A 57671-nucleotide genomic window follows, 5' to 3' on the forward strand; every position below is an offset into this window, starting at 1 on the left:
ACGTGCGTCTGGAGCGACGAAAAGGTCGTCGATGTAGATTCCAGTGCCGCCGGCGAGGGGACGTGCGAAGGTGCGGTAGTGGGCCAGACCGACCAGCGCACCGTCCTCGTCCTGGGCCACGAGGGCAGAGACCCCGTGGAGGTTCTCCGAGATCCAACTCCAGACAAGCAGCGCCTTTTCGTCGGACACCGGGGTGCCGTAGAAGTCACCGTAACTCGCGAACAGGGGCAGCCAGTTGAAGAAGTCGCGGTCGGAGACCGGTCGAATGTTAAACGTCATTGTTTCTCCTTAACTCTGGTTCGACGTCGGGGCGTCGTCGACCGGGGCAAACTCGACTCCGGTGACGGTCACGTCTTCTCCCGGAGTGAATGTGAGTCTAACGATACGGCCGACCGCCTTGAGATCGGATTCTGCCTGACTGAGGAGCGCAATCTGCTCGTCGGTTCCCGAAATGGTCGCCTCGGTCAGGGTCGCCTTCTGTGACGACTTGGCGTCGGTCTTGGCGCGACGGATGCTCGTGAGCGCCTGTCCGGCGAGGTCGAGCAGTTCCGGCTTACCGGTTGAGGAGAACTCGTCGACCGTCGGCCAGGATGCAGCGTGCACCGAGCCGGCGTTCCACCAGGACCATGCTTCGTCAACGGCGAACGGGATAAACGGCGCGAACAGGCGAAGAAGCACGCTGAGCGCTTCGCGAAGCGCTGCGACAGCGGACGCCTGGCCGGGGTTCGCAGCGTCGTACGCGCGTTCCTTCACCAGTTCGAGGTAATCGTCACAGAACGTCCAGAAGAACGACTCGGCCGTTTCAAGCGCGCGGGCGTGGTCGTAGGACTCAAACGCACTGGTCGCGTCAGCGACAACGGTGCGGAGGGCCGCGAGCATGCTCAGGTCGATGGGCTCGGTCACCGCAGCGTCCTCCGCAGCCTCGAAGCTGAGGATGAACTTCGATGCGTTGAGGACCTTGATGGCGAGGCGTCGCCCAATCTTGATCTGGGTCGGGTTCTGCGGGTCAAACCCGGCGTCGGTGCCCAGGCGCGATGACGCTGCCCAGTACCGGACGGCGTCTGAGCCGTGCTTCTCCAGGATGTCGGCGGGGGTCACAACGTTGCCCTTGGACTTCGACATCTTCTTGCGGTCAGGGTCGAGGATCCAGCCGGAGAGCGCAGCGTGCTCCCAGGGCTTCTCGTTGTACTCGAGCACCGAGCGAAGCATGGTCGAGAACAACCAGGTGCGGATGATGTCCTGGCCTTGCGGGCGCAGCGAGTACGGGAACACGAGGTTCCACAGTTCGGGGTCACGCTCCCAGCCACCCGCGAGCTGCGGCGTGAGCGAGGAAGTGGCCCAGGTGTCCATGACGTCGAGCTCACCGATGAACCCACCGGGCACGTTGCGCTGTGATTCGTCGTATCCCGGAGCGGTGTCGCTCGGCGGGTCAACCGGAAGCGACGCTTCATCGGCAACGATCGGGGAGTCGTAGACCGGGTTGCCGTCGGCGTCGAGCGGGTACCAGAGCGGGATCGGTACGCCGAAGAAGCGCTGGCGAGAGATGAGCCAGTCACCGGTAAGCCCACCGACCCAGTTCTCGTAGCGCACGCGCATGAAGTCGGGGTGCCACTCAAGCTCGTTGCCCAGTTCGATCAGGCGGGAACGGAGTTCTTCGTCGCGCGCACCGTTCTTGATGTACCACTGGCGGGTCGACACGATCTCGAGCGGCTTGTCGCCCTTCTCGAAGAACTTCACGGCGTGGGTGATTGGCTTGGGGTCGCCGATGAGCTCACCGGACTCCTGGAGCAGTGCCACAACGGCCTGCTTGGCGCTGAAGACGGTCTTACCGGCCAGTTCGCGGTACGCGGCCTGTCCTTTTTCGCTAGTAATGACATCCGGTGCGTCACTGATGATTCGACCGTCGCGACCCATAATTGTGCGGTTGGGCAGGTCGAGTTCACGCCACCAGACGACGTCGGTCACATCACCGAATGTGCAGATCATGGCGATGCCGGCACCCTTGTCAGGCTGGGCGAGGTGGTGCGCGAGCACGGGAACGTCGACACCAAACAGTGGCGTCGTGACCGTCGTGCCGAAGTACTGCTGGTAGCGCTCGTCGTCGGGGTGCGCCACAAGCGCGACACACGCGGGCAGGAGCTCAGGACGGGTGGTTTCGATCTCGATCGTCCCGCCATCGGGCTTCGCGAAGGCAAGCCGGTGGTACGCGGCCGGCTGCTCTTTGTCTTCGAGCTCAGCCTGGGCAACGGCGGTACGGAAGGTCACATCCCAGAGGGTTGGTGCCATGGCCTGGTAGGCCTCGCCCCGCTCGATGTTGCGAACGAAGGCGAGCTGGCTCGAGCGAATCGAGTCATCACCGATGGTGCGGTAGGACTGGGTCCAGTCGACGGAGAGACCGAGGTTGCGCCAGAGTGCTTCGAACTGCTTCTCGTCCTCAACGGTGAGGCGTTCACACAGTTCGATGAAGTTGCGACGTGAGATCGGCTTCTGGTCGGCGGCTTTGGCGCTCTTGCCGTCTCCACCTTCGAACGGAGGCACGAAGTCAGCATCGTAGGGAAGGGTCGGGTCGCAGCGCACACCGTAGTAGTTCTGCACGCGCCGCTCGGTCGGTAGACCGTTGTCGTCCCAGCCCATCGGGTAGAACACCTGTTTACCCTGCATGCGCTGGAACCGGGCCACAACGTCGGTGTGTGTGTAGCTGAAGACGTGCCCGATGTGTAGCGAACCGGACGCGGTGGGCGGCGGGGTGTCGATCGAGTAGACGCACTCGCGGCCACCCTCGCTCGCTGCCTGGCGGTTGAAGGCGTAGGTGCCGTTCGACTCCCAGGTCGGGCCCCACTTGGCCTCAAGGCCCTCGAGTACGGGCTTGTCTGGAACGGATGAGGTCATGGGTAACTCCGGTTCGATATGGGCGGCACCGTGTGTACGTGCCTGAGTGTCGGGATGCACTCCATGGTAGCGGAGCCGGAACACAGCAACCCGGCACGGGCGCCCTGCGGCGATGTGGCGGCGGGCCCTCAGACGTCAGGAGGGCAGCGTCAGTCGAGGGGCGTCGCTCACGAGGCGGGCGGTGTACGGATGCTGCGGGTCGGTGAAGACGTCGGTGGCGGTACCGGTCTCGACGATGCGTCCGTCCTTCATGACGGCGACTCGGTCGCTCATGTGCCGCACGACCCCGAGATCGTGGGAGATGAACAGGTAGCTGAGGCCCCGTTCAGCCTGCAGCCGGTTAAGGAGGTCGAGGACCTGCGCCTGCACGGTGACGTCGAGGGCCGACACCGGCTCGTCACAGACAATCAGCTCGGGTCGTGCGGCGAGGGCTCGAGCGATCGAGACCCGTTGCCGTTGCCCACCGGAGAGGAACAGCGGGCGGGACTCCGCAACGCCCGTCGGCAGGCCAACAGCGTCGAGGAGCTCGGCAACGGTGGATCGGTCGCCGACCGGGGCGGTATCGAGGGCGTCGGTGAGGATACGACGCACCGAGTAGCGCGGGTCGAACGAGCTGAGGCTGTCCTGGTAGATCGCTCCGATTCTCGAGCGGAGCGGACGACGATCCCGTTCACGCATCGTCGAGAACGGAGCGCCGTCGAGCAGCACATCGCCCTCATCGGCCCGGGTGAGTGCGAGCGCCAGTCGGGCGACGGTCGTTTTACCTGACCCGGACTCACCGACAAGGCCGAGGGTCTCGCCCCGCGCCACCTCGAATGAAACGTCGTTCACCGCACGGAACCTGTCGCCGGCTCGTGAATAGGTTTTGACGAGCGAGCGCGCTTCGAGAACCGGGCCAACGGCATCCGTCCATCGAGACGATCGCGCAGGAAGGACCCCGGTGCTGCCCGGGACCAGGGGGGTTCCGCGTGGCTTATCGGTGGGAACGGCGGCGATGAGGCGACGCGTGTACTCCTCACGCGGGGACTCGAGCAGCGCACGGGTTGGCCCGGCTTCGACGATGCGCCCGTCTTTCATCACGACGACTCGGTCGGCAATGGCGCTCACCACGGCGAGGTCGTGGCTGATCAGGAGGATGCCGGTTCCGCGGCTCTTGACCTCGGTGAGGAGGTCGAGGATGCGGGCCTGGATGGTGACGTCGAGCGCGGTGGTCGGTTCGTCGGCGATGACCAGCGGTGGGTCGAGCGCGAGAGCCGCCGCGATGAGCGCGCGTTGGCGGAGGCCGCCGCTCAACTCGCCCGACCGCAGGGTGAGCGCCCGTTCGGGGTCGGGCATGCCGACCTGCCTGAGCACCTCGATTACCCGGGCCCGAACGGCCGTGGCCGACAGGGTGGAGTGGAGACGGAGGCTGTCACCGATCTCCCGGCCGAGAGGGCGGAGCGGGTCGAGCGAGACGAGGGCGTCTTGCAGGACCAGCCCGATTTCGGGGCCGCGGATGCGCCGCCAGTCGCGCTCTGAGGCGGTCGTGAGGTCACGGCCGGAGAGCTGCATCCTCGACGCTGAGATGTGGGAACCTCGACCGGCGAGGCCGAGCAGTGACCGGGCCGTCACGCTTTTGCCCGAGCCGGACTCGCCGACGAGAGCGACGCACTGGCCCGGCTCCACCGTGAAGGTCAGGTCCTGCACGACGGTGGTATCGCCAAACGCGACGGACAACCCGGTCACCTCGAGCAGTGGTGCGGTCATCGGGTGCCTCCCGTACGTCGCGTCAGGCTGCGGCCGAGCACCGTGGTGGCAATGGTGGTGAGAACGATCATGAGTCCGGGGAAGACGGTGAGCCACCATGCGGTGCCGATGTAGGTGCGGCCGGCCGAGAGCATGGCCCCCCATTCCGCCGCGGGCGGTTGGGCGCCGAGTCCGAGGTAACTCAGCGCAGCCGCCCAGACGACGGCCTGGCCGATCCCGAGCGTGGCGAGGACGAGCAACGGTGCAAGTGCATTGGGGAGGATGTGCCTGGTGAGAACCCGTGCGGGACTGTGCCCAAGCACCCGGGCGGACTCGACGTAACCGGACGACCGGATACTGACGAGCTGACCGCGGACGATGCGCCCATAGCCCGGCGCCGTCGAGAGGCCGACGGCGATGGTTGCGGTCACTGGTCCCGGCCCGGCGATTACGATGACAAGGAGGGCGAGCAGCAGCCCGGGGAAGGCAAAGAGCACTTCGATCACGCGATTGACTGTGAAGTCGAGAGCCCGGCCGCCGAAGCCGGCGAGGACACCGAGGCCCAGGCCGAGCACGAGGCCGATGGCGGTCGCCGAGACGCCGATGAGCAGCGACGTGGAGGTGCCAGCCACCACCCGGCTGTAGATGTCGCGTCCGGATTCGTCGGTGCCGAACCAGTGGGCGAGAGACGGAGGCTGGAAGGCTTCCCGCGCCGAGATGGCATTGGGATCGATCCAGGAGATGGCGCCGGGAGCGACTGTCGCGACGAGGAGGAACAACACGAAGAGGCCAGCCAGCATTTCGCCGACGCTCGCGCGCCTGCGGCGAACAGGGGCGGCGCTCGCCGCAGCCGTGCGGAGGTCGAGTTCGCTCATCGTTCTCCCTCCGCGGTACGCAAACGCGGATCGGCAAGCCGCGACGCGGCATCCGTCAAAATCGTCATCACGATGTAGACCAGCGCGACGAGCAGGACGACGCCCGTGACGATCGGTACATCGCGCAGGGTGACGGCTTGAAGGAGAGTGCGGCCGAGACCGGGCCTCGCAAAGATCGTTTCAACCACGACAGCGCCGGAGATCAGGTAGCCGAGGGCCCAGCCGGACAGGCTGATGGCGGGCAGGCTGGCGTGACGGAGGGCGTGACGCAGGCGGATGCCTCCCTCGGATTCGCCGCGGGCGCGGGCCGAGACGATGAAGGGTGCGTCGAGGGTATCGAGCATCGTCTCACGCATAACTTGGGCCAGGAAGCCGGCGAGGGGAATGGCGAGGGTGACGGTGGGCAGGATGAGGCCGAGGACGCCGCCGGTCGAGACGGGCGGAAGCCAGCCCAATGCGCTGCTGAAGATAGCGATGAGGACGGTGGCAAGCCAGAAGTGCGGGAGCGCGGCTGCGGTGAGCTCGATGGCCTGGCCGACGGAACCGGCGATGCGGCCGCCTCCGGTTGACCAGAGCGAGAGAGCGAGGGCCGAGGCCCAGGCGACCAGCAGGGCGGAGAAGGCGAGGATGAGTGTGCCGCCAAGTTGAGCGGATAGCAGATCTGCGACCGGAACTTTGAGGGCGTAGGAGGTTCCAAGATCGCCCGTCAGCAGTCGGCCGAGGGCGTTGAGGTATTGCACGCCCAGGGGGAGGTCGAGACCGTAGTCGCGGCGAACCTGATCAAGCGTCTCCTGTGATGCCTGGGAGCCGGGCCCGCCCAATACCGCTTCGGCGGGGTCGCCGGGGATCAGTCGAATGGCGAAGAACGTGAGAGTCGCGACGGCCCACAGGACAAACGCTGCACCGCCGAGGCGCACGAGGAGCCAGCGCAGGACGCGGTGGCTCCTCGAGCGATCGACTCGATTAGTTGTTTGCAAGCCAGGTGTCATAGAAGGTCGGCGTCGACACCGTGGGGAGGGAACGGGCGCCTTTCACCTGGGTGCCGAGCAGGAAGTGGTTCTGCTGGTCGTAAAGCGGGAGGATGTGGAAGCCCTCAAGAATGATCTTCTGTGCCTGCTCGTACAGGTCCGCCCGTTCGGCATCGTCGGAGATTTCGCTTGCACGGGTGAGCAGGTCGTCGAGTTGCGGATCGCTGACCTGGGACAGGTTCGCGAAGTAGCCGCTGGGGGCAGGCACGATTCCGTCGGAGTGGTAGAGGATACGGAGGACGTCCGGTCCGACCTTCGTGTACGGGGCGCTCACGAGGTCGTAGTCGTTCTCGGCCAGGACGCCGTACCAGCTGGACAGGTCGAGCAGGCTGAGCTGCACGTCGAATCCGGCTTGCTTTGCGGTGGCCTGGATCTGTTCGAACAGCGACTGCTCGGCCGGGATGGACTGGTTCGTCGAGACCGGGAAATCGAGGGTGAGGCGCTCGCCGTCTTTCACCCGGAAGCCATCGGCGTCCCGCGCGGTCCAGCCCGCTGTGTCGAGCAGGGCGTTGGCGGCGTCGAGGTCGGTGGTGAAGAGTGACTCGTCGGAGTAGCCGACTGACTCGGCACTCGACAGCGGTGAGTAGGAACGCTTGGCTGAGCCGAAGAAGAGCGACTCGATGCCGTCGTTCACATCGACGGCACGGATGAACGCTTCACGGACGGCGGGGTCGTTGAACGGAGCGGCACCAGCGTTGAGCTCGATGCGGTTCGATGCCCCTGGCCTCGGCGCGTCGATGTGGGCCAGCGTTGTTGTCTTCTCAGCAGCGGCGATGGTGTCTGGCTGCGCGTTGTCGAGGATGTCGACCTGCCCAGCCTGCAGTGCAGCGTATCGCGATGCTGAGTCGGGGATGAAGCGCCATTCGATTGCCTCGAGGTACGCCTTTCCGTCGTGTTGAGCGTCCGCGGGCGGCGAGTTGTAATCCTCATTGCGGACGAGCGACACGTGGTCTTGCTTCACCCAGTCGTCGACCACGAATGGGCCGGTGCCGATGGGGGCCTGGCAGTTCTCTTCCATTCCACGGGCGATCCCGGCGGGGGATTCAATCGCGAGCCACGGCATGGAGAGTGACTCGAGCAAGGCGCTGTCCGGGGCGTTCAGCGTGAACTGCGCGACGGTATCTGAGATCGCCGTCACTGACTCGACCTTCCCCAATGCGAGGTAACCGGTCGATGACTCGGTAGCCGGGTCTTTGAGGTGTTCGACGTTGACCTTGACGGCGTCCGCGTCGAACGGCGTGCCATCGGTGAAGCTGACGTCGTCCTTGAGCGTGAAGTCCCACGTGAGGCCGTCGTCCGACACTGACCATTTGGTGGCTAGCCACGGGATGATCTCGCCTTCAGAATTGCGAGAGACGAGCGAATCGAGGAATTGTCCAGCCAGAAGTGCCTGCGGGTAATTTCCACCAACGTGAGGGTCGAGGCAGGTCGGTTCGGCGTCACCGCTTGCGTAGGTGAGAGTGCCTCCGGCGACGGGAGTGGAGGAAGCGGATTCCGTTGCTGGTTGGCAGCCGGTGAGAAGGAGCGCGAGCCCACTCGCGGCAGCAATCGCGGTGAGAGCCCGGCGGGCGGGGCGACGAGAGGGTGAATGCATGACTGATCCTTGGAAACCCGGAGGGCGGAGGGCGTCCAAACCGAATTATTGGACGCGGTGTAATAACTACACTACAACGTCATTTCTTCCCGCTGTTCCCACGGTTCCGGCGGGGTCGATACGCTTTTCGAGAAAGGAGCGGTCATGAATCACTCTCCGCAGGTCGGTCGTCCTCGTCGCTCCTCGCAGCGAATCCTTGAAGAATCGGCAGCAGAACTCTTCCTCGAGCAGACCTATGCCCGCACCACCGTCGACCAAATCGCTCAACGGGCGGGCGTAAGCCGGAATACCTTCTTCAACTACTTCGGCTCGAAGTCCGACGTTCTGTGGGTGGACATCGATGAGACGCTGGAGCGATTGTCGCTGGAGTTGGCTGCGGCAAGCCCGTCCGTTCCGGTGATGGATGCCGTTCGAGACGCGGTAACCCGGGTGGCTGCGGCCCATCCTGACGATCGAGTGCCGTGGGCCCTCACTCATGTGGACCTCATGGGCACGCGAGAGGAACTTGAGGCCTCGGGGCTCCGCCGGCTCATGAAGCAGAGCGATGTCTTGCGAGACTTCATCGGCCAGCGCGTCAGGTCGGCTGATAGCTCCCTTTCGCGGGCAGCTGCCTTCGCCACCCTGGCCGCCGCTGCGGCTGCCGCCGGGGCGTGGGTGAGCGCTGGCGTCGGGCGTCGCGCCCTCGCGGAATATGTAGCGGATGCCGTCGGGCCGGTGTGTGCGGGTTTTGCCGCGGTGATTGAGCCCGGTTAGTCCAAGATATGCCGCAGGTAGCGCTGCGGCGTGTCCAAATAAGATCTCCAGTGCGTGACGAGATCGAGATCCTCCCACTCAGCTCGCTCAATGCCCGTGTCGGATAGCTCGTAGATGGTCGCACCCGGAAGCGAAGCGAGCACAGGGGAGTGCGTTGCACACAGCACCTGCGATCCGTTGGCGACCAGGTCGGCGAACGAGCCGATGAGCGCCAGGGTGGAACTGAAGGAGAGGGCTGCTTCCGGTTCATCCAGGCAATAGAACCCCGGGCGGCTCAGGTAGGTCTCGACGACGGCGAGGAACGATTCGCCATGGCTCATGCTGTGGAAATCAGCACCGCCCTGAAGTGAGTCCTGGAAGGTGTAGTAGCCGTGCATTGTTTCGGCTCGGAGAAAGAAGCCCCATCGGGGTGCCCCCGGACGCCGAGTGAGCCGAATCCAGTCGCCGAGCGGTGATTCTGTGGGGCGTGTTTCATGAGCGGAATGGATTGTTCCACCCTCGGGCCCCAGACCGTACGCGGCCGCCACTGCCTCAATCAGCGTCGATTTCCCACTTCCGTTTTCCCCGACGAGGAATGTCACGCCTGGTCCCAGTTCGAGCCCGGAGGAGAGAATCTGGTCGATGGCGGGGATTGACGCGGGCCATGTCCCCGCCGACACCGCCGCTTCCGGCTGACGGTGAATGTCGCGCACCAGTCGCTGGTCGGCGAAGGGATCCTCGTTGCTCATGCAGTCATTCTTCCGCACGTTGTCCTTGATGACTTGTTCTATTGAAACTAGAACAATAGAATGAAACCGTGCTCCTCCGAATTGATCAATCCTCGACGACGCCGCTGTTCGACCAGCTCGCGTCGAGCATCCGTGGTGCCGCCATCACTGGCGGCGTGAAGCCGGGCGAACGACTGCCAGCCGCTCGTGACCTGGCCGAGTCGCTTGAGGTCAACGTGCACACCGTCCTGCGCGCATACCAGTTGCTTCGCGACGAAGGGCTTGTGGAACTGAGGAGGGGGAGAGGAGCGGTCGTCACCGACAGGGCCGAGCGTTACTCACAACTCAGCGCCGCCATCGACACGGTGGTCGTTGAGGCCCGCGCGCTGGGCATCGCGCCCGACACTGTGACCGCATTACTCCGAGAGGCCCTCAAATGACCGAGACCCCCACCATCGTTGGCCAGAAGCGCCATCTCATCTTCGGCATCGTGATCCCCGTCCTGATCAGTGTGGTCGGGGCCATCGTCGCTATGACCTGGCTGCCCCAATTGCCCGACACTGTGGCGATCCACTGGAGCGAGGACGGAGCTGACGGGTACGGCAGCCCGTGGACGCTCATCCTCATCCCGCCGGTCATCACTGTGCTGTTCACGGTCGCCACGGAATATACCGTCCGGGCGGCCCGCCGTGCACGCGGAGCGACCAACAACGAGAAAATCCTCGTTGCCACACGCAGTTTCCTCAGTGTGATCCTCACCACCGGCACCGTCGGATCGCTCGCGGTTCAACGTGGTCTCGCTGACGCGGCTGACGCGCCGAACATCAGCGCGCCCATGATCATCGGCGCCATCGGTGGGCTCGTCCTTGCCGCTGTGGTCTGGTTCATCCTTCCCACCGCTGCCCCGCTCACCTTCGATGAGAAGCCCGAGGCCGAGCCTCTCGACATCGCACCATCCGAGCGCGTCTACTGGGCGCGGACCGTGCACATCTCCGGTGCCGTCGTGGCGCTGATTGCTGTCGCCCTCGCTGTGGCCATCGGCGCCGCAATCCTCACGATGGTGTCATCGTCGAACGGATCCTCTCTTGCCCTCGGCGTCGCGGTCTTCGTCGCGCTGGTCTCCATCGGGATGTCGTTCTGGCGGGTCCGCGCAGACCGCCGAGGTTTCGTCGTCCGTGGTGCGCTGGGCTGGCCGCGAGTCACCATACCCAATGCCGACATCGACCAGGTGCGAGTCGTGGACGTGAACCCGACCGCGGACTTCGGCGGGTGGGGGTGGCGCTGGGCACCCGGGCGTCGCACCGGGGTCATCATGCGCCGTGGCCCAGGAATCGAAGTCACCCGGCGTGATGGCCGACGACTCGTCGTGACGGTTGACGACGCCGAGACCGGTGCGAGCGTCGTCAAGACACTCATCGCTCGTAGCTCGGCGCGTCGCTGACCACAGACTGAGAGCCCTCGAAGCTTCTCGCGCCGAAAATCGAGCTACACCCGCTATCCTTGAGGTAACGACTGCGATCCGGCCATCACCGGGGAGTCTCCGGAAGAACAGCTCCTCGAACCAGAGGAGCCCAGTAGAACCGGGCGGGTCTGGCCCGTCACAGCCAATGAACGAGCGGCCGACATGCGCGGCAAGCGAGGTGGTACCGCGGATCGAATGCTGATCCGCCCTCGCAGGTGAACATCGAACCTGCCGGGAGAACAATGCCTTACCCCAAATCACAGAACGACGCCGCTGGAGCGGCCTTCGGCGTGACGCCATCGCCCGCGTTCCCTGACATCGAGCGGGACGTCCTCGAATTCTGGAAGAACGACGCGACCTTCGAAGCATCCGTTTCGCACCGTGAAGGCGCCGACGAATGGGTTTTCTATGACGGCCCGCCGTTCGCCAACGGACTGCCGCACTACGGTCACCTGCTGACCGGATACGCCAAAGACCTGTTCCCGCGCTTCCAGACCATGCGCGGCAAGCAAGTGCACCGCCGATTCGGCTGGGACACGCACGGTCTCCCGGCAGAGCTTGAGGCTGAGCGCCAGCTCGGCATCACCGACAAGAGCCAGATCGAAGAGATGGGTATCGCCGCCTTCAACCAGGCGGCCAAGGACTCAGTTCTGAAGTACACCGAGGACTGGGAGCGATACGTTACCCGCCAGGCCCGCTGGGTGGACTTCGAGAACGACTACAAGACCCTCGACATCACCTTCATGGAGAGTGTCATCTGGGCATTCAAACAGCTCCACGACAAGGGGCTCGCGTACGAGGGTTACCGCGTCCTGCCGTACTGCTGGCGTGACCAGACTCCGCTCTCAAACCACGAGCTGCGCATGGACGACGACGTCTACAAGATGCGCCAGGACCAGACGGTCACGGTGACGTTCCCCTTGGTCGGTATCAAGGCTGAGTCGCTCGGTCTCACCGGGGTGCGGGCTCTGGCCTGGACAACGACCCCGTGGACGCTTCCTACCAACGCAGCCCTCGCCGTCGGTCCTGAGATCGAATATGCGGTCGTTCCCGCTGGTCCTTCTGGCACACCGGATGCCACCGTGCTGCGTGAGAAAGATCCGAACGTCAGCGATTCGACCGAGGTACTCGGTGGCGAATACCTCCTCGCAACGGCCCTGGTCGGTAACTACGCCAAGGACCTCGGCTACGACTCCGCCGAAGACGCGATCGCGGCGATCTCGCGCACCGTTGTCGGAGCGGAGCTTCAGGATGTGACCTACGACCGACTGTTCGACTACTACTCCGACGTCGAGGAGTACGGCATGCAGGAGGCATGGCGCGTCCTTGTGGCCGACTACGTCACCCTCGAAGACGGAACGGGCATCGTCCACCAGTCACCGGCCTATGGTGAAGAAGACCAGAAGATCTGCGAGGCCGCCGGCATCCCGGTCATCATCTCGCTCGATGACGGCGGAAAGTTCCTTCCCGCCGTGACCGACGTGGAAGGGCTGCTCTGGTCTGACGCCAACAAGCCGCTCACCCAGCTGATCAAGGCCAAGGGGCGGTTGCTCCGCCAGGCCAGCTACGAGCACTCCTATCCGCACTGCTGGCGCTGCCGCAACCCACTGATCTACAAGGCCGTCTCAAGCTGGTTCATCCGGGTTCCCGAGTTCCGTGACCGCATGGTCGAGCTCAACCAGGACATCAACTGGGTGCCGGACAACGTGAAGGACGGCCAGTTCGGCAAGTGGATCGGCAACGCGCGCGACTGGTCGATCAGCCGCAACCGGTACTGGGGCTCACCGATCCCGGTGTGGAAGAGCGACAACCCTGAGTACCCCCGCATCGACGTGTACGGCTCGCTCGACGAGCTTGAGCAGGACTTCGGTGTTCGGCCGACCGACCTGCACCGCCCGTACATTGACGAGCTCACCCGCCCGAACCCTGACGACCCCACCGGCCAGTCGACGATGCGACGCATCACCGACGTCCTCGACGTCTGGTTCGACTCGGGCTCGATGCCGTTCGCCCAGGTGCACTACCCCTTCGAGAACCGTGAGTGGTTCGATTCGCACAACCCGGCAGACTTCATCGTCGAGTACATCGGTCAGACGCGTGGCTGGTTCTACACCCTGCACGTCCTCTCCACCGCGCTGTTTGACCGCCCGGCGTTTAAGAACGTCGTGAGCCACGGCATCGTGCTGGGCAGTGACGGACAGAAGATGTCGAAGTCACTCCGCAACTACCCCGACGTCAACGAGGTCTTCGACCGTGACGGCTCAGACGCCATGCGTTGGTTCCTCATGTCGAGCTCGGTCCTCCGCGGTGGAAACCTCATCGTCACTGAGGAGGGCATCCGCGAGGGCGTCCGCCAGATGCTCCTGCCGCTGTGGAATACCTGGTACTTCTTCAGCCTCTACGCCAACACCGCTCGCGAGGGCGGCTATGACGCCCAGTGGCGCACCGACTCGACGGATGTGCTCGACCAGTACATCCTCGCGAAGACCCGGGTCGTCGTCGATGAGGTCGCAACGCACTTCGAGAACCTCGATTCGACGCTCGCGGCCGCTACCCTTCGTGACTTCGCTGACGTGCTCACCAACTGGTACGTGCGTCGCTCACGCGACAGGTTCTGGGCGGGCGTCGACGAGAACGGCAACGGCACCGAGGCGTTCGACACCCTGTACACCGTGCTCGAAACGATCACTCGTGCAGCGGCGCCTCTGCTCCCGCTCGTGGCCGAGCGCATCTGGAAGGACCTCACCGGTGGGCGCAGCGTCCACCTTGAAGACTGGCCAGACAGCTCGGCGTTCCCGGCCGACGATGTGCTCGTCGCGTCGATGGACCAGATCCGCGACATCAGCTCGACAGTTCTGTCGCTGCGCAAGCAGGCCGGCCGACGCGTTCGGCTTCCGCTGGCCACCCTCACGGTGGTCTCACCCGATCCCGAACATCTCGAACGGTTCGGCGACATCCTCCGCGACGAGCTCAACGTCAAGAATGTCGAGTTCGTGCCGCTGACCGACTCCAGCGCTGGTGACTACGGCATCACGTCGAAGCTCACCGTCAACGCCCGTGCAGCCGGGCCCCGCCTCGGCAAGAACGTGCAGACCGTGATCAAGGCAGCGCGTGCCGGCGACTGGAGCGAAATCGATGGCGTCGTCACGGCCGGGGGAGTGGAACTGCTTCCCGGCGAGTTCGAGCTGGTCCTCGAGACGGCAACCGCTGAGGGAGGAGCCGAGCACGCGCTTGCCCTGCTTCCCGGCGGTGGTTTTGTGCTCCTCGACACCCAGACCACGCCCGAACTCGAAGCGGAGGGTCTCGCTCGAGATGTGGTGCGTGCCGTTCAGGACACTCGAAAGGCCGCCGGCTTCGACGTGAGCGATCGCATCTCGCTCGGCCTGGTCTTCGAAAGCCCCAATGATGCGGATGCCGTCACCTTCGTCACCGAGGTCGACATTGCGTCCGAAACGCTGGCAACGTCCAAATCGCTGCACGCGTACGCCGAGGTCGACGAATCGCAGCTCGCGGGCACTCCGTCCGAGTGGTTGCCCGGCCTGCTCGGTGACGAGCCGGAGTTCTACAAGGAGTTCGCAGCAGGGCAGTTCGCGAACGCCGGATCATTCATCGTCGCGGTGCGCCGCGCAACCAGGAGCATCAATGTCTGATTTTGACGACGATTTCGCCGAGCAGGGCCAGGCGGTCTATGAGGCACTGCTGGCCCGAACGGGCGAGGCAGCACCGCAGCCGAGGCTTGAGCCGACCCGCCGGGTGCTCGACCTGCTCGGAGACCCGCAGCGTGCGTTCCCGATCATCCAGCTCACCGGCACGAACGGAAAGACGAGCACCAGCCGTCTGATCGAGAGCATTCTTCGGGCTTACGGGCTCCGCACGGGGCTGTTCACGAGTCCGCACCTCGTCCGGTTCAACGAACGTATTGTGCTCGACGGCGAACCGATCTCGAACGAGGCGCTCGCCCGCAACTGGGCTGACATCGAGCCGTACGTGCAGATGGTCGATGCTGAACTCGAGCAGGCGGGTGAGGTGCCTCTCACCTTCTTCGAGGTGCTCACGGTGCTCGCATACGCGAGCTTCGCAGACGCTCCCATCGACGTCGGTGTCATCGAGGTCGGGATGGGCGGCGAGTGGGACTCCACCAACGTCGCCGACGCGCAGATCGCCGTGTTTACGCCGATCGATCTTGACCACGTGGCTCGGCTTGGTTCGACGATCGCTGAGATCGCGCGCACCAAGGCTGGAATTATCAAACCGGCGGCCACCGTTGTGACGGCCGCGCAGCATCCGGACGCTCTCGCAGAAATTCGGAAGGCTGCGGAACGCGACGAAGCTCCGATCGTCGCCCAGGACGTCGATTTCGCGCTGACCGCGGATCACGTTGCGGTTGGTGGCCAGGTGCTGAGCGTTCGCGGTCGCGCGGGGGAGTACACCGATCTGTACCTGCCGCTCTATGGCGACCACCAGGGCCAGAACGCCGCGGTGGCCATCGCGGCGGTTGAGACCTTCCTCGGCAACGGAAGCCAGCCCCTCGCGAACGACCCGCTGGTTGAGGGGTTGTCGGAGGTGCTGTCTCCGGGTCGGTTGCAACTGGTCGGAATCGAGCCGACTGTGCTCGTCGACGCGGCACACAACCCGCACGGTGCACGGGCCTTGGCCGCTGCGCTCGGGAAGTACTTCGACTTCGCCGAAACCGTGTTCGTGATCGGTGTGCTCGGGGATAAGGACGCTGAGGGGATCCTCTCGGTTCTCGCGCCACTCGCCGCGCGCATCCACATCACGGCGCCAAGCTCAGAGCGGTCGATTCCGGTGGACGAACTTGCCGACCGGGCGACCGCCCTGGTGGGACCCGGCCTGATCTACCCCTTCGACTCGACGGAAGAAGCCGTGTTCGCCGCTCGAGACTGGGCGAACGAGGGCAGTTCGCGCCTCGTGGTCGTCACCGGTTCGGTGGTGCTCGCCGGCGAAATCCTCGATCTGGCGGAAGCCGAAGAATGGAAGAAAGCGTGAGACGCCCCCGACAGAGCGTGCAACAGTCGCTCGCATCGATCGTGCTCGGTTTCGAGCTGATCGTCATGTTCCTCGCGGCGCTCGTCGCTTTCGGGCTCAAGGCCCTGCCCGCGCCGGTCGCCCTGATCGGTGGCGCGGTACTCTGTCTGGTCATCGTGCTCACCCTGGCCGTGCTCCGCTACCGCTGGGGCGTCATTGTGGGCTGGGTCGTGCAAGGCGTTATCGTAGCTAGCGGCATCCTGGTGCCGATCATGTTCATCATCGGTGCGCTTTTCGCCGGCATGTGGGTTTACGCCATGGTTGCCGGAGGTCGAATCGACCGTGAAAAAGCCGCCGCCGCAGCGCAATTGGGAGACGAAACACATGGCCGTTGAAGAAACACTGGTTCTGATCAAACCGGACGGTGTTGCCCGCAGCCTCACCGGAGAAATCCTGCGTCGTATTGAAGCGAAGGGGTACTCGCTCGTCGACATTCGCCTCGTGCAGCCCGACCGCTCGGTTCTCGCCTCGCACTACGAGGAGCACGAGGGCAAGCCGTTCTACGAGCCTCTCGTCGAGTTCATGCTCTCGGGGCCCATCGTCGCTATTCGTGTCGCCGGTGACCGGGTCATCGAAGGCTTCCGCAGCCTCGCCGGCACTACCGACCCGACCACCGCGGCGCCCGGCACGATTCGCGGTGACCTCGGCCGTGACTGGGGACTCAAGGTTCAGCAGAACCTTGTGCACGGATCCGACAGCCCCGAGTCGGCTGCCCGCGAACTCTCCCTCTGGTTCAAGTAGTCCAGGTACACAGCGGGGCGTCCTTCGAGACGCCCCGCTGTGTCGTTTCCGGACGGCGGTTGAGTCGAGCTACAGCGACCGAAGAACGTCCAGACGCAACTGAGCGATAACCGCGATGATGAGGTAGCAGACGACGGTCAGAGGCACGATCCAGTTATAGAGCGTGCGGGCCGTCCGTCGAACGGTGGCTGTCGCCGGAAGGTGTCCGCGGCTGAAGTTGTAGAGGGTGACCGCGAGGAAGGCGGGAATGGTGACCGACCACGTCACCATGCACCACGGGCAGAGAGTGCCGAGCGTGAAGATGCTCTGCGAGATGAGCCAGATCACAAAGCCCAGCGCCCCAGCGAGCCCGACATTGAAAAGCACCCAGAACCAGCGGGCGAAGCCTGCGCCGGCCAGAATGCTCACGCCCACCGCGATGGGAGCCGCCCAACCGGCGAGCCCCAGCAGCGGATTGGGAAAACCGAATAGCGAGCCCTGCCACGACTGGAGGTTTGCGCCACACTGCACCAGCACGCTGAAGTCACAAGAGAGCGACTCGCCCGGCGCGGTCAGGGTGTGGATCTTCTCAATGGTCAGCGCAAAAGCGGCGATCTCGCCGATCACACCGGCGAGAATGAGGAAAGCGGCGAGGACTCGAGGGCTGTCGTCGGTTCTCTGCACGCTTCGGATTATGACACAGCGGGCCTCGTCGGTATCGGTGTGAATCGCTGTGGACGCACCCGGCGTGCGATAATGAGTGCACGACTATAGGGCCGCGCTCTACAGCCGTACAACAGAAGGCTTATTGGGCATGGCGCTCGTATGAAACAGCGCTCGCCCGGTGTTTGAGACAAAGTGTTCGTCAGACACAATCCGAAGGGGTTGTTCTGACAAAGAAGGTGCGTGACTAGAGCCAGAGGGCCGGTCACGGACATACAGGATTTGCGGGGAGTACGCGAAAGCGAGAAACCGCTCGAGAGTTCCCGGATGGGCAGCGCGGCTGTCGCACCGGACGAGGAGTGCACCAGGAATGGTGAATGAAAATTTTGATAACACGGCCGACACATCAATCAACCCCGAGAGCGTAACGCCAGACACGAAGATCGCTGAGGCGCAGGCAACGGATGCCACGTCCAGCGAAACCACGGATGTTGCTCCAGCTGCGTCCGAGGCGGGTGCGGACAACAACGCTCCGGTGGACGCAGCGGAGCAGGCCGACGCCGCTGAGCCAGCGACGCCCGATGAGAAGCCTGCTGCGTCGAATATCATCGCGGCGTTCTCCAACTCCCCGACGACGGCACTGTTCTTCCAGGCGCCGGATGTAAAGCCGTTGCCCGCTCATGATTACCGCGACGAGGCCCCAGACGACGATGACGATGAGCCATCCACCGTGCGTCGTCGTGCCCGCCGACGCTCAAGCGACGAACGCCGCACAGGCACCAACGATCCGGCCAATACCGTGGTCAAGGTTCGCCAGCCCCGCGAACAGCGCGAGCCTCGCGAGGTCGAGCAGATCACCGAGCCGCAGCGCATCAAGGGATCGACTCGGCTCGAAGCGAAGAAGCAGCGCCGCCGCGACGGCCGCGATGCCGGTCGCCGTCGTCCCGTCGTGACGGAAGCGGAGTTTCTCGCTCGCCGTGAGTCGGTCGACCGCAAGATGGTCGTCCGCTCCAAGGCCAACAAGATCCAGATCGGTGTCCTCGAAGACGGCGTCCTCGTTGAGCACTACGTTGCGCGCAACGAAGAGGCGTCACTCATCGGCAACGTCTACCTCGGACGCGTTCAGAACGTGCTTCCGAGCATGGAGGCTGCGTTTGTTGACATTGGCCGCGGCCGTAACGCCGTGCTCTATTCCGGCGAAGTCGACTGGGATGCTGCCGAGACCGGAAACCAGCCGCGTCGCATCGAGCTCGCCCTCAAGCCGGGCGACCGAGTTCTCGTCCAGGTCACGAAGGACCCTGTCGGTCATAAGGGTGCACGACTGACCAGCCAGGTCTCCCTGCCGGGCCGCTACCTCGTTTACGTTCCCAACGGATCCATGAACGGGATTTCCCGCAAGCTTCCCGACACGGAGCGCGCCCGCCTCAAGAAGATCCTCAAAGAGGTTCTCCCCGACAACGTCGGCGTGATTGTCCGTACGGCTGCTGAAGGAGCAACGCAGGAGCAGCTGACCCTCGACGTCAACCGGCTCATCAACCAGTGGGCAGAGATCTCACGCCAGGTTGAGACCGTACAGGCGCCAGCATTGCTTCACTCCGAGCCCGACCTGCTGATCAAGATCGTGCGTGACGTCTTCAACGAAGACTTCCAGAAGATGCTGATCGCCGGCGATGACGCCCAAGAAGTCATCGAGAGCTACCTCCGTGGTGTGGCACCTGATCTGCTGGAGCGCGTCGAGCGCTACGAGGGTAGCCGCGATGTGTTCGACGAGTACCGCATCACCGAGCAGATTGAGAAGGCGCTCGACCGCAAGGTCTGGTTGCCCTCCGGTGGTTCCCTCGTTATCGACCGCACCGAAGCCATGACGGTTGTTGACGTCAACACCGGAAAGTTCGTTGGCTCAGGCGGAAACCTCGAAGAGACCGTCACCAAGAACAACCTCGAATCCGCTGAAGAGATCGTCCGCCAGCTCCGGCTGCGCGACATCGGCGGCATCATCGTCGTCGACTTCATCGACATGGTGCTCGAGTCGAACCGCGACCTCGTGTTGCGACGCCTGATCGAATGCCTGAGCCGCGACCGCACCAAGCACCAGGTCGCCGAGGTGACTTCGCTCGGGCTCGTGCAGATGACCCGCAAGAAGCTGGGTTTGGGACTGCTCGAGTCCTTCAGCGAGCCGTGTGAGGTCTGCGCCGGGCGCGGAGTCGTCGTGCACCACGACCCTGTCGTCAAGCACCGCCAGACACCGCAGCCAGAGACCAAGCGCCGCGGCAAGAATGGCAACTCGAACGGCAATGGCGGGAATGGCAACCCGAACGCCAACTCCACCGCGGCGGCACAGGGGCCGAAGGTTCCGACCCACGCCATCACCGACGACGCAAAGAACGCTCTCGCCAAGATTGCAGCGTCAACGATCGTCGCTCATGCGGACGAGGAACAGCCGGCCGACGAGCTCATCGAGACCGTGGCAGCAGCCCCTGAGCGCCGCAACGAGTCACGTAACGAACGGCGCAACGACCGTCGGAAGAACCAGAAGGGCCAGAACCGCAACGGCCAGTCGAACTCGAACGGATCAAACGACTCAGCCGCTCCGGCCGAAAAGAGCGCGCCTGAACTCGTTGACGAAACGGCTCACGCTGCCGATGCATCGGACTCGGCTGCACTGTCGATCTTCGACATTCCGCTGGAGCCGACCCGCAAGCCCAAGCGTGTCGACCCGCGTGATGCGGAAGACCTCCTTGGGTCCGTTCTCGACGCGCTTCCCGAACCGAAGCAGCCGGGAACCGGTCGTGCGCGACGTCGTCGGGTGACTACTGCCGCGCTGACGGGAACTCCGGTTGCCCACGATGCGCAGGGGTCATCGCCTACAGCGACTGAGTAGTTCCGGCATCACATCGACGGCGGCCTCACTTCATTCCGAGTGAGGTCGCCGTTTCCGTTGCTTGGCTGTCACACGGAGACCGCTTCGGATGAGCCGCCGAACCAATTCGTTTGCGGTCACCGGGGACGCGCCGCCCTCGACCAGTTCATTGAATCGTGCCGCTGGAACGTCATAATGGTCCCGATCAAAACTGCGCGGGGGCAGGTGGTGATGCTCGGCAAACTCGTGCAATTCCTCGAGCGATGTGTCGCTGACGAGATGCGACCACAGCGTGTCGTGGGCCGGCCACATCGGCGGGTCGATGAGCACGGTCATGCATTGAAGTCTACGAATTCCGACACGGCACCGGCTGCATTTGTGAGATTGGGAGCGATGAAGTAAAGTTGCCTGTTGGTGCACGTTGGCTTATCCCGCGTTTTGCCCATGGTTTTCTGTCAGCTTGACCTCCCTTCCCGCTGGGGTCTACCGCACAGTGAATATTCCTTGACAGATTCAACTCGGAGCGCGAGCTCCCCAGAGAAGTAGGTACGAGAAGTGGTTTACGCAGTAGTGCGCGCCGGTGGTCGGCAGGAAAAGGTAGAGGTCGGCACCATCGTGACGATGGACCGCGTGAAGAGCATTGAGAACGGCAAGGTTGAACTGCCAGCTGTTCTCCTCGTCGACGGTGACAAGATCACCACCGATGCAGAGTCGCTCGCCAAGGTCACCGTCACAGCCGAGTTCATCGAGAACCTCCGCGGCCCCAAGATTCACATCCAGAAGTTCAAGAACAAGACCGGTTACAAGAAGCGTCAGGGGCACCGTCAGGAGCTCACGCGCGTCAAGATCACCGGCATCAAGTAAGCCTGAGGGAGAACAGAGATGGCACACAAAAAGGGTGCGAGTTCCACTCGCAACGGTCGCGACTCCAACGCACAGCGCCTCGGCGTGAAGCGCTTCGGCGGTCAGGTTGTCTCCGCAGGCGAGATCATCGTTCGCCAGCGCGGCACCCACTTCCACCCCGGCGTTAACGTCGGACGCGGTGGAGACGACACGCTCTTCGCTCTCGAAGCAGGAGCTGTTGAGTTCGGCGCCAAGGGCGGCCGCAAGGTCATCAACATCGTGACGGCAGCTGCCGAATAGGCATCTGTTGGATTTGTCTCAGGGGCGAGCTTCGGCTCGCCCCTGAGTTTTTTATGTAGAAGTACAAGAAATTGGGAGGGCTCTCGTGGCCACATTCGTCGATCAGGTGACTCTGCACCTGCGTGCTGGAAACGGCGGTAACGGATGCGTGTCTGTGCGTCGCGAGAAGTTCAAGCCGTTGGCCGGCCCTGATGGTGGAAACGGCGGTAACGGTGGCGATATCGTTCTGGTCTCCGACTCCCAGGTAACGACCCTTCTCAACTACCACCGGTCTCCACACCGCAGTTCACAGAACGGTGGACCCGGTATGGGCGACCACCGCGCCGGGACGAACGGCGAAGAGCTCGAACTGCCTGTTCCGGTTGGAACCGTCGTCAAGGATGCTGACGGCAACGAACTCATCGACTTCACGGAGCCCGGCATCCGGTACGTCGTCGCCCAGGCGGGCCAAGGCGGTCTGGGCAACGCCGCACTGGCAACCACCAAGCGCAAAGCGCCCGGATTCGCGCTCCTCGGAACGCTGGGCTGGGAAGGCTCGGTTACTCTCGAGCTCAAGGTTGTTGCCGACGTTGCTCTAGTGGGGTACCCCTCAGCCGGCAAGTCGAGCCTCATCGCAGCAATGAGCGCCGCGAAGCCGAAAATTGCGGACTACCCCTTCACGACGCTCCACCCGAACCTTGGTGTGGTGCAGTCCGGTGATAGCCGCTACACCGTCGCCGATGTACCCGGCCTGATCGAAGGCGCCAGCGAGGGCAAGGGACTCGGTCTCGAGTTCCTTCGCCACGTGGAGCGGTGTTCGGCCCTCGTTCACGTTCTCGATTGTGCGACATTGGAACCAGGCCGCGACCCGATCAGCGACCTCGACATCATCTTGGCTGAACTCGGTGCTTACCCAGTTCCCGAAGGACAGACACCGCTGCTGGAGCGCCCGCAACTGATCGCACTCAACAAAGTGGATGTGCCCGAGGGCAAGGAGCTGGCTGAGTTGGTCAGACCGGAACTCGAGGCTCGGGGTTACCGCGTATTCGAAATCTCGACGGTGAGCCACGAGGGTCTCCGCCAGTTGTCCTTCGCGCTCGGCGATCTCGTTGAGTCGGCTCGCAAGGCAAAGGCCGAGCAGGAAGCGGCTCATCCGCGCATCGTGATTCGTCCGCGTCCCGTCGATGAATCGAAATTCACCATCACCGTGGAAGGTGGCAGCTTCGGCAACGTTTACCGCGTGCGCGGGGCCAAACCTGAGCGTTGGGTTCAGCAGACCGACTTCACCAATGATGAAGCAGTGGGGTTCCTCGCGGACCGGCTCGCGAAGCTCGGTGTGGAGGATGGTCTCTTCAAGGCCGGAGCGGTCGGTGGCTCAACGGTCATCATCGGCCTCGAAAATGGCGTTGTCTTCGACTGGGAGCCGACACTCACCTCGTCCGCTGAGCTCATCACCACCCCGCGTGGTCTCGATGCTCGTCTCGACGCCAACAACCGCCCAACCCGGAACCAGCGCCGCGAAGAATATTTTGAGCGTATGGACGCCAAGTCTGAAGCTCGTGCCGAGCTCATTCGTGAACGTGAGGCCGGGCTCTGGCGCGACCAGTACGAAGCGGATGAAGCAGCCGACGCTGCGTCGGACGGGACTGAAGGGGACAAATAGCGCATGACCGTTGCGGATCGAGCTGGCCTGGCGTCGGCGCGTCGGGTTGTCGTGAAGGTCGGTTCGTCATCGATCAGTGGCGACAACGCTGGTCAGATCGCACCACTTGTTGATGCGCTTGCCGCGGCTCACAACCGCGGGACCGAGATCGTTCTCGTATCCAGTGGTGCGATTGCCACTGGGATGCCGTACTTGTCCTTGACGAACCGACCGACAGACCTGGCCACGCAACAAGCAGCGGCCGCCGTGGGGCAGAACGTTTTGATCTACCGCTACCAGGACAGCCTCGATCGCTATGACATCGTGGCTGGCCAGGTGCTCCTGACCGCGGGCGACATCGAGAATGACGCTCACCGGTCGAACGCTCAACGAGCGATGGAACGCCTTCTTTCTCTTCGAATTCTCCCCATCGTTAATGAAAACGACACGGTCGCCACCCACGAGATTCGTTTTGGTGACAACGATCGTCTCGCCGCGTTGGTGTCGATTCTGATCGGCGCGGATGCCCTCGTTCTTTTGAGCGATGTCGACGCTCTGTACACGAAGCCACCGTCCGAGCCCGGAGCCGAAGCGATCGGCGAGATCGATCGCTCCGACAGCCTGGCGGGTGTCACCTTCGGAGACATCGGTGCAGCCGGCGTTGGCACCGGCGGCGCGTCGACCAAGGTCTCCGCAGCACGGCTGGCGGCAGAAGCGGGTGCCGGTGTGTTGATCACCTCGACAGGAAATGTGGCTCGTGCCCTGGCGGGGGAGCAGGTCGGCACCTGGTTCGTTCCCAACGACCGTGTCGTCAAGCCGGCTGGTGGCTGGCTAAAATCGGGGGTATGACCGACACCGTCGCCGCAACCCCCTTCTCGCCTACTTCGAGATCGCTCGCTGACCCGGGGCATGGAGTGTCTTTCGATGAACGGCTTCTGATCGCACGTGAGGCATCGCGGCTCCTGGCCACGGCGTCCGGAGAGCTCAAGAACGCTGCGCTTGAAGCAATAGCGGTCGGTCTCGCCGAGGCTTCCGGGAAAATCCTTGCGGCCAACGCAAAGGATTTGGACAGCGGTGAGAAGAAGGGTCTCACGAGTGGCCTGCTCGACCGCCTCCGACTGGATGGCGCACGCCTCACTGCTCTCTCTGACTCCGTGCGGGAGATCGCTGCGCTGACTGACCCCATTGGCCAGAGCGTTCGCGGCTCTCGCCTGCCGAACGGAGTACGGATCGATCAGATCCGTGTCCCTTTTGGGGTCGTTGGTGCGATCTACGAAGCCCGCCCGAACGTCACGGTTGACATCGCTGCGCTCGCGTTGAAGAGCGGGAACGCGGTTGTTCTGCGTGGTGGTTCCGCTGCAGAGAACACCAATGGGCAACTCGTGGAGGTCATTCAGGATGCCTTGGGAGCGGTTGGACTGCCGTCTGGCGCCGTGCAGACCATAGACGAATTTGGCCGTGACGGCGCAAACCGGCTGATGCAAGCGCGCGGCCTGGTCGATGTCTTGATTCCACGGGGGAGTGCCTCGCTGATTCAGACCGTGGTTACGGAGTCTCGCGTTCCGGTGATTGAAACCGGCGCGGGCGTCGTCCACATTTATTTGGATGAAACCGCGCGAGCGGACTGGGCAGCCGATATCGTGCACAACGCGAAAGTGCAGCGGCCGAGCGTCTGCAACGCGGTCGAAACGGTTCTTGTACACGCATCAGCAGCCGAACGGCTGCTTCCCTCCGTCCTTCGGACGCTGGCGGAAGCTGGGGTCACGATTCACGGCGACGAGATCACTCGCTCCATCTGGCCGGATGCTCTCCCCGCCACGAACGAGGACTGGTCGACCGAGCACATGAGTCTGGAGATATCCGTGCGCGTTGTCGACGACATGACGGAAGCCATCGATCACATCCGCACCTTTTCGACTGGTCACACGGAGTCGATCATTACGGAGTCGGTGTCAAATGCCGAACGTTTCTTGGCCGAAGTAGATTCTGCGGTCGTCATGGTGAATGCATCAACCCGCTTCACCGACGGTGGTGAGTTCGGATTCGGCGCCGAAGTTGGAATATCCACCCAAAAGCTGCACGCACGTGGACCGATGGGCGTTTCTGAACTGACGAGTACGAAGTGGACGGTACGGGGTACCGGCCAGGTGCGCCGTTAGTCGGTAGACTGATCACGGCGCACCTAAGCGCCAGAATCGAATGGAGTACAGATGTCGTTTGCGACAATCCTTCTCGCGGAAGCAGCCTCACACACCGAACTGCCCATGCCCACCTGGATGTACGCGGTCATCGCCGGCATTGTCTTCCTGTTTCTCGCATTGGCTACGTTCAGCTACCGCGACGTCGCAAACCGCCACAGCACTTCACGGTCCGCCAAAGCCGCCGCTGAGCCCGGACACGGCCACTAGCGCCCGATGGCAGCTGCGCCACGCCCGCCGCGAGTGGGCGTCATGGGGGGAACATTCGATCCCATCCACCACGGGCACCTCGTTGCGGCAAGTGAGGTAGCTCAGTCGTTCGATCTCGACGAGGTCATCTTCGTACCGACCGGGCAGCCGTGGCACAAGAACGTTGTGACGCCAGCCGAACATCGTTATCTGATGACAGTGGTCGCAACCGCATCGAATCCGCGGTTTACGGTCAGTCGTGTCGACGTCGACCGACAAGGGACCACCTACACAATTGACACCCTTCGGGATCTACACCGCGATCGACCAGACGCCGAGTTGTTCTTCATCACCGGTGCTGATGCTGTCGCTCAGATTTTGAACTGGAAAGACGTCGAAGAGCTCTGGTCTCTCGCACACTTCGTGGCTGTGAGTCGACCGGGACATACACTGAGCGTTTCGGGATTGCCGAGCCAGGACGTAAGCTTGTTGGAAGTTCCGGCCCTGGCGATATCGTCGACCGACTGTCGGAGCCGGGTGAGCCGGGGTTTCCCGGTCTGGTATTTGGTTCCCGACGGTGTCGTTCAGTACATCACCAAACACCACCTGTATCGGAGTAATGCATGACCCCGCTGCCCGACGAGCAACCGCTCTCTCGTCGCCAGCTGCGTGAGCAGCAGCGCACGACCGACGCGACACCCGAACCACGATCACGACGCGCATCGACGACGTCGGCTGTTCCCGGTGGACAGATCCCTGATGTCGCTGGTCCGGAGAACGACTCAGCCTCCATTGAGCCCGCGCTGACGACGGATCAGGTGAAGGTTCTAGAAGAAGCAGCAGCAGCAGGGAGGCCGCTGACCCGTCGCCAGGCTCGAGACCTTGAGCGAGTTCGCACAGCGTCGGTGACGATCGTTCCACCTCTCGTGGAACCGACGGAGAGCGGGAAGCCGTCTCCGGCTGGCGTGTCGCCCGCCAAGCCTGCAACCGTGCCCGAGACGCCGGCGAAGAAGCCGAGTTCGTCCGATCACGTCGACGTCGACGTGACGCAGGTGACGCCGACCGAGAAGCCGGCCACCACGCCCAAACCATCGCGGTTCCCTGCTTTCGTACCGGCATCTGCAGTTCGCTCGGACGTCCTCGACGAGGAATCGATAGTTCCGGCTTCCGATGGCGATGAAGGGGGTGCCGGTTCAAAGCGCACTTCATTTGGTCTTCCAGTTGCAGACCGTGAGGCCGGTCTGGCCGCGTTCACGCCAGCTCCGATAGTCGCAGAAGACGACGCCGAACCACAGTTGGCAAGCAGCTTCGGCGAAGCCGTACTCGATCCGTCGGCGCCGAAACGGGATCAGCTCCACACAGAGCTCGAGCAACCTTTTGACCAGATCATTGCGCGAGGTCTGGAGGAAGCCGGAAACGGAGTGGGCACCAGCTCGCTTATCCTTCCCGCAATGCCGTCGGGTGATCCATTCACCGGACCCCTATCCGCACAGGGCGGTGTGGTCGTCACCGGCTCCATTGACATTCCGAGCGGCAATGGTTCGACGGGAAACCACCCGAACAGTTTCGACAAGTCAGACATCGACGCGATGTTTGACGACGAAGACGAGAGCCGGCCGGCAACCGCCGGCACCCCCGTCTCGGCCAGTCGCGCCGTCTCCACGCACACTGCGACTCGAGACGTCATCACCCCTCCGGCACCGGCGCGCAGCAACCGACTCCTCCTCATCCTGGCGATCACCGCCGGTGTTCTGGCTGTCGCCGTGTTGTCGGTCATCATCGTCGGTATTGCGGCCGGCGCTTTCCAGTCGCAATAACCCCAGAAAGGCCACTTCCCAGTGACAGCACGCGAATCTACACTTCAACAGCTCAACATCGCCGTTAAGGCAGCCCAAGACAAGGGCGCCGAGGACCTCGTCGCTCTTGACGTCTCCGAACCTCTTCCGTTCGTTGACGTCTTCTTCATCGCCACTGGCCGCAACGAGCGCAATGTCACGGCAGTCGCCGGCGAAATTGAAGACCAGCTCAACGCAGCCGGCCACAAGACGCTTCGCCGTGAAGGTCGCTCCGAGGGGCGATGGGTTCTCATCGACTTCGGCGACCTCGTAGTACACGTTTTCCATGAGGAGGAGCGACTGTACTACTCGCTCGAGCGCCTGTGGAAGGACTGCCCGGTGCTCCCAATCGAAGAACCGGCGACCGCCTCAGCCGAGTAACGCTCAGGTTGCTGCTCGATTCGGAACATTCGCGATTGTGTAGTAATCTAAACAGGTTGCTTCGAGCGATCGAAGTAGCCGAAATGGGTCTGTGGCGCAGCTGGTAGCGCACCTGCATGGCATGCAGGGGGTCAGGGGTTCGAATCCCCTCAGATCCACCAAAACCCCTGATGAACACTTGTTCTCAGGGGGTTTTTCATGAAAGCGGTTCTCGAGCGCGGTCCGGCCTTCAGCCTTCCGTGAAGCTTGTGCATCCCCCTGTTCACATCGGACAGCGAATCAGAGTTTATGTTGCACTCATAGCCACATGAGCCCCTCTGTCTCGCCGCAGACACCATAATCGGCGGGCGACTCCAGCGAGAGGTGAGCACACATCGGGGTGGCTGAAGAACGGACAGACGGTGGCGGTCGGTGGCGCCTGCACCTTCGGCGAAGGTGCGGATGCGTGCGTCAAGCTCGCGCCAGGCTCGCATGGCGCGGTTGTCTACCTGAAACGGCTGGTAGTGGGGTCGACATCCCCGTCAGTGGGAGCTCGCCACACAGCGCTTCGACAAGAACCGCCATCTTGTGCGGTGCATGGGCATGTGTCATCCCAACGAGGGATGGGAATCATTCTGAGGTCCGACGCGCCCCTCGAACGTCTCAATGCATGCTGGTTCCATGATCAATCTCACTACAAAATCCTTGAGTGTCGCTGCCATGACAGTCGTGGGTGGCATGCTCTTGACCGGGTGTTCGGCCCTCGGCGTTCTGGGGAAGCAGTCGACAGCATCGTTTGACGACGTCCACGCGCTTTCCCAAAGCTCAGCAGTCCACCCTGAATGGGTCCCCGACGACGCCACGAAGATCACGTTGCTGACTTCCACCATGGAGGATGCGGAAGATGCGGTGCTTCTGCTTCAGAGCGGGTCCGCCTTGGCTTCGGATGAATGCATTGAAGTCCCGCGTCGGTCAGCACCGTCGTGGATTCCTGATGGTGCGCCCAACGTATACGAGCTTGAGTCCGTTTTTGCGTGCGGTGATTGGACGGTGGCCCCGACCGCTGACGACGCCGGATGGTTCGGCTGGACCCCGAACGCACCGGGCGAGCGCGCTGACGCCGCTCAAGCACATTCCTAGAGTTACAGGACACAGCCCAAGGGACGGCGAATACATCACCCCGTCGCTTCTCCGCCGGAAGCGGCGCCGCAGTCGATCAGGTGCCCTCGGGCGGCTCCAGCAGCAGGTCGGAGCGGTCGGTCAGATAGTCCGCAAGTTCGATTGCTGCGTCATCAGTGGCCGTGGTGCTCCAGCGCACCAGCGGCGTGTCATTTCGGACGAACAGCACACCGCTCGAGTTCCGCAAGTGCGCGACATTCAGCTCTATCGGTGTGGCATCGAAATTCACCGTCTCGCCCTTCGCGAATTTTCCGCGAAATGCTGCTCCCCGGTATTCCCGACGTTGTTCGGCTGAGACTGATTGATAGGCCGGGCGTCCGGGGTCAAGCGCTCGAGTCGTGTGCCCGGTCACGTATAGGTCAGCGTTCGTATCCAACAGGAGAACACCCAGTCGCCACACCCGACCACCTGGCTGCATAGCCGCTTTCTTCGTGAAGAGGCGCCCGCGATGCTGGGGAACGAAGGTGGCGAGTGCTTCATCCCGCGCGTGGCCTGCGCTCAGGCGATCACGCGTGGCGCCAAGAAGAGCGCCGATGCGCATTTCCAATTCTGCATCGTTGTCACGTGTGCTCACACGGAAATGCTACGCCGCACCTGACCCCGGCCACTGCAGGTAGGCGACGGCCATCGCCAAGGTGCTGAAACGCAGGTGCTCGTGGGGCGCTCCAAGCTGGGTGACCTCGAACATCTCGTCGATCTTCTTGATGAATCCCACCAGCGGAATACCATCGCGTTCTGCTCGAGCCGGATCGTTGACCCGCCACTCGTCATCGGAGAGTGGCAACACTTCGAGTTCGGCCTGGCGGGGTCGTGCCGCTCGGGCTCCGCGCCCACTTCGCGTCGCTGTTTTCGACTGTCCTGCTGTACTTATCGTCATTGAGAGCCCCCTTCAAGCCGCAATCCCATGTAAGCCGAGAGAAAGAGGGAAAGAGAGGGGTTGACGTGGGCGACGTTCTCTGCATCAGACGCCAGATAATGGGTGATGTGACTTCTCTTCCTCCACCGCCACGTTCCGCGGCAGACCGGTGCCCATGCCTGAGCGGGAATACCTATGGGTCGTGCTGTGGTCCGTTCCACGCAGGTGCGAAGTCGGCGCCCACGGCGGAGGCACTGATGAGGTCTCGCTTTTCGGCATTTGCGGTGGGCGACGCGACGTACTTGCGTGCCACGTGGCATCCGTCAACGCGTCCTGCCCGCCTCGACCTTGATCAGGACGTGATCTGGTATCGATTGGACATTCTCTCCCAGCACCGCGGCGGGCCCTTGGACACAGAAGGGACGGTGGAGTTTCGCGCGTTTTCTAAAGGCCCTGACGGGCGAAGTGACCAGCACGAGGTCAGCCGATTCGTTCGTGAGAAGCGCCAGTGGTACTACCTCGATGCTGTGTAGAAACGCTCAGCGGCGTGGCGTGACGGTAAGTACTCGGGTGATGAACTGGTAGAAGTCCTGCATCCAGTCGGTCAGGAACTGTCGCGTGCCGTCATTGGTGATGGTGCCGTCTTCGGCAATGAGACCAGGCGTGATCTGCAGGTACGCTTCGGGGGCATTCATCTGGGGTGAATTGCAGAAGCTGAGTACGCTGCGAAGGTTCTGCTGGGCGACAGCGGTGCCGATCGCGCCGATAGAACCGCCAATGACGGCGGACGGCTTGTGGGCGAACGAGTTGTCGCCCCACGGCCGACTGGCCCAGTCGATGGCGTTCTTGAGCGCCCCAGGAATCGAGCGATTGTACTCGGGGGTCACGAAGAGAACGGCATCAACGTCAGCGATCGACTGCTTCAGCTCACGTGCAACCGCCGGATAGTCTGCGTCATAGTCGTAGCTGTACAAGGGAAGGTTGCCGATGGGAATCTCCCGCATCTGCAATTCCGCAGGCGCGATTTTGACCAGTGCTCCGGCCAGCTGCCGGTTGATTGACGCCGACGCCAGACTGCCGATGAAATAGCCGACGGAGTATGGCGGTTCGTGTTCGTGGATGGTGGCCATGGTGAACTCTTCCTCGAGATTCTCTGGCGGATATCTTCCGGTACCCGCCCGGACCACCTCAGGCTACGGCGCGAGCGAGGAGGAGTCCAGCGTTGATCAGCTGTCGGGCACCTCGCCAGGTTCATGCTCGTCGCGTGCTGTGCGGCGACGCTTGCGGAAGTCGCTGATGAGTCGCGGGCGCGGGATGCGAATCTCGGTGGGAAGGGTCCAGCCGTATCGTCGAGCCAACAGGGAAAGTACTGCACCGGTCGCCATCGCTACCGCCGAACCCAGACTCGGTAGGCCGAGTTTGGAGAGCACAACCATCTCGACGCTCGAGACGAGCGCACTGGTGGCGTAGAGGGTGTTGCCGCCGAAGATCCGAGGGATGCGGAGCAGCATGACGTCGCGGACGGCACCACCGCCGACAGCCGTAATGATGCCCATGACGATGGCAGGCAGCCAGCCGAGCCCGGCGTCGAGCGTTTTCTGCGCACCGACCGCTGCCCAACACCCGACCGCGAGAGCATCGAGAAGGATGAGCGATCGTAGCGACCAGGTGCCGCGAAATGGAACGAAGAAGGCGATCATGGCGCCGGTAATGGCGAGGCCCAGATAAGCCGGGTCGGTGAGAGCGACCGGAGGGCCCTGTTGGAGGAGCGTGTCTCGAATCAGGCCGCCGCCAAGCCCACTCATCACGGCAAGGATCACGAAGCCGACAAGATCGAGTCGCGCCGACCGCGCTGCGATGCCGCCGAGGATCGCGTTCGCGAGCACGCCAGCCAGGTCGACAAACCGAATGATCTGGTTGACAGTTTCCGCCGTCGCGTCCATACATCCCTCCGGCGCAGTCGTCGGCCAGGTCGTACGTGATCCGGCGAATCCCAGCGTAGTGGAGCACGGAACCCGGGTTGCGGGATACTGGCCTGATGCGCGCCGTCTACTACGAATCGTTCTCCTCAATGCCGATCGTGGGGGAGGTCCCCGATCCAGTCGCGCCAGACGGAGGCGTCGTGATTGCGGTCGAAGCGACCGGGCTCTGCCGCAGCGACGTGCACGCGTGGACGGGCCACGACGATGGCGTGGCGCTGCCGCATGTGCCCGGCCACGAGTTCGTCGGCCGCATCGAGAGTATCGGCGCAGGAGTTACCCGCTTCCGGCCGGGCCAGCGGGTGACGGTGCCGTTCGTATGCGCTTGCGGTCGCTGCCCCGAGTGCCTCGGCGGCAACGGGCAAGTCTGCCGTAACCAAACCCAGCCGGGGTTCACCCACTGGGGGTCGTACGCCGAACGCGTCGTGGTGACGTCGGCTGACGTCAACCTGATCGTGGTGCCCGACGCGCTCGATGCGGGTGCCGCCGCGATTCTGGGTTGCCGGTTCGCCACCTCCTACCGAGGGCTCGCCGCACAGGCACAGGTGCGACAGGGCGAGTGGGTACTCGTCGTCGGCTGCGGCGGGGTGGGACTAAGTGCCGTCATGATTGCGACCGCCCTCGGTGCCCGTGTGATCGGGGTCGACATTTCAGCACAGGCGCTTGATTTGGCTGAGGCTGCTGGTGCCGAGCATGTCGTCAACTCGACCGACCTGACCGACGACGAGGTCGTGGCGCTCGTGCGGGACCTCACCGGAGACGGCGCGAACGTGTCGCTCGAGGCCCTCGGGCGGGAGCGCACTACGGCGGTGGCCCTACGGTCGTTGGCCCGTCGTGGTCGCCATGTTCAGGTCGGCCTCTTTGCCAATGCGCCCCGCATCCCGATGGGCGACGTCATCGCGGGCGAACTGACCATTGTGGGCAGCCATGGGATGAGCGCGGCTGAATACCCCACCATGCTCGAGCTCGTGGCATCCGGACGGCTTCGTCCCCAGGACCTTGTCACCCGCTCGCTCCACCTCGATGATGCACCTGCCGCCATGATGGCCATGGAGGCCGGAACCAGCCCGGCCGGTGTCACCATCATCCGACCGGGGGTGCGATGAGCACGAGTTATGACGCATCGGTTCGCCGGCTCGCTCGGATGAACCGCACGCAGAAGATCTCGAGCCTTCTCATGCTGCACGTCCCCGGCACGACGGCATCCGATTTTCGCGCCTTCGTGTCTGCGCATGAGCCCGGGGGCCTGATCCTGATGCCCGACAACATCGCCCCGACGCTGTCGGGCATCGTCGCGCTGGGCGCGGGTGCCACGATCGATACCGAGTTCCCACCGCTGATCGCCATCGATCAGGAGGGCGGTCTCGTCCGCCGTATCGCCGACGACGATTTCGCGTCGTCCGTGACTCTCAAACACCGGCCCGCCGCCGAGACGCAGGAGGCTTTCGCCGAGCGCGCGCGGCTGCTGGCAGCTGCGGGAGTCACCCTCAACTTCGGCGTCGTGGCCGACGTGACCGCGGATCCCGACTCGTTCATCTACGGTCGCGCGTTGGGCGAGACACCGGCGGCTGCAGCCGAGCGGGTGGCCGCTGCGGTCTCAGGTGAAACCGGACGTGTACTCAGCACCCTCAAGCATTTCCCCGGCCACGGCCGTGCTCCGGGTGATTCGCACACCTCCATTCCCGAAACATCAATCGATATCGAAACCTGGACGACGACGGATGCCATTCCGTTCGCGGCAGGGATCGCTGCGGGCGCCCAGGTAGTCATGATCGGTCACCTGAAATACTCCCGCGTCGACGATTCTCCAGCATCGTTGTCCAACGCCTGGTACCGAATCCTTCGGGAACAACTCGACTTCGATGGAGTCATTGTCACCGACGACATGTTGATGCTCCGAGACAGTGGTCACCCCGAATATCACGATGCGTCGGCAAACGCGGTTCGTGCCCTCGCAGCCGGCGCGACCCTGCTGCTCTATGTCCTTCGGGGGAGTGCCGACGTGGACGGAACCGACGCAGAAACGCTTATTCGCGACATCGCGGCGGCGGTTGACGCTGGGCAGCTCACCGACGAGGTGATCGACCGCGCGGCACTGCGCGTACTGCAGTTGCGGTACCGACGCTCAGTCGCCGATGATCTCTTCCCGGATGCGCCGCAAGTCCTCCATCAGTGAGCCGATCAAGAGCCAGTGTTCGGGATGCGGTCGGGCGATACGGAGGGGTGCCGTCAAGGCGGGAATTTCTGACTCCGGCTCCGTGGCATCCGCTTCAACATCGACCGATGTGGGCGACGTGAGGAGCCGCAGATCGTGCGCGGCACGGCGAAGCTCGATGGCAATGGATTGCAGGACCGGCTCATCGAGAAGTGAGGCGTCGTAGTGATCGTGGAAGGCACGAGTCATGCCGATGATCCGGGTGACCATCGGGCTGAACCGGTCGAGGAGGTGCGACAGCGTTTCCAATCGGGTTCGATGTGCCGATCGGCGAGGGTTGAGCGTCAGCGATTCTTCACCCTGCTGAACCGAGGCAGCCGCTGATTCGCGCATCGGGCGCAGCAGTCTGGCCTGGATCATGAGCCCGTCAAGCTGCCGTTCCGTTTGCGGTGTGGTCAGGGCTGTAGCAAGTCGTTCGAGGCTTGCGGCAAGTTCGCCGGCTAGCAGGTTGACGTCGCGTTCGGCCGGTCCGAGTGCGACAGGAGGGACGATGAGAACGTTGACGATGACGCCCAGCGCGGCTCCCATGAGCGTTTCGATGATGCGGTCGATCGCGTACCCGGGGGTCGCTGCGCCGATCGCGAGCACCAGCATGGCACTGATGGGAATCTGATTCGCCGAGCCAGGGGTGAGGCGGAAGACCCAGCCAAAGAAGATGGACACAACGATGGCGAGGAGGATGACCCAGGTCTGACCGCTGAAGAGCAACCCGATGAGCGAGGCGATCACGACACCGGTAATGACCCCGACGCTGCGCTCCACCGCCTTTCCGAAGGATTGGTTGACACTCGGCTGCACAACGAGAAGCGCGGCGATCGCCGCGAAGATCGGCAGCTCCGATGGAAGCACAAGGACGGCGACAAACCACGCCGCGACGGTAGCGACAGACGTCTTGACGACCTGCAGCAGCGGAACCCGACTCGCGGTGCGAAGCCGAGTCGGGGAAAAAGCGGCGGGCAGGTGCATGGCCCTCAGGTTACCCGGCGAAAACGGTGTCGGTCGTCACCAGGGGATGGGCGCTCACCGCGAGCGTCACCGGGCGGCCGCGGAATTCAACGTATGCGTCGAACGCGCGAGCCAGCGAGTGTTCTTCGGCATCGGTGAGACGCCGAAAGAGATGCGCGCTGACCTCAACCGTTCGAGGGCGGTCCAGGCGCGTCCAGGTACCGACCACCCGACCGCCGATGACCACGGTGGGTTTGAAGACGCCGTTGTTGCCTGGGACGATGAGGGACGAATGTTCAGCCGCGAGTGCCGCAGAGCGATCGGTGTAACCGAGGATGAACTCATCGAAGCCGGGCAGGGTAACGACGGAGCGTGCACCGGGTGCGCGAGGGCTGGGGTCAGCCGTGTCGGGAGAAGCGAAATACTTACGGCCGCCGATGGAGAAAACGGCAAGCCGCTCCCGCACTGCCGCGGTTCCCCATCGTGCGTCGGTCAGGGTCAGCTTCGTCCACCACGCCAGGTCCTCGACCGTCGCGGGGCCGTGTGACTGGAAGTATCGCAGGGCGACACGTGCCAGGGCTTCCTCTCGGTCGGGGAGAGGCGCGTCCGCCGGTCCCCACCTCTCGAACAGGACGAAGAGCTGTTCCTTTCCTCGAAACGGGCCGAGACACACCAGACCAGCGTGGGCGAGCAAGAAGAGGAGATGGGTACCCCGTTGACCGGCCGTGGATTGTCCGGCCCTCTCGAAGGCGGCCAGTAAGTCCTTGCGCGACAGGGCGCCAGCTTCGCTGAGAGCTTGTTCGGCGGCGTGCTCCGCTACGGCGACATCGTTCGAATCGATGCCCAATTCACGATGCCGGGCAGCGAGTGACGACACGACACGGTCGCGTGAGAGGGGGAGTAGCAGTCGAAGGTCGTGAGGTGTAAGTGCGTGCAGCGTCCCGCGCATGGGCCAGCTTCGAACGAGGTCACCGCTGTCGAACGCGTCTCGTACCTGGCTCTCGGTTGCGTGCGATCGAAGTCCGATCGCCCATAGCGTGCCCGGGAGGTCCTGACCTTGCATCGCCAGCATGTGACTGACGGCGTCCACAGGGCTCGAGCCGGTTGCCGACACGATGTGCTGCGCGCGCAGGCGCAGTCGAGCGATGTCGTTGCCGCCGGGCTGCCTTGCCATGCGACGATTCTCACCCATGGCACCGACATCCGTCTCAATATGACAAGAACGGATGTCGGTGCGGTGCGCCAAGATGGAGCTATGTGCGGACGATTCGCGATGAACAAAGACACCGACGACCTCATTCGTGAGTTCATGACGACGACAGGTCGGCCCGCGCCGGAGTGGAGGCCGTCCTGGAATGTGGCTCCGACCGACTCGGTGCCGGTCATTCGTGAGCGCAGCGGGGAGCGCGAGCTTGACCTCGTCCGCTGGGGCATCGTGTCGCCCTCATCGCCCACCTTCGGCGGTGGAAAGCCCATCATTAATGCCCGTATCGAAACCGTCGCTACGAACGGGCTGTTCAAGGGAGCGTTTGCGTCGCACCGATGCCTCGTGCCGGCTGCCGGCTACTACGAGTGGCAGGTTCAGAACGGCGGAAAGCAGCCGTACTTCATCTCCAGCGAAACCTCAGACCTCGCCATGGCCGGCATCATTCGGGCGTGGGCTGATCGCGCCAAGAGCCCGGACGACCCGGACTACTGGCGGCTCTCCATGGCCATCATCACGCGTGACGCGCACGTGGCTCCGGGCGAAGTTCACGATCGTATGCCTGCCTGCCTCACTCCGGACAGCTACGACGCCTGGCTGGGCAACGAGCTCTCGCCTCGCGACCTTCTCAGCCTTCTCGACCAGACGTCATTCGACGTCGCACACGACCTCGGCTATCACGCCGTTTCCAAGACGGTCAACAGCGTCAAGAACGATGGTCCGGAACTGGTGGAGCCTATCGATCTATGAGCGTGTGCTCGGTGTGGTTACGCCAGGTCGATTGCGTCGAGTTGTTGCAACAGGCCAGCGCCGTCGGGCGCATACACCCAAGAAATTCTCGTGGCGTGTTCCTCGGGCTTTGAGCGTCCTCCGGCCAGAACTGCTTCGCCGGGGGACAGCTGTCGAATCGCAACGGCCGCCACGTTGTTAGGAAACTCAGCCGAGAACTCACCATAGAGCTCCTCGTCGTGTTGCCCGTCGTCACCGACCAGGAGCCACTTGATCTCAGGGAACTCTTCGGCGAGTCGGCGCAAATTCGTTGCCTTGTGGGCGCGTCCGCTGCGGAAGAAGCGGTCGTGGGTTGGACCCCAGTCTGTGAGCAGCAGCGCGCCGGACGGGTACAGGTGACGAGTGAGGAAACGCGACAGCGTTGGAGCCACGTTCCAGGCCCCGGTGGAGAGGTAGATCACCGGTGAACCGGCGTGCTCCCGAACAATCCGCTCGAGGAACACGGCCATCCCCGGTACCGGTGTTCGGGCGTGCTCGTCGAGCACGAACGTATTCCACGCGGCGACCAGCGGGCGGGGGAGGGCTGTCACCATGACGGTGTCGTCGATGTCGGAGATGACACCGAACCGCACGGTCGGTGCCACGATGAAGACGTTCTCGACGACCGGGCGGGAGTCTTCAGCCTGGAGCGTGATCTGCTGCCATCCCGGTGCCAGCTCAACAGCGAGCCGGGCGTCAACAACGCCGCCTCGGTCGGCTGTGACCACGTGGGTTTCAGCGCCGACCGTAATGGTGACCTCTGCGCCGACAACGGGAATGCTCGTGAAGCTCCGCCAGCCCCGAACGCGCTGGGCGGGAGTCGCCGCTCGGGAGAGGTCGGGCTTCGTGAGAAGCACGCGTGCGAGCACGCGCACCCACGTCGTCGAACCGTAACCGGTGTACGGGATCACGGTGGCTTGGAGGCCTCGGCGCCGGCCGCGTTGTGCGCGCCACTCCAGGAACGCGTCGTCGATCCGCGCAGCCCGGTGCAGCCTCAACGCTGCAATCGGGGCCGGAATGCCGGGCTTATCGGGTGACTTCACGGCTCAAGTCTGGCATGCTCGCACTCAATCATTCGCGTCCTTTGCGACTCAGTCGACGTCGATGGTGTTGGCGTCGCCATCGCCCGGTCGATTCATGTGCCGCTCCTGGGTGCGTTTGAGCACCACCTTCACCGCGTAAGCGATTGCCAAGAATGCCGCAATGATGCCCACGAAGATGTAGCCCGCGTAGTGCAGCTGGTCAGCGAGCTGCCGGTAGGTGCCAGCGGCTGCCGACCCAACCGAAACATACGTCACCGACCAGAGCACACAGGCCGGGATCGTCCAGCTGATGAATCGCCGATAGGACATCGTGCTCATTCCCACCGTGAGCGGGATGAGCGAGTGCAGCACCGGCAGGAACCGCGAGATGAACACGGCGATCCCTCCTCGCCGGTCGAGATAGTTCTCGGCGCGAACCCACTGGCGCGCGCCGATCTTCGAACCAAGTCGACTGGCTCGAATGCGAGGACCAAAGTACCTGCCCAGGGCGAAACCGATACTCTCGCCGACAAGCGACCCGATGACCACGGCCGCGACCAGTCCGACGAACTGCGCCGGGCCCTCAACCGCTGTGCTCGCCACAATGACGACAGTGTCGCCCGGCACAATCAGTCCGACGAGCACGCTCGTCTCCAGCAGGATGGCAACCCCGGCCAGCAGTGTTCGAAGAACAGGATCGACGCTTTGTACGACGTCAAGCAGCCAGCTCAGGATCTCGTTCACGATGCGAAGCTTAGGGGCATTAGATGAGCACTAACAGCACGGTGGGAATGACCAGGAGAGCCGTTGCTGCACCGAGAACGGTTCCGCGAGCGCTGGACGAGAGCGGATGCTGTTGGGTCAGCAGGCGTGCCACCCGGGGCCCAACAAGGCCTGGCTCGATCTCACCGCGGTTCGCCCAGCTCAGTTCCGGAGCGGTGGGGTCGGTTGCCGCGCCGGAGCCGACCAGGGCGATGGCCGTCGCCAGCGTTCGATCATCGGTCGCCCGTCGCGCCTGATCGTCGGCGAGCATCTCCACGAGCAGCGCAACCGCGTTTTCCGCACGGTTCGCGATCGGGAACCACGGCAGGGCGCTGTGCCAGGACTTGAACGCAATAAGCACGAGATGATGCTGCTGGGCGAGGTGCGCGTTCTCGTGCGCGATCACCGCCCGAAGCTGGGACTCATCCAACAGCGCGACGAGGCCCTCGGACAGGACGGTCACCGAGCTGGATGTCCCCGGGAGGCAGTAGGCAACGGGGGAGGGATGGTCGAGCACCCGGGTACGGGGACTGCCCTCGAGCGGAGCGCTCAGCAGGTTGACCAGTGAGAGGTGTCGGCTGCGTTGCTTCTCGCTCCGTACGAGCGTAAGGAGAAGGCTGAGCAGCAAGTGGCCGGTGAGAAGAACAGCCAGGCACAGCGCAAACATCTGCGTGAAATTGGCACCGGGAGGCAATGTTCCGGCGAACAGATGTGAGGTGAACTCGAAGGCGCCGGCGATGAGATTGTTTCCGAACGGGATGAGTCCGTAGGTGACGAGGGACCCGATCATCGACAGTCCACCAGCCAGGGCGATGGACTGCCAGAGTACGAGTGCGGTTCCTGGCGCTCGGGATGGCCAGGCTGCGCGCGCGAGGACCAAGGGAACCGGCCAGGCGAGAGTCAGTGCAAGCAGGGCAAGCACGACGGAAGCGGCGAACATCACCTTGCCGAGCTTACTGTTACGAGTTGTGTGCGCCGCTCAGCAAGGTGCGCAGGGTTTCCGCCTCTTCCGGGCTGACCTGGCCGATGAAGCGCGCAAGTGCAGCTTCACGGTCGGGCGCGGTTCCCAGTACCTCGTGCATGAGGTCGGCCGTGTGTTCGGCGCGCGTGGTGACCGAGCGGTAAAGGTGAGGTCGGCTTGAGCGGTCGCGCTCGACGAAGCCCTTGTTCTCGAGCCGGGAGAGCACGGTCAGCACCGTGGTGACGGCAACCTCTTTCGATCCACGACTCGAATCCAGGCGGTCACGAAGCTCATTTGCACTGAGGGTACCCTCTGTGCTCCAAAGCGCATCCATGACCGATCGTTCGAGCTCACCCAGTGTTGCCATGCGTTAAGGATACGGCCAGTTCCACGAAAGTTCTACGCTTGGTAGAAATTAGTTCTACATCGTGTAGAAGTTGGTCTAGGCTCGAAGCGAAACGTTTTCTACGCGGCGTAGAAAACTTTGTGGAGGGAATGTGAACGACCTGCTCGACCCGCTGCTGCTTTCTCGTTGGCAGTTCGGACTCACGACGATTTACCACTTCCTGTTCGTGCCTCTCACGATTGGCATGGCGCTCACCGTTGCGATCTTCCAGACGGCGTGGGTGAAAACAGGTAAGGCGCACTACCTGCAGCTCGTTCACTTCTTCGGCAAGATTTTCCTCATTAACTTCGCAATGGGTGTCGTCACCGGGATCGTGCAGGAGTTCCAGTTCGGAATGAACTGGTCTGATTACTCGCGGTTCGTCGGTGACGTGTTTGGCGCCCCACTGGCGTTCGAGGGCCTGCTCGCCTTCTTTCTGGAGGCAACCTTCATCGGGCTGTGGATCTTCGGTTGGGACAAGCTGCCAGCGAAGCTCCACCTCGCGACCATCTGGATCGTCGCAACCGCAAGCATCCTCTCGGCATATTTCATCATCGCGGCGAACGCGTTCATGCAAAATCCTGTGGCATTCACCATCAACGAGGAGAAGGGCAGGGCGGAGCTCACCAGTATTTGGGAACTGCTCACCAACCCCGTTGCACTCGCGGCCTTCCCCCACACGATTTTCGCCTGCTTCATGGTCTCGGCCGGACTCATCATCACGGTGGCCGCCTGGCATTTGTCACGGAACCAGCACCTCGACACGATGCGACCTGCGTTGAAGTTCGGTCTGTGGGCCATGCTCGTTTCCGGTGGCCTCACGACGATCGCCGGCGACCAGCTGAGCCTTGCGATGGTGGCGACTCAGCCCATGAAGATGGCTGCTGCTGAAGCCATGTACGAAACGTCCACCGGTGCGGACGCGTCATTCTCGATCTTTACCCTCGGCACGCCAGACGGAGTGCACGAACTCTTCTCGATCCGGATTCCGTATCTCCTGTCTTTCTTGTCGACACACACGTTCAACGGAACGGTCGAGGGAATCAACAACCTCCAGGAGCAGTACCAGACGCTCTACGGCCCCGGAGACTACGCGCCGATCATCTGGGTCACCTACTGGTCATTCCGCTGGATGATCGGCATGGGGCTCGTTCACATCCTCGTCGCTGTCGTTGGCCTGTGGCTCACCCGCAAGGGCAAGCTGCCCACCAACACGTGGGTGTGGAAGGCCGCAATATGGTCGTTCCCGCTCTCGCTCGGCGCGATGATCGTCGGCTGGGTGTTCACCGAAATGGGGCGTCAGCCGTGGCTGGTCTTCGGTTTGCTTGAAACCGCCGATGGGGTCTCACCCGGCGTGACGGGCATCGAAGTGCTGATCTCGCTCGTCGTCTTCACTGTGCTGTACGGCTCACTCGCTGTCGTCGAGTTTCGCCTCATCAAGAAGGCGGCCCAGACCGGCCCGGCGGAGCTCAGCGAACCCGACGAGGAAACCGGCAAGCCTCTCGTCCACACCACCGTCTACTAGGAGGACACCATGGATCTCACAGTTCTCTGGTTCGGCATCATTGCCTTCCTGTTCATCGGATACTTCGTTCTCGACGGCTTCGACTTCGGCGTCGGTATGGCCATGCCGTTCGTCTCCAAGGACGACACCGACCGCCGAGTGGTCATCAACACGATCGGCCCGGTCTGGGACCTCAACGAGACCTGGCTGATTGTCGCCGGAGCGTCGCTCTTCGCGGCGTTCCCCGAGTGGTACGCCACCCTGTTCAGCGGCTTCTACCTGCCGCTCCTGCTCATACTCGTTGCTCTCATTCTGCGTGGAGTGTCGTTTGAGTACCGGCACCAGCGCTCCGAACGCCAGTGGAAGCAGCGCTTCGACCGGATGATCGTTGTTGGTTCTGCCGTTCCAGCTTTGCTCTGGGGTGTCACATTCGCGAACATCGTTCGGGGTGTCCCGCTCAACGCAGCACACGACTACACCGGCACGTTTTTTGAGTTGCTGAACCCGTTCGCCCTGCTCGGCGGCCTGACCACGCTGCTGCTGTTCTTCACGCACGGCGCCCTGTTCCTCGTGCTGAAGACCGACGGCGAGATCCACGCCCGGGCACGTACGGTGGCTTTCCGTGCCGGACTCATCACGGTCGTCGTTGCGGCCGTCTTCCTGGCCTGGACCGTTCTGGCCTACGGCACCCTTCCCGCATTCGCCCTCGCGGTCGGCGCGGCCGTGACCCTCATCGCCTCGGTGATGGCGAACCTGCGCCGCAAGGAAGGCGCCGCGTTCACCCTCATGGCCATCACGATCGGACTTGCGGTGCTCACGCTCTTCGCCGCGCTGTTCCCGGCCGTCATGCCCGCGAGCAACGACCCGACTCACAGTTTGACGATCGAGAACGCTTCGTCGAGTCCGTACACCCTGCAGGTGATGAGTTGGACGGCCCTGGTCGCCCTGCCGCTCATCCTCGCCTACCAGGCGTGGACGTACTGGATCTTCCGCAAGCGCGTCACCCGCTCGCACATCGAGAGCCAGGGCGCCGCTGACTCGGGCTCCGAGGCGACTGTCGAAGCGGCGCACTAACCTGTGAACGTGAGACCCCTCGACCCCCGACTCCTGCGTTACGCGGTCAGCGCCCGGTGGTTCCTGGCCACCGGCGCCGTCCTGGGAGTCGCCACCACCGCGAGTATCCTCGCCTTCGCGTGGCTGATCACGAAGTGCATCACCGGAGCGATCGAGGGGCAGAGCCTCGGCGACTTGCTCCCGTTCATCGGCATGCTGGCCGCCGTCGCGCTGCTGCGGGCTCTGCTCGTCTACGCTCAAGACCTCGTCGCCGCTCGCGGCGCGGCCAGGGTCAAGAGCGAGCTCAGGCTGGGCGTCCTGGATGCTGTGCGCCGCCTGGGCCCAGCGTTCCTCGCCGAGAAGAACAGTGCCCGTGTTGCGACGTTGCTCGGACGAGGCATGGACGCTCTCGACGACTACTTCTCCAAGTACCTCCCGCAGCTGATTCTCACGGTTATCGTCACACCGATCGTCGTGCTCGTCGTGTTGCTGTCTGACTGGCTCTCCGCCGTCTTCATCCTTGTCACCCTTCCACTCATCCCGATCTTCATGATCCTCATCGGCTGGGCCACGCAAGCCGTCCAGCGACGTCAGTGGACGGTGCTCGGCGACCTCTCGTCCGGCTTTGTCGACACACTCGGTGGCCTCGCAACCCTCAAAATTTTTGGGCGTGAATCCCGACAGGTTAAGCGGATGCGATCAATCACCACCTTCTATCGCATCGAAACGATGCGCGTTCTGCGTGTGTCCTTTCTCTCCAGCTTCGCGCTCGAACTGGCCGCAAGCCTGTCAGTTGCACTCGTCGCCGTGTCGATCGGACTGCGACTGGTTGACGGTTCGCTCGGCCTGACCGTGGGACTCTTCGTCCTGCTGCTCGCGCCGGAGGCATTCCTGCCCCTGCGTCAGGTCGGCGCCAACTTCCACGCGGCAGCCGAGGGCGTCGCCGCTGCCGAGGACGCTTTCACCATCCTCGACGACGCGCGGTCACTTCCCGCCGTCGAGAGTCAGACAGCGACCGACGCGCGGGGTGTATCGGCCGGTGTGCTCTCGGTTGACCACGTCACGGTGGACTACGGAGCAGGAGCCGTTGCGGCGCCCGTCACCGCCGAATTCCGTCCGCATGAACTCACCGTCATCGCCGGGCCCAGCGGGACCGGTAAGTCGAGCCTGCTTGCGGCGATCCTCGGATTCGCCCCGTTCTCCGGTTCCGTGCGATTCGCGAACCGCCCCGTCCCGTGTTCGGCCGACGAGCGAGGCTGGCTTGCCTGGACCGGGCAGCGCCCGTCTCTCAGCGTCGGGACGGTGTCAGAAAACGTCGCGCTCGGCTCGGACGCTGTCGACCACGGCCTCGTTCGTCGTGCCCTCGACCTCGCGGCAGCGCCCGAGATCGATCCCGACCTCGCGGTCGGCGTCGCCGGTGCAGGACTTTCGGGAGGCCAGGCGCAACGCGTCGCTCTCGCTCGCGCGATCTACCGAACCCTTGACCGCCGCTCGGCCGTTCTGCTGCTTGATGAACCGACGTCAGCTCTTGACCACGGCACCGAGGCCCGCCTTCTCGACGGACTGAGAATCGTTGCCGAATCCGGAGTCGCTGTCATCGTCGTAAGCCACCGGCAGGCCGTCATCAACCGGGCCGACGCCCTCGTCTCGCTCTCATCTCGAACGGTGGTGGCCGCATGAGCGCCGACCAGAGTGTCCGTCGCGACGTACGTTCGATCCTCCGCACCGCACTGCCCGTCACGCCGGGTGGAGCACTCGGCGTGCTCTTCGGCATTTTCGCCGCTCTCTGCACCGTTGCCCTGCTCGCAACAAGCGCCTACCTCATCACCCGTGCCGCGGAACAACCGCCGATTCTCTACCTGTCCATGGCCGTCGTCGGCGTGCGCGCGTTTGCCCTCGGGCGTGCTTTCTTCCGGTACCTGGAGCGACTGGCCAGCCACGACGCCGCATTCCGGCAGTTGGAATCGGTGAGGGTCGATCTGCTCCGCCGGCTCATCCCGCTTGCCCCGGACGGTCTCGGACGGTCACGTCGCGGTTCGTTGCTCTCGTCCCTGGTCTCCGACGTTGACGAACTCCAGAACCTTCCGTTGCGTGTGGTGCAGCCTCTCATGACGTCCCTCGGTGTGGCCGCCATCGCCGTCTGGGTGGTCGCGCTCCTGTCACCGACCGCTGCTGTCGGTCTTGCCATTGCCCTCGTCGCAGCCTTCCTTGGTGGAACGGTTATCGCCGCCCGGCTGGCCGCGTCAGCGGAACGGGCGATAGCACCGCGCCGGGCCGCGCTCCTCGATGCCGTCCTTGACTACCTGAGCAATCTCGATGTCCTGATCGCCTACGGCGCCGAGAAGGCCGGAAGACGCCGGGTCGAAGCAGCGGACATTGCCCTCACCCGCGCGCTGACGGCTCGCTCTGCCGGCGTCGGAATCGCGGCTGGCGCCCTGTCGCTGTTCTCCGGGCTGGCGGTCGCCTGGTCGCTGGTCGCGGGCATTCCCGCGCTCGGAACCGGAGACGGCCACCTCACCGGCCCCGGTCTCGCCGTGATCGTCCTGATTCCGCTCGCCGTCTTCGAGATCGTGGCCAGCGTCCCGCTCGCGGCAAGCGCCTGGCGTCAGGTGCGCTCGAGTGCGGAGCGGATCGCCCGCGTTGCACCCGCCGACGTTCCGCGCGAACTTCCCATCGGTGGCGGGACGGCGGCGATCCTGCCGGTCACCGCGGCGCCGGTTCTTCAGCTTTCCCAGGTGGCGGCGACATGGCCGGGGGCGAGTGAGCCGTCGCTCATCATCGAGAACCTCCGCGTCGACGCTGGCGAGCGGATTCTCATTGAGGGAATGAGCGGAGCGGGCAAAACGACCCTCGCCCACATTCTGGTGCGGTTCCTCGAGTTCGATGGCGAGTACCTGTTGGCCGGGCAGAACGTTCGCGATCTTCCTCTCGACCAGGTGCGCCGCGTCGTTGGGCTCTGCGAACAGGTGCCGTACCTGTTCGATGAAAGCATCCGACAGAACCTGCTGTTCGCGCGCGACACAGCGACAGACGTTGAGCTCACCGCCGTCCTCGACCGGGTCGGCCTCGGGGAATGGGTGAGAGAACGCGGCGGCCTCGACGCACGGGTGGGGGAGCGGGGCGCCCTCGTCTCGGGCGGGCAAGCCCAGCGCATCGCCCTGGCCAGGGCACTGCTGCGGGATTTCCCGGTCATCGTGCTGGATGAGCCCACTGCCAACGTCGAGACCGACCTCGCCGGGCGGCTCATGGCCGACCTGCTGGACGCGACGAGCGAGGATGGCCGCACCGTCCTGGTGATCTCGCATGCCGATATCGCTGACGCGCTGGTCGACCGTCGTATTCGCATCAGCGATGGAGTACTCGAAAACTCGGCAGCGCTCTGAACGCCGAGGTGCGGTAGAAATGGAACACCATGACTGACAACGACGCACAAACGGGCGGGCTGCGTGCCCGGAAGCGGGCAGCCACCCGAGCGGTCATCGAACAGACCGCGGTCCGTCTTGTGCGCGAACACGGCTACGACAATGTCACGGTCGAAATGGTCTGCGACGAGAGCATGGTGTCGCAGAGAACTTTCTTCAACTACTTCGGGTCGAAGGAAGGCGTCATCCTCGGCCCTGCCCCGTCGCTCGACGACCTTGATGGCGAGCGCTTCGTCAGGACACCCGGCGATGACATCGTTCATGACCTCGTGAGGATTATGGCATCCGCTCTTCTGGACGAGTCAGCAGATGCAGAACTCCTGCGGGCCAGATTTTTGGTGATCACGACGACGCCTGAACTCCTCGGGCGCCAGATGGAGTGGATGAGCGCCCAGGAGGGTGAACTCATCGCACTCGTGCTGGAGCGGTTCAGCGCCGAGGGTCGAACCGATGAGGACCTGCCTGACGAGGCGGCCATGGTCGTGGCTCTCGCTTTCACGGTCTTGCGGTACACGTTGCAAAAACTGTTCGCCGAATCTCCGGCACGCTCAGCCGAGGACACCCTGTCCCACGCTTCCGCCCTGATTCGTCGGATCGCCGTCGGGCGCTAAGAGCGCTCAGGCTGCCCCGGGCGACGGCTCGCAGATCACGACCGGAATGTCTCGGTCGGTCTTGCTCTGGTACCGGGCATAGCCGCGGTAGGCGCGCACGATCTCCGGCCAGAGTTCGCGTTTCTCCTCCGACGTAGCCGTGCGGGCGTGAAATCGACGCCGAACGTCGTCGATGGTGATTTCGACGTCGGGCGCGGCGTTCAGGTTTCGGTACCACTGGGGGTCGGTGTCGTTACCGCCCTTCGACGCGACGAGGACAAGACGGTCGCTTGTGACGATCGGGGCGGTGAGGAGCGTTGACCGCGGCTTTCCGGTTGTCCGCCCGACCGTGTGTAACTCGACCACCTGCATGCGGCCGAGGGTGCGGCCGATGCGCCCACCCGTGACGGCGAGCACGAGCCGGTGGACGCCGTTCATTGCGCGCATGCCGAAATCTGTCACTGCTGCTGGTACCCCCATGTTCGGCAGTGTATGTCGCCCGGACCACAAGCGAAACCCGGTGCCTTTAGGGTAGGAGTCGTGCATCCCCGAACCACGTCGCGGCTCCTCGGCACGTGGGTCGACCCGGAGACCGCGTTTGTGACCCTGTTCGCCACCTCGGCGAACGCGTTCTGGCTCGATAGTGGCCCCACCGCCTCGACCGGGTACAGCTACCTCGGCGATGGATCGACAGTCGTGACCGCTTCGGTTGCCGACGGCACCGTGACCACCTCAAGCGCACTGGGCTCCCACACCACAGCAGGTTCGATCTTCGACGCCCTGTCGCTGCTGCTCGCCGACGGTGGCCCGGCACCGGTGAGCGGCGACTTCGCGCCCGGCTGGGTGGGCTGGTTAGGGTACGAGGCCGGTGCGTCAGAGACCGGCACCCGCCACCACACCTCGCGTTACCCCGACGCGGCCTTCCTCCAACCCCGGCGCCTGCTCGTGTTCGACCACGCTCAACGCACCGTGACGGCGATCGTCACCGGCGACACCGCCGACACTGCCGACGAGTGGGGCTGGCTCTCCCCGCTCGGCCAGCCGCTCGACGCCGCGATCCCTGAGCCGCACCCGGCCGCTCTCGCCCCTGCGCGATGGCGGCACAGCCGATCGGCATACGGTTCCCTGATCACCCGGGCGCAGGAGCAGATCCGAGCCGGCAACGCTTACCAGCTCTGCCTCACCAATGAAGTTCTCGTCGACGGAAGCTTCGACCCTGTCGCGATCTACCGGCGGCTCCGCCACACCAGCCCCAGCCATCACGGGGGCCTGCTCCGATTCGGTGACATCGCGCTGGTCAGCTCATCGCCCGAACAATTCCTCCGAATCGCCCCGGACGGCACCATCACCACCCGCCCGATCAAAGGCACACGGCCACGCGGAAGCGATATCGAAACGGATGCCATCGAGCGGCACAGCCTGTTGGCCAGCGAGAAAGAACGTGCAGAAAACCTGATGATCGTCGATCTCATGCGCAACGACCTCGGCCGCGTGGCGGCCCTCGGCAGTGTGCGCGTGACCGAACTGCTCGCCGTGGAGAGCTACGCCCAGGTGCACCAGCTCGTCAGTACCGTCACAGCCCGGCTTGCGCCGGGTCTGTCAGCGGTGGACGCGGTCGCAGCTGCGTTCCCGGCCGGATCGATGACGGGTGCCCCGAAAATGTCGGCCATGGCGATCCTCGACGGCCTCGAAGCTGGCCCGCGAGGGGTGTACTCCGGGGCCTTCGGCTATGTCGGACTCGACGGCAGCGTCGACCTCGCCATGGTGATTCGCAGCATCCTGATCGATCCGGCCGGCGCCGCAATCGGCACCGGCGGCGGCATCACCGCGCTCTCCGTTGTCGACGAAGAAATCGAGGAAACGCGGCTCAAGGCCGCCGCATTACTCGATGCGCTCGGCATCCGCGAACAGGAAGTAGGCTAGTTCTTTGGACCGTGATTGAGCCTGCCCCTGCTCCCCGTACGGTTCCTTTCCGCTTATGAATGAGAGCCCCGTGTCACACGACGAACTGAATCAGGCCGGCCACAAATACGACTTTGCCGCGATCCAGGAAAAGTGGCTGCCGGTCTGGGACGAACTGAAGCCTTTCGCCACAACCGACTCCACCGACCGCCGGCCACGCAAGTATGTGCTCGACATGTTCCCGTACCCGTCAGGCGACCTTCACATGGGCCACGCTGAGGCGTTCGGTTTCGGCGACATCGTCGCTCGCTACTGGCGCCAGCAGGGGTTCAACGTGCTCCACCCGATCGGTTGGGACTCGTTTGGCCTGCCCGCCGAGAACGCTGCCATCAAGCGCGGCGTCGACCCTCGCGAATGGACCTACGAGAACATCGCCCAACAGAAGAAGAGCTTCCGCACCTACGCGCCGTCCTTCGACTGGGACCGCGAGCTGCACACCTCCGACCCCGAGTACTACCGGTGGACCCAGTGGCTGTTCCTGCAGCTGTATAAGAAGGGCCTGGCCTACCGCAAGGACAGTGCCGTCAACTGGTGCCCGTTCGACCAGACCGTGCTCGCCAACGAGCAGGTCGTCGACGGCCGGTGCGAGCGCTGTGGCAACCTTGTCACCAAGAAGAAACTCAACCAGTGGTACTTCCGCATCACCGACTACGCTGACCGTCTCGTCGACGACCTCAAGCAACTCGAAGGTGCATGGCCCACCAAGGTGCTGAGCATGCAGCGCAACTGGGTGGGCCGGTCAACCGGTGCCGACGTCGACTTCACCATCGAGGGTCGCGACGGTGTTGTTCCCGTGTACACGACACGCCCAGACACCCTCTACGGCGTGACCTTCATGGTCGTTGCCGTTGACAGCGAGCTCGCGTCCGAACTGGTCGCCGGCGCGTCGGAGGAAACCCAGACCGCCTTCGCCGAGTACCTCGAGCGGGTCAAAGGCGAGAGCGACATTGACCGCCTGAGCACCGAGCGCGACAAGACCGGCGTGTTCCTCGAGCGATACGCCGTCAACCCGATCAACGGAGAGCGCATCCCGATCTGGGCCTCCGATTATGTGCTTGCCGACTACGGGCACGGCGCCATCATGGCGGTGCCAGCGCACGACCAGCGCGACCTCGACTTCGCTCGCGCCTTCGACCTCCCGGTGCGCGTTGTCGTCGACACCAACCAGCCGGTCACCGGTGCCATCCCCGTGCTCATCGACGGTGAGTTTCCCGACGACCTGCCCCAGACAGACCCCACGGTCACCGGTGAAGCCCTCGTGGGTCCCGGACGCCTCATCAACTCGGGTCCATTCAACGGACTGTCGAAGAACTCCGCCATCGCCAAGGTGACCGAGGCGCTCAACGCCTCAGGTTTTGGTCGCTCAGCCAAGAACTACCGGCTCCGCGACTGGCTGATCTCCCGCCAGCGCTACTGGGGCACACCGATCCCGATCATCCACTGCGAGAAGTGCGGCGAGGTTCCGGTCCCCGAAGACCAGTTGCCGATCGAGCTTCCGTCGGCCGAAGGGCTTGACCTGCAGCCGAAGGGCACGAGCCCGCTCGGTGCCGCCGACGACTGGATCAACGTCGCCTGCCCGAATTGCGATGGCCCCGCTCTCCGCGACTCGGACACGATGGACACGTTCGTCGACAGCTCCTGGTACTACCTGCGCTACCTCAACGCCACATCCGACACGGTCGCCTTCGACCCGGCCGAGGCCGAAAAGTGGGCGCCGATTGACCAGTACGTCGGTGGTGTCGAGCACGCCATCCTGCACCTGCTGTACTCGCGGTTCATGACCAAGGTGCTCTACGACCTCGACTACCTCACCTTCACCGAGCCGTTCACCTCGCTGCTCAACCAAGGCATGGTTCTCATGGACGGCGCGAAGATGTCGAAGAGCCGGGGTAATCTCGTCGAGTTCGCGAGCGAGCTGTCGCTCTACGGCGCTGACGCCCTCCGGGTCACCCTGGCTTTCGCGAGCCCGCCCGAGGACGACATCGACTGGGCCGATGTCTCGCCAGCCGGTTCCGCGAAGTTCCTGGCGCGGGCATGGCGAGTGGCACAAGATGTCACAAGCGCTCCCACCGTCGTCTGGAAGACGGGCGACCCTGCGCTGCGCCGTGTGACGCACCGGTTCCTCGCCGATGCTCCCGGCCTCGTCGAATCGTTCAAATTCAACGTCGTCATCGCCCGGCTCATGGAACTCGTGAACGCGACCCGCAAGGTCATCGACAGTGGAGCAGGACCGGCGGATGCCGCGGTGCGCGAAGCCGCCGAAGTCACGGCCGTCGCCCTCAACCTGTTTGCGCCATACACGGCCGAAGACATGTGGGAGAAGCTCGGTTACGAACCCACCGTCGCTCAGGTGCTGTGGCGCAAAGCCGACCCGACCCTCCTCGTCGAGGAAAGCGTTACCTGCGTCGTTCAGGTCGACGGCAAGGTCCGCGACCGGCTCGACGTCTCGCCGAAAATCGATACCGATGAGCTCGAGAAGCAAGCGCGAGCCTCGGCCGCGGTCATCCGTGCGATCGACGGTCGGGAGATTGTCAACGTGGTCGTTCGCGCTCCGCGCGTGGTGAGTATCGCCACCCGCAAGTAACCCAGGCCCGTCAGGACCCGCCTTCCTGCACAGGGAGGCGGGTCTTTTCGTTCCGCCACAGGCCGGCTTACGCCGCGTCGGGTCCGCAGAAAACGACTTGGCTTGTCGTATGGCTCCGCAGTCGCACGCGCGCCCCGCGCACCGGGCTTCTGTGCGATCACGGACCGCACCCCAGACGCGCCGATCGCCGAGGGTAAGGCTGGGCATCGGCGCCATGGTTGTCCTGCTCATCACCGGGCTCACCGTCGCCGTAGTGGTGTCACTCCTCGGGTCAGCCGGTGCCACCACCACTCTCGACGGATCGCCGTCAGGAACCCCGACGTCCGGTACCGAGTCGGGCCGCGGGAGCTCGGGGCAGACGGTGTACGTCCACATCCTCGGCGCGGTTGCTGCGCCCGGCGTTTACTCGCTTCGAGACGGTGACCGGGTGCTCGACGCCGTTGCGGCGGCGGGCGGCTTCACAATGACCGCTGACCAGCGCGGCGTGAACCTGGCCCGCTTTGTGGTCGACGGCGAACAGATCCTGGTCCCGGAGATGGGAGCGGCCCCACCGGGGAACGGCTCATCATCCGGTGGGGCGTCAGCGCGGGATTCCGGCACCGTGAACATCAACACAGCGACGAGTGACCAGCTCGAGGAGTTGCCACGCGTGGGGCCGGAAATGGCTTCACGGATCATCGCCTGGCGCGACGCGAACGGGCCGTTCACCGTGGTTGACGAGCTGATGAATGTGACGGGAATCGGCCAGAAGACGTTCGACGCACTCAAGGAGTTGGTGACGGTATGACGGGTGCTTCGAGTCGCCGGCACCGTCTCGCCGTGCCCGCCGCGGGGGTGTGGGTCTCATCCGCACTCCTCGTTGGTGCGCCGGAGCACGCGTGGTGGGCGGGGCTGGGTGTCCTGGCCCTCTCTCTCGCTTTCGCCGCTGCCGCGGGACACCATGAGCTGCGCGGACGCTCCCGCGCGAGACACGTACAGGAGCGCAGCCTCCGGGGGAGCCCGCTCACAGAGCACCTCGTGTCCTGGCAGGGGATCCTCGCCGTGACGTTCCTCGGTATGGCCCTCGTGGCATCGGTCATCAGCATTCGCGACGCGTCACGGTCGCCGCCCCTCCTCGAGTCCGCGTTCGACACTGGGCGATCGGTGACCGTGGTCGTGACGGTCACCGACAAGACCGAGCTCCAGGTGCGCACGTCGTCGGCACCGTGGGACCGTTCGACCGACGGCGTGGTCCAGTCCGAAGAGCAACGCATCCGCGGCACAGCGACCATGCTGACTGTGGGGCGGTCGACGGCAGCGGTGTCTGTGCCCGTTGTAGTCTTCGCCAGGGTTGGACCCAACGGACTCACCGCGATCGGACAAGTGGTCTCTCTCACCGGGAAGGCGAAGGCGACCGAACCGGGGGAGCAGGCTGCGGCGCTGATCTTCGCCACGGACGTGACGACGGTCACCGAACCGCCGGCGTGGCTGGCCTGGGCACCGGGCATGCGCTCCACGCTGGTGGAGAAGGCGAAAGAGTTGCCCGGTCGAGGAGGTGAGTTGCTTCCTGGGCTCGCCGTTGGCGACACCAGCGCGGTGTCCGAGAGCCTCGACGCGGCGATGAAAGCCAGTTCCCTCAGCCACCTCACCGCGGTTTCCGGGGCCAATTGCGCCGTCATCGTCGCGGTCATCGTGCTCCTGCTGGCCGCAGTAGGCGCCCCGCGCTGGCTCCGGATCAGCGGCGCACTCGCCGGGCTCGGCGCATTCGTCATCCTGGTGACACCCGAGCCCAGCGTCGTCCGCGCGGCGCTCATGGCGGTCGCCGTGCTGCTCACACTCGCGGGTGGACGGCCGGCGGCCGGAGTACCCCTGCTCAGCCTTGTCGTCCTCGTTCTGCTCATCGGCGATCCGTGGATGTCGCGCAGTTATGGGTTCGTATTGTCCGTGCTCGCCACAGCCGGGCTGCTCGTCCTCACGCGGCCGCTGACCCGACTTCTGGCCGGGTGGATGCCGCGCCCGCTGGCCGCCGCTATCGCTCTGCCGCTGGCTGCACAGCTCGCCTGCCAGCCTGTGCTCATCCTGCTCGACGCATCGATTCCGCTCTACGGCATTCCGGCGAATCTTCTGGCCGCCCCGGCTGCTCCCGCCGCAACGCTGCTTGGCCTGCTGGCGTGCCTGTCGGCAGCGTTCCCTCCGCTCTCGGGACTTGCCCTCTGGCTTGGCTGGCTGCCCGCGTCGTGGATCGCCGGGATCGCAGGCACATCGGCGTCGCTTCCCGCCGCACGGCTGCCGTGGCTTGAGGGGGGAACCGGCGCATTCTTGCTCGCCGGAATCACTGCCGCGGCGCTGGCACTCCCGTTTGCTCGAGCGCGGGGTCGTCGACGGCTGGCGCTGGCCCTGTCTGCGCTTCTCGTACTCACCGGCGGGCTCTACGCGGGCGCGGCCGTGGCGGACCGGATCGGACCGCGACTCGCACTGCCACCCGACTGGAGCTACGCCGCCTGCGATGTCGGGCAGGGTGACGCCGTACTGATCCGCAGCGGCGACGCAATCGCCCTCATCGACACCGGCCCCGATCCCGCACTCCTGACCACCTGCCTTGACTCTCTCGGCGTTGTGCGCCTCGACCTTCTCGTCCTCACCCACTTCGACCTCGACCACGTTGGTGGCGTTGCAGCTGTGATCGGGCGCGTCGATCGGGTTCTCAGCGGCGTGCCCGATAATGACGGTGACGAACGGATGCTGCGGGGCCTCGACACACACGGAGCGAACGTCTCGGGCGCACGTGCGGGGCAGAGCGGTGCCCTGGGCAGCCTCGACTGGCAGGTGCTCTGGCCGCCAGGTCATACTCGCAACCCGCCGACCGGCAATGACGGCAGCGTTGTGCTTCTCGTCGACGGCAACGGGATCCGCTCACTCTTTCTCGGCGACCTGTCCGAGCAAGCGCAGGAGGCAATGCTGGCTACCCGCGTGCTGCGAGGAACGGTTGACCTCGTCAAGGTGGCGCACCACGGGTCGGCCGACCAGAGTGCACGACTGTATGAGCGGATCCGCGCACGGGCCGGCCTCATCTCGGTCGGGGCCGACAACGATTACGGGCACCCTGCCCCGTCGATTCTCGGTGTCCTGCGCAGGGCAGGGACGACCGCCATTCGCACCGACCGTTGCGGCATGATCGTGGTCGGCCCGGCGACGACCGGGCTCAGCGTCTGGACCGAGCGGCGAGGGGCCGGCTGCCCATGATCCTGTCGGGCGCCGCCGGTAAGCTGGAAGGTGAAGGACGGTGAATGGTGGCAGCTGCACGAGGCGGGGCATCCGCTCGAACGGCGACGAAAGTCGCTATTCCCCAATTGGGTTGGAACGAGGTTCGCCCGGCACCGGTCGTTCTGGTCTCCGGGCCGCAAGGTTTCCTCGCTGATCGCGCCATCAGACTGCTGCGTGATTTCCTCAAGGCGGAAGACCCGAGCCTTGAAGTCAACGATATTCAGGCCGATAGCTATGCACCGGGTGAGCTGCTTACCCTCGCAAGCCCGTCGTTGTTTGGCGAACCGCGACTGATTCGCGTCAGCAACGTGGAGAAGAGTTCAGATGCCTTTCTCCTCGACTCGCTGTCGTACCTCGAGTCGCCGGCCGACGGTGCCTACGTTGTGCTGCGTCACGGGGGAGGGGTCCGTGGAAAGAAGCTCCTCGACGCTGTGCGGGCGAGCAAAGCACATGCCATCGAGATCGTCTGTGCGGAGCTGAAGAAAGAGAGCGACAAGTTCGACTTTGCTGCCGCGGAGTTCAAAGCAGCAGGCAAACCGATTCGCCCCGCCGCCTTGCGCGCAATCGTCTCGGCATTTGCTGACGACCTGGCCGAGCTGGCCGGTGCGTGTGCGCAGCTCATCGCCGACAGCAGTTCCGAGGTGACCGAGGCCGTGGTGAACCGGTACTACGGTGGCCGGGTTGAAACCAACGCTTTCGCGGTGGCCGACGCCGCGATCGCCGGACGCTACGCCGAGGCTCTGGTCGGACTGAGGCACGCCCTCGCGTCAGGTGCCGACCCCGTGCCGCTCGTTGCGGCCTTCGCCAGCAAACTCCGCACCATGGCCAAGGTACAGGGCGGTCGTGGTTCGTCTGCAGACCTGGCCCGACAGTTCGGGCTTGCACCCTGGCAGGTAGACCGCGCGCGCCGCGACCTGTCCGGCTGGACCGACCAGGGCCTCGGCCGGTGCATCCAGGTTCTCGCCGACACCGATGCCAGTGTGAAGGGTGAGGGCCGCGACCCGGTCTATGCCCTCGAACGCATGGTGTACACGGTGGCTGGGCGCGGTCGACTGCCGCGCTGACCGCGACTGGCGTCTCACTGCGACCGACGCCTCGCTGCAACGAAAAAGGCCCCGCCGAAGCGGAGCCTTTTTAATCGACCGGAGTCGGACGCTTAGAGCGCAGCAGCCTTCTTGGCGAGGGCCGACTTGCGGTTCGCAGCCTGGTTCTTGTGGATGACGCCCTTGCTGACGGCCTTGTCGAGCTTCTTCGACGCGTTCTTCACGGTCGCTTCTGCCACGGCCTTGTCGCCGGCGACGATCGCTGCACGGGCCTGGCGCACGACGGTGCGGAGCTCGCTCTTGACCGCCTTGTTGCGCTCGGTTGCCTTCTTGTTGGTGCCGATTCGCTTGATCTGCGACTTAATATTTGCCACGTTTAATACGCTTTCGTTTGTTCTGAATGGAAGTGCCGGTCAGCGAGAGAGGGCGCATTCCGACGAAAATCGTGCGGAGTCATCCACACGCAAGTCAACAAGTCACTCTATCAGCCGTCGTCGATTAGGAGAAATTTGCGGCGGCGTGTGTGGCAGCCGCCCCGTGGCATCCGTTCTGGGACGAAAATCGATGCCATCGATGACTGTGATTGCGGATCGACCAGCGCCGCGGCCATGGGACAATGGGGAGTTAGTCCGTCCCACTCTTTTGAATCCTGAGGAACGCGTGAGCCCCAAAGCTGTCAAGGCACTCGAGCCCGCCGCGACCGACCCGTCGTTCATTCGCAACTTCTGCATCATTGCGCACATCGACCACGGTAAGTCGACGCTGGCAGACCGGATGCTGTCTGTCACCGGAGCGGTCGCTGACCGTGACATGAGGGCGCAATACCTCGACCGGATGGACATTGAGCGTGAGCGCGGAATCACTATCAAGAGCCAGGCCGTACGGATGCCGTGGGACGTCGACGGTCAGACCTACGCCCTCAACATGATCGATACGCCGGGCCACGTCGACTTCACCTATGAAGTTTCGCGCTCACTCGCCGCGTGTGAAGGAGCGATTCTGCTCGTCGACGCCGCACAGGGGATCGAAGCGCAGACGCTCGCCAACCTGTACCTGGCGATGGAGAACGATCTGGAGATCATTCCGGTTCTCAACAAGATCGACCTCCCGGCCGCTGATCCGGACAAGTACGCGAAGGAAATCGCGAACCTTATCGGTGGATCGCCGGAAGACGTGCTGAAGGTGTCCGGAAAGACCGGAATGGGCGTCGAGGCGCTGCTGGACCGAGTGGTCGAGCGGATCCCGAACCCGGTCGGCGACCCTCACGCTCCGGCGCGCGCCATGATTTTCGACTCGGTGTACGACACCTACCGCGGCGTCATCACCTACGTGCGCATGATCGACGGCCAGTTGAGCCCGCGCGAGCGAATCCAGATGATGTCGACGCGCGCGGTGCACGAGCTTCTCGAGATCGGCGTCAGCTCTCCTGAGCCGGTACCCACGAAGGGGCTCGGGGTTGGCGAGGTCGGATACCTCATTACCGGTGTGAAGGACGTGCGCCAGTCAAAGGTGGGCGACACGGTCACGACCGCGGCGAAGCCGTCCACCGAGGCGCTTCCGGGATACACCGACCCTAAGCCGATGGTGTTCTCCGGGCTCTACCCGATCGACGGCAGCGACTACCCGGTTCTGCGTGACGCCCTCGACAAGCTCAAATTGTCGGATGCGTCGTTGAACTATGAACCGGAAACCTCTGTCGCCCTCGGGTTCGGGTTCCGTTGCGGGTTCCTCGGGCTGCTTCACCTTGAGATCGTGACCGAGCGGCTGGAGCGCGAGTTCAATCTCGACCTCATCGCCACGGCGCCGAGCGTGACCTACGAAGTGACCACCGACGACAAGAAGACCGTCACGGTCACGAACCCCAGTGAGTTCCCGAGCGGCAAAATCTCCTCCGTCGAGGAGCCCATGGTCAAGGTCGGCATCCTGGCGCCGAAAGACTACGTCGGCGCCATTATGGAGTTGTGCCAGGGCCGCCGCGGAGCGCTCCTCGGCATGGAGTACTTCGGTGAGGATCGGGTGGAGCTTCGCTACACGATGCCCCTTGGTGAGATCGTCTTCGACTTCTTCGACCACCTCAAGAGCCGCACGCAGGGTTACGCTTCGCTCGATTACGAGCCGTCCGGTTCGCAGACCGCTGACCTGGTGAAGGTCGACATTCTGCTTCAGGGCGAGCAGGTCGATGCGTTCAGCGCCATCGTGCACCGGGATAAGGCCTACGCATACGGGCTTCTGATGACCGAGCGCCTCAAGAAATTGATCCCGCGCCAGCAGTTCGAAGTTCCTATCCAGGCAGCTATCGGCGCTCGTATCATTGCGAGGGAGTCGG

General features: G+C 63.9%; 54 protein-coding genes and 1 tRNA gene (2 of these 55 running past the window's edge). 34 read left to right on the forward strand and 21 right to left on the reverse strand.

From position 1 onward, the window contains the following. The 6 genes from L1277_RS03600 to L1277_RS03625 all read right to left on the reverse strand — a co-directional run. Positions 1-279, reverse strand: the 5' portion of a protein-coding gene (locus L1277_RS03600; protein WP_253374964.1) for a GNAT family N-acetyltransferase. It extends 174 nt beyond the left edge of the window; only the first 279 of its 453 coding nucleotides appear in the window; it begins with the start codon at positions 277-279; its stop codon lies beyond the left edge, outside the window. A 9-nt stretch (positions 280-288) separates the two neighbouring features. Continuing rightward, complete coding sequence (gene valS, locus L1277_RS03605; RefSeq protein ID WP_253374965.1) at positions 289-2889, reverse strand: valine--tRNA ligase; 2601 nt, start codon at positions 2887-2889, stop codon at positions 289-291. Between the two features lie 135 nt (positions 2890-3024). Beyond that, on the reverse strand, positions 3025-4635 hold the full coding sequence (locus L1277_RS03610) for an ABC transporter ATP-binding protein (RefSeq protein WP_253374966.1): 1611 nt from the start codon (positions 4633-4635) through the stop codon (positions 3025-3027). Next, on the reverse strand, positions 4632-5489 hold the full coding sequence (locus L1277_RS03615; RefSeq protein WP_374110153.1) for an ABC transporter permease: 858 nt from the start codon (positions 5487-5489) through the stop codon (positions 4632-4634). Before L1277_RS03615 ends, L1277_RS03610 begins: the two co-directional genes overlap by 4 nt. Next, on the reverse strand, positions 5486-6478 hold the full coding sequence (locus L1277_RS03620) for an ABC transporter permease (RefSeq protein WP_374110154.1): 993 nt from the start codon (positions 6476-6478) through the stop codon (positions 5486-5488). The genes L1277_RS03615 and L1277_RS03620 overlap by 4 nt, the downstream gene beginning before the upstream one ends. Beyond that, positions 6453-8111, reverse strand: a complete 1659-nt coding sequence (locus tag L1277_RS03625; RefSeq protein ID WP_253374968.1) for an ABC transporter substrate-binding protein — start codon at positions 8109-8111, stop codon at positions 6453-6455. The genes L1277_RS03620 and L1277_RS03625 overlap by 26 nt, the downstream gene beginning before the upstream one ends. A gap of 144 nt (positions 8112-8255) precedes the next feature. Here L1277_RS03625 and L1277_RS03630 point away from each other — a divergent pair, with 144 nt between their 5' ends. Continuing rightward, on the forward strand, positions 8256-8864 hold the full coding sequence (locus L1277_RS03630; RefSeq protein WP_253374969.1) for a TetR/AcrR family transcriptional regulator: 609 nt from the start codon (positions 8256-8258) through the stop codon (positions 8862-8864). Here the strand turns inward: L1277_RS03630 and L1277_RS03635 are convergent. After that, positions 8861-9592, reverse strand: coding sequence for an AAA family ATPase (locus L1277_RS03635; RefSeq protein ID WP_253374970.1), 732 nt, complete (start codon positions 9590-9592; stop codon positions 8861-8863). The two genes, L1277_RS03630 and L1277_RS03635, sit on opposite strands and share 4 nt — an antisense overlap. Positions 9593-9660: 68 nt before the next feature. Between L1277_RS03635 and L1277_RS03640 the strand changes: the two genes are divergently transcribed. The 6 genes from L1277_RS03640 to ndk all read left to right on the forward strand — a co-directional run bounded on the left by L1277_RS03640 (position 9661) and on the right by ndk (position 16820). Next, positions 9661-10011, forward strand: a complete 351-nt coding sequence (locus L1277_RS03640; protein WP_253374971.1) for a GntR family transcriptional regulator — start codon at positions 9661-9663, stop codon at positions 10009-10011. Next, positions 10008-11012, forward strand: a complete 1005-nt coding sequence (locus L1277_RS03645) for a DUF1648 domain-containing protein (RefSeq protein ID WP_253374972.1) — start codon at positions 10008-10010, stop codon at positions 11010-11012. The genes L1277_RS03640 and L1277_RS03645 overlap by 4 nt, the downstream gene beginning before the upstream one ends. Before the next feature lie 263 nt (positions 11013-11275). Beyond that, a complete protein-coding gene (gene ileS, locus L1277_RS03650; RefSeq protein ID WP_253374973.1) occupies positions 11276-14683 on the forward strand; it encodes an isoleucine--tRNA ligase in 3408 nt (1135 codons plus the stop codon). Next, positions 14676-16040, forward strand: a complete 1365-nt coding sequence (locus L1277_RS03655) for a folylpolyglutamate synthase/dihydrofolate synthase family protein (protein ID WP_253374974.1) — start codon at positions 14676-14678, stop codon at positions 16038-16040. Before ileS ends, L1277_RS03655 begins: the two co-directional genes overlap by 8 nt. Next, positions 16037-16414 (forward strand): DUF4233 domain-containing protein, encoded by a 378-nt coding sequence (locus L1277_RS03660; RefSeq protein WP_253374975.1) that lies wholly within the window; start codon positions 16037-16039, stop codon positions 16412-16414. The genes L1277_RS03655 and L1277_RS03660 overlap by 4 nt, the downstream gene beginning before the upstream one ends. Further along, on the forward strand, positions 16404-16820 hold the full coding sequence (gene ndk, locus L1277_RS03665) for a nucleoside-diphosphate kinase (protein ID WP_253374976.1): 417 nt from the start codon (positions 16404-16406) through the stop codon (positions 16818-16820). The genes L1277_RS03660 and ndk overlap by 11 nt, the downstream gene beginning before the upstream one ends. Before the next feature lie 69 nt (positions 16821-16889). Here ndk and L1277_RS03670 read toward each other — a convergent pair whose 3' ends face one another. Next, positions 16890-17483 (reverse strand): vitamin K epoxide reductase family protein, encoded by a 594-nt coding sequence (locus L1277_RS03670; RefSeq protein ID WP_253374977.1) that lies wholly within the window; start codon positions 17481-17483, stop codon positions 16890-16892. 349 nt (positions 17484-17832) lie between these two features. On the opposite strand from L1277_RS03670, the gene L1277_RS03675 reads away from it, so the two are divergent. Beyond that, positions 17833-20343 (forward strand): Rne/Rng family ribonuclease, encoded by a 2511-nt coding sequence (locus L1277_RS03675; protein ID WP_253374978.1) that lies wholly within the window; start codon positions 17833-17835, stop codon positions 20341-20343. A 30-nt stretch (positions 20344-20373) separates the two neighbouring features. Here L1277_RS03675 and L1277_RS03680 read toward each other — a convergent pair whose 3' ends face one another. Beyond that, the gene (locus L1277_RS03680) at positions 20374-20658 is read right to left on the reverse strand and encodes a DUF4031 domain-containing protein (RefSeq protein WP_253374979.1); all 285 of its coding nucleotides are present in this window, start codon (positions 20656-20658) and stop codon (positions 20374-20376) included. 219 nt (positions 20659-20877) lie between these two features. On the opposite strand from L1277_RS03680, the gene rplU reads away from it, so the two are divergent. The 11 genes from rplU to L1277_RS03735 all read left to right on the forward strand — a co-directional run bounded on the left by rplU (position 20878) and on the right by L1277_RS03735 (position 28808). Next, positions 20878-21186, forward strand: a complete 309-nt coding sequence (gene rplU / locus L1277_RS03685) for a 50S ribosomal protein L21 (RefSeq protein WP_253374980.1) — start codon at positions 20878-20880, stop codon at positions 21184-21186. 18 nt (positions 21187-21204) lie between these two features. Continuing rightward, complete coding sequence (rpmA, locus tag L1277_RS03690) at positions 21205-21465, forward strand: 50S ribosomal protein L27 (protein ID WP_108391235.1); 261 nt, start codon at positions 21205-21207, stop codon at positions 21463-21465. A gap of 85 nt (positions 21466-21550) precedes the next feature. After that, positions 21551-23107 carry a GTPase ObgE gene (obgE, locus tag L1277_RS03695; RefSeq protein ID WP_253374981.1) on the forward strand — a complete coding sequence of 519 codons (1557 nt, stop codon included), beginning with the start codon at positions 21551-21553 and terminating at the stop codon, positions 23105-23107. Between the two features lie 3 nt (positions 23108-23110). After that, the gene (gene proB, locus L1277_RS03700) at positions 23111-23935 is read left to right on the forward strand and encodes a glutamate 5-kinase (protein ID WP_253374982.1); all 825 of its coding nucleotides are present in this window, start codon (positions 23111-23113) and stop codon (positions 23933-23935) included. Continuing rightward, positions 23932-25245, forward strand: a complete 1314-nt coding sequence (locus tag L1277_RS03705) for a glutamate-5-semialdehyde dehydrogenase (RefSeq protein ID WP_253374983.1) — start codon at positions 23932-23934, stop codon at positions 25243-25245. Before proB ends, L1277_RS03705 begins: the two co-directional genes overlap by 4 nt. 51 nt (positions 25246-25296) lie before the next feature. After that, a complete protein-coding gene (locus tag L1277_RS03710) occupies positions 25297-25494 on the forward strand; it encodes a hypothetical protein (RefSeq protein WP_253374984.1) in 198 nt (65 codons plus the stop codon). A gap of 6 nt (positions 25495-25500) precedes the next feature. Then, positions 25501-26100, forward strand: a complete 600-nt coding sequence (gene nadD / locus L1277_RS03715) for a nicotinate-nucleotide adenylyltransferase (protein ID WP_253374985.1) — start codon at positions 25501-25503, stop codon at positions 26098-26100. Continuing rightward, positions 26097-27290 carry a hypothetical protein gene (locus tag L1277_RS03720; RefSeq protein WP_253374986.1) on the forward strand — a complete coding sequence of 398 codons (1194 nt, stop codon included), beginning with the start codon at positions 26097-26099 and terminating at the stop codon, positions 27288-27290. The genes nadD and L1277_RS03720 overlap by 4 nt, the downstream gene beginning before the upstream one ends. A gap of 21 nt (positions 27291-27311) precedes the next feature. After that, entirely contained in the window at positions 27312-27689 is a 378-nt protein-coding gene (gene rsfS / locus L1277_RS03725; RefSeq protein ID WP_253374987.1) for a ribosome silencing factor, read from the forward strand. An 85-nt stretch (positions 27690-27774) separates the two neighbouring features. Beyond that, positions 27775-27850: transfer RNA gene (locus tag L1277_RS03730), tRNA-Ala, on the forward strand. Positions 27851-28388: 538 nt separating this feature from the next. Beyond that, entirely contained in the window at positions 28389-28808 is a 420-nt protein-coding gene (locus L1277_RS03735) for a hypothetical protein (protein WP_253374988.1), read from the forward strand. A gap of 76 nt (positions 28809-28884) precedes the next feature. Here L1277_RS03735 and L1277_RS03740 read toward each other — a convergent pair whose 3' ends face one another. Then, complete coding sequence (locus L1277_RS03740; RefSeq protein WP_253374989.1) at positions 28885-29421, reverse strand: hypothetical protein; 537 nt, start codon at positions 29419-29421, stop codon at positions 28885-28887. 9 nt (positions 29422-29430) lie between these two features. Next, positions 29431-29724 (reverse strand): hypothetical protein, encoded by a 294-nt coding sequence (locus L1277_RS03745; protein ID WP_253374990.1) that lies wholly within the window; start codon positions 29722-29724, stop codon positions 29431-29433. A 98-nt stretch (positions 29725-29822) separates the two neighbouring features. Here L1277_RS03745 and L1277_RS03750 point away from each other — a divergent pair, with 98 nt between their 5' ends. Beyond that, complete coding sequence (locus L1277_RS03750) at positions 29823-30236, forward strand: YchJ family protein (protein WP_253374991.1); 414 nt, start codon at positions 29823-29825, stop codon at positions 30234-30236. Positions 30237-30242: 6 nt separating this feature from the next. On the opposite strand, the gene L1277_RS03755 is transcribed toward L1277_RS03750, so the two are convergent. Both L1277_RS03755 and L1277_RS03760 read right to left on the reverse strand, forming a co-directional pair. Then, positions 30243-30833 (reverse strand): NADPH-dependent FMN reductase, encoded by a 591-nt coding sequence (locus tag L1277_RS03755; protein WP_253374992.1) that lies wholly within the window; start codon positions 30831-30833, stop codon positions 30243-30245. Positions 30834-30929: 96 nt separating this feature from the next. Beyond that, positions 30930-31646 (reverse strand): trimeric intracellular cation channel family protein, encoded by a 717-nt coding sequence (locus tag L1277_RS03760; protein ID WP_253374993.1) that lies wholly within the window; start codon positions 31644-31646, stop codon positions 30930-30932. A 95-nt stretch (positions 31647-31741) separates the two neighbouring features. On the opposite strand from L1277_RS03760, the gene L1277_RS03765 reads away from it, so the two are divergent. After that, positions 31742-32788 carry a zinc-binding dehydrogenase gene (locus L1277_RS03765; protein WP_253374994.1) on the forward strand — a complete coding sequence of 349 codons (1047 nt, stop codon included), beginning with the start codon at positions 31742-31744 and terminating at the stop codon, positions 32786-32788. Further along, a complete protein-coding gene (locus L1277_RS03770) occupies positions 32785-33858 on the forward strand; it encodes a glycoside hydrolase family 3 N-terminal domain-containing protein (RefSeq protein ID WP_253374995.1) in 1074 nt (357 codons plus the stop codon). Before L1277_RS03765 ends, L1277_RS03770 begins: the two co-directional genes overlap by 4 nt. On the opposite strand, the gene L1277_RS03775 is transcribed toward L1277_RS03770, so the two are convergent. Both L1277_RS03775 and L1277_RS03780 read right to left on the reverse strand, forming a co-directional pair. Beyond that, positions 33808-34863 carry an aromatic acid exporter family protein gene (locus L1277_RS03775; protein WP_253374996.1) on the reverse strand — a complete coding sequence of 352 codons (1056 nt, stop codon included), beginning with the start codon at positions 34861-34863 and terminating at the stop codon, positions 33808-33810. The two genes, L1277_RS03770 and L1277_RS03775, sit on opposite strands and share 51 nt — an antisense overlap. A gap of 10 nt (positions 34864-34873) precedes the next feature. Next, the gene (locus L1277_RS03780; protein ID WP_253374997.1) at positions 34874-36016 is read right to left on the reverse strand and encodes a winged helix DNA-binding domain-containing protein; all 1143 of its coding nucleotides are present in this window, start codon (positions 36014-36016) and stop codon (positions 34874-34876) included. An 81-nt stretch (positions 36017-36097) separates the two neighbouring features. On the opposite strand from L1277_RS03780, the gene L1277_RS03785 reads away from it, so the two are divergent. Beyond that, positions 36098-36796, forward strand: a complete 699-nt coding sequence (locus L1277_RS03785) for an SOS response-associated peptidase (protein WP_253374998.1) — start codon at positions 36098-36100, stop codon at positions 36794-36796. Positions 36797-36813: 17 nt separating this feature from the next. Here L1277_RS03785 and L1277_RS03790 read toward each other — a convergent pair whose 3' ends face one another. From L1277_RS03790 to L1277_RS03805, 4 genes are read right to left on the reverse strand one after another with little or no spacing between them, the layout of a single operon-like run. Beyond that, positions 36814-37857, reverse strand: coding sequence for an App1 family protein (locus tag L1277_RS03790; protein WP_253374999.1), 1044 nt, complete (start codon positions 37855-37857; stop codon positions 36814-36816). Between the two features lie 48 nt (positions 37858-37905). Continuing rightward, a complete protein-coding gene (locus L1277_RS03795) occupies positions 37906-38580 on the reverse strand; it encodes a DedA family protein (RefSeq protein WP_253375000.1) in 675 nt (224 codons plus the stop codon). Positions 38581-38599: 19 nt separating this feature from the next. Next, positions 38600-39538 carry a M56 family metallopeptidase gene (locus L1277_RS03800; protein WP_253375280.1) on the reverse strand — a complete coding sequence of 313 codons (939 nt, stop codon included), beginning with the start codon at positions 39536-39538 and terminating at the stop codon, positions 38600-38602. Between the two features lie 19 nt (positions 39539-39557). Next, positions 39558-39926, reverse strand: a complete 369-nt coding sequence (locus tag L1277_RS03805; protein ID WP_253375001.1) for a BlaI/MecI/CopY family transcriptional regulator — start codon at positions 39924-39926, stop codon at positions 39558-39560. A gap of 130 nt (positions 39927-40056) precedes the next feature. On the opposite strand from L1277_RS03805, the gene L1277_RS03810 reads away from it, so the two are divergent. The 5 genes from L1277_RS03810 to L1277_RS03830 are packed head-to-tail and all read left to right on the forward strand — an operon-like array spanning position 40057 to position 46534. Beyond that, a complete protein-coding gene (locus L1277_RS03810) occupies positions 40057-41469 on the forward strand; it encodes a cytochrome ubiquinol oxidase subunit I (RefSeq protein ID WP_253375002.1) in 1413 nt (470 codons plus the stop codon). Positions 41470-41478: 9 nt separating this feature from the next. After that, on the forward strand, positions 41479-42522 hold the full coding sequence (gene cydB, locus L1277_RS03815) for a cytochrome d ubiquinol oxidase subunit II (RefSeq protein WP_253375003.1): 1044 nt from the start codon (positions 41479-41481) through the stop codon (positions 42520-42522). A gap of 9 nt (positions 42523-42531) precedes the next feature. After that, the gene (cydD, locus tag L1277_RS03820) at positions 42532-44181 is read left to right on the forward strand and encodes a thiol reductant ABC exporter subunit CydD (protein ID WP_253375004.1); all 1650 of its coding nucleotides are present in this window, start codon (positions 42532-42534) and stop codon (positions 44179-44181) included. Then, complete coding sequence (gene cydC / locus L1277_RS03825; RefSeq protein WP_253375005.1) at positions 44178-45884, forward strand: thiol reductant ABC exporter subunit CydC; 1707 nt, start codon at positions 44178-44180, stop codon at positions 45882-45884. The genes cydD and cydC overlap by 4 nt, the downstream gene beginning before the upstream one ends. Positions 45885-45913: 29 nt before the next feature. Next, positions 45914-46534, forward strand: a complete 621-nt coding sequence (locus L1277_RS03830; protein ID WP_253375006.1) for a TetR/AcrR family transcriptional regulator — start codon at positions 45914-45916, stop codon at positions 46532-46534. 6 nt (positions 46535-46540) lie between these two features. Here L1277_RS03830 and L1277_RS03835 read toward each other — a convergent pair whose 3' ends face one another. Then, positions 46541-46993, reverse strand: a complete 453-nt coding sequence (locus L1277_RS03835; RefSeq protein WP_253375007.1) for a nitroreductase/quinone reductase family protein — start codon at positions 46991-46993, stop codon at positions 46541-46543. Between the two features lie 60 nt (positions 46994-47053). Between L1277_RS03835 and pabB the strand changes: the two genes are divergently transcribed. The 5 genes from pabB (at position 47054) to holA (ending at position 55366) form a co-directional block, all read left to right on the forward strand. Continuing rightward, positions 47054-48436, forward strand: coding sequence for an aminodeoxychorismate synthase component I (gene pabB / locus L1277_RS03840; RefSeq protein WP_253375008.1), 1383 nt, complete (start codon positions 47054-47056; stop codon positions 48434-48436). A 70-nt stretch (positions 48437-48506) separates the two neighbouring features. Continuing rightward, positions 48507-51059 carry a leucine--tRNA ligase gene (leuS, locus tag L1277_RS03845; RefSeq protein ID WP_253375009.1) on the forward strand — a complete coding sequence of 851 codons (2553 nt, stop codon included), beginning with the start codon at positions 48507-48509 and terminating at the stop codon, positions 51057-51059. 214 nt (positions 51060-51273) lie between these two features. Then, on the forward strand, positions 51274-51846 hold the full coding sequence (locus L1277_RS03850; RefSeq protein WP_253375010.1) for a helix-hairpin-helix domain-containing protein: 573 nt from the start codon (positions 51274-51276) through the stop codon (positions 51844-51846). After that, on the forward strand, positions 51843-54281 hold the full coding sequence (locus L1277_RS03855) for a ComEC/Rec2 family competence protein (protein WP_253375011.1): 2439 nt from the start codon (positions 51843-51845) through the stop codon (positions 54279-54281). Before L1277_RS03850 ends, L1277_RS03855 begins: the two co-directional genes overlap by 4 nt. A 44-nt stretch (positions 54282-54325) precedes the next feature. After that, positions 54326-55366: a DNA polymerase III subunit delta gene (gene holA, locus L1277_RS03860; protein ID WP_253375012.1), complete on the forward strand. Its 1041-nt coding sequence runs from the start codon at positions 54326-54328 to the stop codon at positions 55364-55366. Positions 55367-55458: 92 nt separating this feature from the next. On the opposite strand, the gene rpsT is transcribed toward holA, so the two are convergent. Further along, complete coding sequence (rpsT, locus tag L1277_RS03865; RefSeq protein ID WP_253375013.1) at positions 55459-55719, reverse strand: 30S ribosomal protein S20; 261 nt, start codon at positions 55717-55719, stop codon at positions 55459-55461. 286 nt (positions 55720-56005) lie between these two features. Between rpsT and lepA the strand changes: the two genes are divergently transcribed. Then, positions 56006-57671, forward strand: partial view of a translation elongation factor 4 gene (gene lepA, locus L1277_RS03870; protein ID WP_253375014.1) — the 5' portion only. The gene runs 188 nt beyond the window's last position; 1666 of the gene's 1854 nt are visible here — the first part of the coding sequence; the start codon lies at positions 56006-56008; the stop codon falls past the right edge of the window.

The organism is Okibacterium sp. HSC-33S16 (genome assembly GCF_024171565.1).
In the GTDB taxonomy this organism is placed as follows: Bacteria; Actinomycetota; Actinomycetes; order Actinomycetales; family Microbacteriaceae; genus Mycetocola_A.

Excerpts from the sequence above, each read along its gene's own strand:
- L1277_RS03780 (WP_253374997.1), bottom strand. The coding sequence starts at position 36,016 with ATGGCAAGGCAGCCCGGCGGCAACGACATCGCTCGACTGCGCCTGCGC.
- ndk (WP_253374976.1), top strand. The coding sequence starts at position 16,404 with ATGGCCGTTGAAGAAACACTGGTTCTGATCAAACCGGACGGTGTTGCC.
- L1277_RS03835 (WP_253375007.1), bottom strand. The coding sequence starts at position 46,993 with ATGGGGGTACCAGCAGCAGTGACAGATTTCGGCATGCGCGCAATGAAC.
- proB (WP_253374982.1), top strand. The coding sequence starts at position 23,111 with ATGACCGTTGCGGATCGAGCTGGCCTGGCGTCGGCGCGTCGGGTTGTC.
- L1277_RS03635 (WP_253374970.1), bottom strand. The coding sequence starts at position 9,592 with ATGAGCAACGAGGATCCCTTCGCCGACCAGCGACTGGTGCGCGACATT.
- L1277_RS03675 (WP_253374978.1), top strand. The coding sequence starts at position 17,833 with ATGGTGAATGAAAATTTTGATAACACGGCCGACACATCAATCAACCCC.
- L1277_RS03655 (WP_253374974.1), top strand. The coding sequence starts at position 14,676 with ATGTCTGATTTTGACGACGATTTCGCCGAGCAGGGCCAGGCGGTCTAT.
- ileS (WP_253374973.1), top strand. The coding sequence starts at position 11,276 with ATGCCTTACCCCAAATCACAGAACGACGCCGCTGGAGCGGCCTTCGGC.
- L1277_RS03720 (WP_253374986.1), top strand. The coding sequence starts at position 26,097 with ATGACCCCGCTGCCCGACGAGCAACCGCTCTCTCGTCGCCAGCTGCGT.
- L1277_RS03625 (WP_253374968.1), bottom strand. The coding sequence starts at position 8,111 with ATGCATTCACCCTCTCGTCGCCCCGCCCGCCGGGCTCTCACCGCGATT.
- cydB (WP_253375003.1), top strand. The coding sequence starts at position 41,479 with ATGGATCTCACAGTTCTCTGGTTCGGCATCATTGCCTTCCTGTTCATC.
- L1277_RS03750 (WP_253374991.1), top strand. The coding sequence starts at position 29,823 with ATGGGTGATGTGACTTCTCTTCCTCCACCGCCACGTTCCGCGGCAGAC.
- L1277_RS03610 (WP_253374966.1), bottom strand. The coding sequence starts at position 4,635 with ATGACCGCACCACTGCTCGAGGTGACCGGGTTGTCCGTCGCGTTTGGC.
- L1277_RS03615 (WP_374110153.1), bottom strand. The coding sequence starts at position 5,489 with ATGAGCGAACTCGACCTCCGCACGGCTGCGGCGAGCGCCGCCCCTGTT.
- L1277_RS03645 (WP_253374972.1), top strand. The coding sequence starts at position 10,008 with ATGACCGAGACCCCCACCATCGTTGGCCAGAAGCGCCATCTCATCTTC.
- L1277_RS03785 (WP_253374998.1), top strand. The coding sequence starts at position 36,098 with ATGTGCGGACGATTCGCGATGAACAAAGACACCGACGACCTCATTCGT.
- holA (WP_253375012.1), top strand. The coding sequence starts at position 54,326 with ATGGTGGCAGCTGCACGAGGCGGGGCATCCGCTCGAACGGCGACGAAA.
- L1277_RS03775 (WP_253374996.1), bottom strand. The coding sequence starts at position 34,863 with ATGCACCTGCCCGCCGCTTTTTCCCCGACTCGGCTTCGCACCGCGAGT.
- L1277_RS03705 (WP_253374983.1), top strand. The coding sequence starts at position 23,932 with ATGACCGACACCGTCGCCGCAACCCCCTTCTCGCCTACTTCGAGATCG.
- L1277_RS03850 (WP_253375010.1), top strand. The coding sequence starts at position 51,274 with ATGGTTGTCCTGCTCATCACCGGGCTCACCGTCGCCGTAGTGGTGTCA.
- L1277_RS03855 (WP_253375011.1), top strand. The coding sequence starts at position 51,843 with ATGACGGGTGCTTCGAGTCGCCGGCACCGTCTCGCCGTGCCCGCCGCG.
- L1277_RS03755 (WP_253374992.1), bottom strand. The coding sequence starts at position 30,833 with ATGGCCACCATCCACGAACACGAACCGCCATACTCCGTCGGCTATTTC.
- L1277_RS03710 (WP_253374984.1), top strand. The coding sequence starts at position 25,297 with ATGTCGTTTGCGACAATCCTTCTCGCGGAAGCAGCCTCACACACCGAA.
- valS (WP_253374965.1), bottom strand. The coding sequence starts at position 2,889 with ATGACCTCATCCGTTCCAGACAAGCCCGTACTCGAGGGCCTTGAGGCC.
- L1277_RS03805 (WP_253375001.1), bottom strand. The coding sequence starts at position 39,926 with ATGGCAACACTGGGTGAGCTCGAACGATCGGTCATGGATGCGCTTTGG.
- rpmA (WP_108391235.1), top strand. The coding sequence starts at position 21,205 with ATGGCACACAAAAAGGGTGCGAGTTCCACTCGCAACGGTCGCGACTCC.
- L1277_RS03735 (WP_253374988.1), top strand. The coding sequence starts at position 28,389 with ATGACAGTCGTGGGTGGCATGCTCTTGACCGGGTGTTCGGCCCTCGGC.
- L1277_RS03680 (WP_253374979.1), bottom strand. The coding sequence starts at position 20,658 with ATGACCGTGCTCATCGACCCGCCGATGTGGCCGGCCCACGACACGCTG.
- L1277_RS03830 (WP_253375006.1), top strand. The coding sequence starts at position 45,914 with ATGACTGACAACGACGCACAAACGGGCGGGCTGCGTGCCCGGAAGCGG.
- L1277_RS03620 (WP_374110154.1), bottom strand. The coding sequence starts at position 6,478 with ATGACACCTGGCTTGCAAACAACTAATCGAGTCGATCGCTCGAGGAGC.
- L1277_RS03745 (WP_253374990.1), bottom strand. The coding sequence starts at position 29,724 with ATGACGATAAGTACAGCAGGACAGTCGAAAACAGCGACGCGAAGTGGG.
- L1277_RS03770 (WP_253374995.1), top strand. The coding sequence starts at position 32,785 with ATGAGCACGAGTTATGACGCATCGGTTCGCCGGCTCGCTCGGATGAAC.
- nadD (WP_253374985.1), top strand. The coding sequence starts at position 25,501 with ATGGCAGCTGCGCCACGCCCGCCGCGAGTGGGCGTCATGGGGGGAACA.
- cydC (WP_253375005.1), top strand. The coding sequence starts at position 44,178 with ATGAGCGCCGACCAGAGTGTCCGTCGCGACGTACGTTCGATCCTCCGC.
- L1277_RS03630 (WP_253374969.1), top strand. The coding sequence starts at position 8,256 with ATGAATCACTCTCCGCAGGTCGGTCGTCCTCGTCGCTCCTCGCAGCGA.
- L1277_RS03800 (WP_253375280.1), bottom strand. The coding sequence starts at position 39,538 with ATGTTCGCCGCTTCCGTCGTGCTTGCCCTGCTTGCACTGACTCTCGCC.
- L1277_RS03765 (WP_253374994.1), top strand. The coding sequence starts at position 31,742 with ATGCGCGCCGTCTACTACGAATCGTTCTCCTCAATGCCGATCGTGGGG.
- L1277_RS03760 (WP_253374993.1), bottom strand. The coding sequence starts at position 31,646 with ATGGACGCGACGGCGGAAACTGTCAACCAGATCATTCGGTTTGTCGAC.